34 protein-coding genes (1 of these 34 only partly in view) are annotated in these 41409 nt (G+C 48.1%); 16 read left to right on the top strand and 18 right to left on the bottom strand.

What is annotated here, in order from left to right:
* Positions 1-155: 155 nt before the first annotated feature.
* From B0I18_RS20875 to B0I18_RS20855, 5 genes are all read right to left on the bottom strand, one after another.
* Positions 156-1148 carry a DUF4365 domain-containing protein gene (locus tag B0I18_RS20875; protein ID WP_106524692.1) on the bottom strand — a complete coding sequence of 331 codons (993 nt, stop codon included), beginning with the start codon at positions 1146-1148 and terminating at the stop codon, positions 156-158.
* Positions 1149-1197: 49 nt separating this feature from the next.
* A complete protein-coding gene (locus B0I18_RS20870; RefSeq protein ID WP_146146825.1) occupies positions 1198-1743 on the bottom strand; it encodes a hypothetical protein in 546 nt (181 codons plus the stop codon).
* Positions 1744-1974: 231 nt separating this feature from the next.
* Complete coding sequence (locus B0I18_RS20865) at positions 1975-2961, bottom strand: hypothetical protein (RefSeq protein ID WP_106524690.1); 987 nt, start codon at positions 2959-2961, stop codon at positions 1975-1977.
* A 3-nt stretch (positions 2962-2964) separates the two neighbouring features.
* Complete coding sequence (locus B0I18_RS20860; protein WP_106524689.1) at positions 2965-5802, bottom strand: AAA family ATPase; 2838 nt, start codon at positions 5800-5802, stop codon at positions 2965-2967.
* Positions 5803-5881: 79 nt separating this feature from the next.
* Entirely contained in the window at positions 5882-6304 is a 423-nt protein-coding gene (locus B0I18_RS20855) for a helix-turn-helix domain-containing protein (RefSeq protein WP_106524688.1), read from the bottom strand.
* 142 nt (positions 6305-6446) lie between these two features.
* Between B0I18_RS20855 and B0I18_RS20850 the strand changes: the two genes are divergently transcribed.
* On the top strand, positions 6447-6707 hold the full coding sequence (locus B0I18_RS20850; protein WP_106524687.1) for a SymE family type I addiction module toxin: 261 nt from the start codon (positions 6447-6449) through the stop codon (positions 6705-6707).
* A 208-nt stretch (positions 6708-6915) separates the two neighbouring features.
* Positions 6916-7140, top strand: a complete 225-nt coding sequence (locus tag B0I18_RS20845) for a SymE family type I addiction module toxin (RefSeq protein ID WP_181358566.1) — start codon at positions 6916-6918, stop codon at positions 7138-7140.
* A 192-nt stretch (positions 7141-7332) separates the two neighbouring features.
* On the opposite strand, the gene B0I18_RS25170 is transcribed toward B0I18_RS20845, so the two are convergent.
* Positions 7333-7503: a hypothetical protein gene (locus B0I18_RS25170; protein ID WP_181358565.1), complete on the bottom strand. Its 171-nt coding sequence runs from the start codon at positions 7501-7503 to the stop codon at positions 7333-7335.
* Between the two features lie 747 nt (positions 7504-8250).
* Between B0I18_RS25170 and B0I18_RS20840 the strand changes: the two genes are divergently transcribed.
* Complete coding sequence (locus tag B0I18_RS20840; RefSeq protein ID WP_106524685.1) at positions 8251-8754, top strand: hypothetical protein; 504 nt, start codon at positions 8251-8253, stop codon at positions 8752-8754.
* A gap of 502 nt (positions 8755-9256) precedes the next feature.
* Here B0I18_RS20840 and B0I18_RS20835 read toward each other — a convergent pair.
* The 4 genes from B0I18_RS20835 to B0I18_RS20820 form a co-directional block, all read right to left on the bottom strand.
* Positions 9257-10999: a T9SS type A sorting domain-containing protein gene (locus tag B0I18_RS20835; RefSeq protein ID WP_181358564.1), complete on the bottom strand. Its 1743-nt coding sequence runs from the start codon at positions 10997-10999 to the stop codon at positions 9257-9259.
* Between the two features lie 302 nt (positions 11000-11301).
* Entirely contained in the window at positions 11302-11760 is a 459-nt protein-coding gene (locus B0I18_RS20830) for a GNAT family N-acetyltransferase (protein ID WP_106524683.1), read from the bottom strand.
* Positions 11761-11868: 108 nt separating this feature from the next.
* Positions 11869-12075, bottom strand: a complete 207-nt coding sequence (locus tag B0I18_RS20825) for a class I lanthipeptide (RefSeq protein ID WP_106524682.1) — start codon at positions 12073-12075, stop codon at positions 11869-11871.
* Positions 12076-12134: 59 nt separating this feature from the next.
* On the bottom strand, positions 12135-13829 hold the full coding sequence (locus B0I18_RS20820) for a S41 family peptidase (protein ID WP_181358563.1): 1695 nt from the start codon (positions 13827-13829) through the stop codon (positions 12135-12137).
* A gap of 907 nt (positions 13830-14736) precedes the next feature.
* Here B0I18_RS20820 and B0I18_RS20815 point away from each other — a divergent pair.
* The 5 genes from B0I18_RS20815 to B0I18_RS20785 all read left to right on the top strand — a co-directional run bounded on the left by B0I18_RS20815 (position 14737) and on the right by B0I18_RS20785 (position 24007).
* Complete coding sequence (locus B0I18_RS20815; protein WP_181358562.1) at positions 14737-16965, top strand: T9SS type A sorting domain-containing protein; 2229 nt, start codon at positions 14737-14739, stop codon at positions 16963-16965.
* 159 nt (positions 16966-17124) lie between these two features.
* Complete coding sequence (gene rimO / locus B0I18_RS20810; protein WP_106524679.1) at positions 17125-18432, top strand: 30S ribosomal protein S12 methylthiotransferase RimO; 1308 nt, start codon at positions 17125-17127, stop codon at positions 18430-18432.
* A 461-nt stretch (positions 18433-18893) separates the two neighbouring features.
* Entirely contained in the window at positions 18894-19982 is a 1089-nt protein-coding gene (locus tag B0I18_RS20795; RefSeq protein WP_106524676.1) for an anhydro-N-acetylmuramic acid kinase, read from the top strand.
* Between the two features lie 57 nt (positions 19983-20039).
* Positions 20040-22838, top strand: a complete 2799-nt coding sequence (gene leuS, locus B0I18_RS20790; protein WP_106524675.1) for a leucine--tRNA ligase — start codon at positions 20040-20042, stop codon at positions 22836-22838.
* 545 nt (positions 22839-23383) lie between these two features.
* Positions 23384-24007: a hypothetical protein gene (locus tag B0I18_RS20785; protein WP_106524674.1), complete on the top strand. Its 624-nt coding sequence runs from the start codon at positions 23384-23386 to the stop codon at positions 24005-24007.
* Positions 24008-24275: 268 nt separating this feature from the next.
* Here the strand turns inward: B0I18_RS20785 and B0I18_RS20780 are convergent, their stop codons facing one another.
* Positions 24276-25199, bottom strand: coding sequence for an NADPH-dependent FMN reductase family protein (locus B0I18_RS20780; RefSeq protein ID WP_106524673.1), 924 nt, complete (start codon positions 25197-25199; stop codon positions 24276-24278).
* Positions 25200-25374: 175 nt separating this feature from the next.
* Between B0I18_RS20780 and B0I18_RS20775 the strand changes: the two genes are divergently transcribed.
* The 3 genes from B0I18_RS20775 (at position 25375) to B0I18_RS20765 (ending at position 27606) form a co-directional block, all read left to right on the top strand.
* Entirely contained in the window at positions 25375-26256 is an 882-nt protein-coding gene (locus B0I18_RS20775; protein WP_106524672.1) for an AraC family transcriptional regulator, read from the top strand.
* A 69-nt stretch (positions 26257-26325) separates the two neighbouring features.
* Positions 26326-27177: a choice-of-anchor V domain-containing protein gene (locus tag B0I18_RS20770; RefSeq protein WP_106524671.1), complete on the top strand. Its 852-nt coding sequence runs from the start codon at positions 26326-26328 to the stop codon at positions 27175-27177.
* Positions 27178-27288: 111 nt separating this feature from the next.
* Complete coding sequence (locus tag B0I18_RS20765) at positions 27289-27606, top strand: hypothetical protein (RefSeq protein WP_146146824.1); 318 nt, start codon at positions 27289-27291, stop codon at positions 27604-27606.
* Positions 27607-27612: 6 nt separating this feature from the next.
* On the opposite strand, the gene B0I18_RS20760 is transcribed toward B0I18_RS20765, so the two are convergent.
* The 4 genes from B0I18_RS20760 to B0I18_RS20745 are packed head-to-tail and all read right to left on the bottom strand — an operon-like array spanning position 27613 to position 30976.
* Positions 27613-28842, bottom strand: a complete 1230-nt coding sequence (locus tag B0I18_RS20760) for an S-adenosylmethionine:tRNA ribosyltransferase-isomerase (protein ID WP_106524669.1) — start codon at positions 28840-28842, stop codon at positions 27613-27615.
* 34 nt (positions 28843-28876) lie between these two features.
* Positions 28877-29539, bottom strand: coding sequence for a LutC/YkgG family protein (locus tag B0I18_RS20755; RefSeq protein WP_106524668.1), 663 nt, complete (start codon positions 29537-29539; stop codon positions 28877-28879).
* A 49-nt stretch (positions 29540-29588) separates the two neighbouring features.
* Entirely contained in the window at positions 29589-30494 is a 906-nt protein-coding gene (gene xerD / locus B0I18_RS20750; RefSeq protein WP_245882129.1) for a site-specific tyrosine recombinase XerD, read from the bottom strand.
* A 20-nt stretch (positions 30495-30514) separates the two neighbouring features.
* Positions 30515-30976 (bottom strand): MarR family winged helix-turn-helix transcriptional regulator, encoded by a 462-nt coding sequence (locus B0I18_RS20745; protein WP_106524666.1) that lies wholly within the window; start codon positions 30974-30976, stop codon positions 30515-30517.
* Positions 30977-31113: 137 nt separating this feature from the next.
* Here B0I18_RS20745 and B0I18_RS20740 point away from each other — a divergent pair, with 137 nt between their 5' ends.
* Together B0I18_RS20740 and B0I18_RS20735 are read left to right on the top strand one after the other, a co-directional pair.
* Positions 31114-32046 (top strand): YihY/virulence factor BrkB family protein, encoded by a 933-nt coding sequence (locus B0I18_RS20740; protein ID WP_106524665.1) that lies wholly within the window; start codon positions 31114-31116, stop codon positions 32044-32046.
* 61 nt (positions 32047-32107) lie between these two features.
* Positions 32108-32623: an ExbD/TolR family protein gene (locus tag B0I18_RS20735; protein ID WP_106524664.1), complete on the top strand. Its 516-nt coding sequence runs from the start codon at positions 32108-32110 to the stop codon at positions 32621-32623.
* A gap of 5 nt (positions 32624-32628) precedes the next feature.
* Here the strand turns inward: B0I18_RS20735 and B0I18_RS20730 are convergent, their stop codons facing one another.
* From B0I18_RS20730 to B0I18_RS20720, 3 genes are all read right to left on the bottom strand, one after another.
* On the bottom strand, positions 32629-33900 hold the full coding sequence (locus tag B0I18_RS20730; protein ID WP_181358561.1) for an ABC transporter permease: 1272 nt from the start codon (positions 33898-33900) through the stop codon (positions 32629-32631).
* Positions 33901-34004: 104 nt separating this feature from the next.
* On the bottom strand, positions 34005-36080 hold the full coding sequence (locus tag B0I18_RS20725; RefSeq protein WP_106524662.1) for an insulinase family protein: 2076 nt from the start codon (positions 36078-36080) through the stop codon (positions 34005-34007).
* 68 nt (positions 36081-36148) lie between these two features.
* A complete protein-coding gene (locus B0I18_RS20720) occupies positions 36149-37471 on the bottom strand; it encodes a M16 family metallopeptidase (protein ID WP_106524661.1) in 1323 nt (440 codons plus the stop codon).
* 495 nt (positions 37472-37966) lie between these two features.
* On the opposite strand from B0I18_RS20720, the gene B0I18_RS20715 reads away from it, so the two are divergent.
* The 3 genes from B0I18_RS20715 to B0I18_RS20705 form a co-directional block, all read left to right on the top strand.
* Positions 37967-39304 (top strand): UDP-N-acetylmuramate--L-alanine ligase, encoded by a 1338-nt coding sequence (locus tag B0I18_RS20715; protein WP_106524660.1) that lies wholly within the window; start codon positions 37967-37969, stop codon positions 39302-39304.
* A gap of 84 nt (positions 39305-39388) precedes the next feature.
* Positions 39389-40879, top strand: a complete 1491-nt coding sequence (accC, locus tag B0I18_RS20710; RefSeq protein ID WP_106524659.1) for an acetyl-CoA carboxylase biotin carboxylase subunit — start codon at positions 39389-39391, stop codon at positions 40877-40879.
* A gap of 180 nt (positions 40880-41059) precedes the next feature.
* Positions 41060-41409 carry the beginning of a hypothetical protein gene (locus B0I18_RS20705; RefSeq protein ID WP_106524658.1) on the top strand. The gene runs 529 nt beyond the window's last position, so the window shows 350 of its 879 coding nt (coding positions 1-350); it begins with the start codon at positions 41060-41062; its stop codon lies off the right edge, out of view.

Genomic DNA, 41409 nt, shown 5'->3' with positions numbered 1-41409 from the left:
TTCTTTTCCCTGGCTCCAGGGTTTATAGGGCAAAACTGAATGATCTCTAACAAAAAACTCTACTTTTAAGCGGTAGTATTCAAGGTGAGCTTACAAGTGGGGTGGTGGGTGGGCCTGGGGTGAGGTGGCGAAGCCGTGAGGTATAGTATAGTAAACTAAAGAAAAACTCTTTGCTTAACAATAGGCTCTTTGCTTAAAAAATTATTTATCACTAGAAAAGCTTTGGCAAGCTCATTTGCTTTTATATCCAATCTGAAAGTAAAAGAACCGGTCAAATAACATGCAAGTTTTAAGAAAGAGTTTTCCCTTATTAAATCTTCCACATCATTCTGAAAATCTTCATTTCCTATTCCCAAGATTATATTCGCTAAGTATTCCGTTAGCACTTCATCAGTAAATGCCACTCCGTCCAAAAATATATCTGCCCACGGAAGAAAATCAGCTATTGCAGCTTTAAGGCTTTTTTCATTAGAGATTAGGAAATGATAACTATAAGTATTAGGCGTGTCTGGGCTGTTGTATATCAACTCCGCATAGTTTCGGTTTTCTTCATCCGTAAGCACCAATGATATGTAATAGTCGTCAGAATTGGGAATGCCATCGATTTCGACATAAGCAAATAGTTTTACCCTCATCGCTGATTCTATGGCTTCTGCTGAGACTTGCAGCAACCAAAGCTTATATTGATACTTATCTTTAAAAACTGCTATACCATTTAGAGCCTCTCTACTAGTATGTTCCAATAAGTTCTTTTTGGGAATTTTAATCTTAAAAGATTTATTGGTTAAACTGACGGTCGATTCATTGACGTTCTCCCAATACGCATAATTAGTTTCTTTGTCGTACAGCACTATAATAACAGGGATAGAATGATTGAGCCAATAACTCAGGTGCTTTTTTTTTCCGCGAAAAATAAAGTGATCGTCATTATTCTCTTTGAAAAAACTCTTGCCCGATTTTATTTGAACACCTATTAACCGTCCTGTTGGGATCTTATTCTTTAAATCGAGGCTTATCGTTGTTACTTCAACAAATCCATCTATACCAAAATCACTAACAGGCTGTTCACGAAATATCCATCCTAAATTTTCAGTGAAAATTTTAGCTACCGAATAAACACCAATTCTATCCTCGGTATTGTAAATCATTTGTTCTTATATTTCTTAAAAACAACAAGGGTACGGGCTAGATAGAGCCTTAGCGATCGTATTTCTCTCTCAATTCCAGTTTCTTTATTCTCGATTCTATGGCCCCTTCATTTCTCGCAAAAATGTTCATCAATTCCCGCACCGATTTTCCTTCGCAAAAAAGCAGCTCCAGCCGTTCATCATCCTCCTCCGTCCAACGCTCATAAGCATTTTTATGCGCCTGTTGTTTGCCCGCTTTGGTATAGCTTTTTGTAGCAGTCTTTATCCGTTCCAAAATCCTTTCCTCCAATTCCTTCCTTCCCAAATCTACCAACAGGTACGATAGCTTTAAATGTTTGGCAACAACCTCCTGCAACAGCATGCCCATATCATCAGCAGCACTTTTGCTGCTTACCAACTTTATCATGAGCGCATTCAAACTCTTCGTTTCTCCCACATGTACAATTACGCCATCTTCTCTAAAAATATACACCGCAGCCTCATTAGCAAATTGATTAACCCATGAAGCATTTACCCCAATAGTTATTTGCTCCGCTTCGTTTATAAGCCGGTGTTCCAGCTCGTCCAAATATTTATTGATGGCTTCCTTTGTCATGGCTTGCATATTTTTTATTAGGGCGTGTCCCCGGTAAGGGGCGCCACAATATCCCTACTCAAATATACAATCAAATGCGCTATACAATTTACCCCAAAAAACAAAGGCGCCCATACCGGGGCCGGGCTATCCGCTGTATCTTTTGCGGGCCTGGCCTGCGCGCTTTATTCCCTGATGGGCCCGCAAAACGATGCCGCTACTATCCCTCACTCGAAAGAACAGCGGCTAGCGTCACTTTATTTTTAAATTCAAAATATCCCGTTTCAATTTACTAAGAGGCCGATTACTAAAGTTTTCGTCTTCGTATTCTACGCCGAACAAGACACGGTAAACGTCTTTTTGAGTTAAACGCTTATCTAATAAGCTGCCTAAATCTGTTAGGTATTTTTTATTATACTTTCGTTTTAGCAAATCCAGGTCGGCCAACTCAGATTGATGATGTTCATAAATCTCTTTTATCTTCATCCTTTTTAGAGTAGACCTTACTTTCGAATTGTTACTATCAACTGTAATTTTAAAGGTGTTAAGCGTTTTATCAAAAGTCGAAACTAATTGATAGTCTTCTGTTATTTTTTGATCGATATAAGGATGAATAGTGTTTCTTAAATTGAAGTTCATTCGATGTTTGACTGAACTATTACAAGGGGAACAAGATGGGATCAAATTATAAAAGGAAAGCGCTAACAGCGGGTATGTCTCTTGCGAATACCAATGATCCAGCGTCGGGCGAATGATTCGTTCCTTACTTTTTTTATTAGTAATCACTGTAGTAGTGTATAGCCTGTTACAGTATATACACGTAGATATTTTTAGATTATTGCACAGATCATAAGCACTATATCGGCTTTTCGCGTTTTTGGGCTTTGAAGCCCAATCCGTGTAATCAATTATCTTGGCAAATAGCAGCTTTCTTGCTTGGGAAAGCTTGCTATATGTGGTTCCCACTTTGTTCCAGAATTGCTTGCTTAATGCTCCTAACTGTTTGGGAGGGCTTTCTACAATTTTATCAATCCCAATATCTTCAAATGCCTTTATCCAGATAGTAGGAACGCCTTTTATTTTGCCAATGCGGGAAGTACATATTGAACAAGTTACATCCGAACATCTGCTGGACTTTGTATTCCCATATAGCTTTCTTTTGATATAACAAGTAATATGCTTTACATGTATTTGATGTGCCAAGGCAATATGGGGCAAACTATCATTTATATATAACATGATCTAGAAATCTTCTGGCTTTAAATTGTGTTCTGTCATTATTCGTAAAATATCCTCTTTTGCCTTGTTACGGTTAGCAGTTATATCATTGGGAAATGCGGCCCGGTACATGGCATAGAGCTTTTCCTTTATTACAGGTTCTCCTATTATTTCTATCAGTTGATGGATATTAGCCTTTTCCTGCTCGATATCCCATCCTTCAGGTTTACCATCCCAATACCTGTAATTCTCTAGATTTTTTCGGTATGTATCCATTTCTTGTTTTATCCCCTTTCGCTTAGCTCTTAAATAATTAAGAACATTAATTGCGACCTCAATTTTTTCCTTTGCAAACGCTCCTATGTAACCTTCACTTAAAAAGAACTCATCTGCTAAGAGATCATGTATATTCGCGGCAAAACTATTATAGCCGTTCTCAAAAAAAACGACCGTACCTTTTTTTAGTTTAAGAATTTTTTGCTGTTGCAGATCAGAAAGTATAAAAGGCGAATGTGTTGCCAGTAGAATGTGTATCCCATATAGTTGATTGTCTAATTTCGACAAGACATCTAACAACTTTTTAATGAATAAACGCTGCATATTCGGGTGAAAATATAACTCAATCTCGTCCAGCAGCACTGTTACATAGTTGTATTTACTTTCCTCTTCTTGAATCGAATCAATATTCCTTATATGATATAGAATACTGCTTAATACACTAACAATTTGGTATTCGCCTGAACTTGCTTTGTCGAAACTACTTTTATCCTTATCGTTTAAGTGAAAATCTAGTTTAAAAATGGGTGGTGGCAGCAGTTCGGCCAACGACTGAATTTCATCAGTTGCTATATTGAATATATCGGTTATTATTTTATTATAATCATCTAGCGGTATGGGAACACTTCTATTGCTTAGCGACTCAATTAACATAGATCCCAATTTCGGATACTTTAAATAAAAAACAGTTTGTTTGAGTTTTAAAGTAATATGGCTTCTATCGTTTTTAATATCTTGAAGAAGAGTTTCTATTGTGCTATGAACAATCTCGTTTGTAGGTCTCTCTTTACCATCTAGTACGGCATTTAGACCATATAAAGAATTGAAAAAATCGAGATACTTTTGCGTGTAACGGCTATACCTATCAACAATAGTCAAAACTTTATAGGCAATATAATGTTCGCATTCTTCCCTGTAGCGATTGTTGTGTGTTAAATTCTCATCTAACTCAAAAGTTTTTCTTGCTGTTTTTATAATTATTTGAAGAATATTGTTGTTGCTAAATGTCTTCTCTTTAAGTGCCTTTTTAACAGAATTAATCTTGTCCTTATTCAGGGTTAGAGAAAAGTAATCAATGCGCTTGCCGTCATCTAAAACCCGGAAACTTTGTTCTGGAATGTTTGGGTCGTGCAATTCCAGCAAGTTCAGCAGAAGCCGCATATTCAGTAATGCCTTTTCTGTATTTATATTGATGTTTCCACGAGTTCTTTGAGGGTTAATGACCAATGGTGTAAGATATCCATCATTTTTATGAGATAGGGGTGTAATCCAATCTGTTGCATAATCAGTGCTATTTAGTGCATAGTGCGAAAAATTGATCAGTATAGTATAAAAAAAGCTACTCTCAATGCCCTCAAGAGGTACCGGCTTATTATCTAATTTATAGATTATACGTTCATCTTGTTCAGAAGTTTGCTGGTTAAAGCGATATATGGCTATATCATCTTCAAAGACCATCTTGTACAATGTATCGGCAAGCCAATACATTTCAAAGTTTAAATGCTTTAATGGCTTATTTTCCGACGTGTCAATATATTCTTGCTGAAGTGAAAAATTGTAAATACCCATTAGTACCAAATCAAGCAAGCTACTTTTACCAGACCCGTTTTTGCCAACTATAGCACTAATATTCACCCATAGATTTTCCATTCTATAAAGTGCCTCAGCTTCGGTTGGCTCCTGAACAAATTCCTGAATGCTGGACGAAGTAGATGTAGTTAGGTCTTTGGGCTTTACCGTGTGATCTATTGGGTAATACTGATAAGATGAAAGTATTTTGTGGATATTTTTACTTTTACTTAAAGTACGTATACCTACAAGCCTGAACCTGGCATTGCGTTTGATTTCTTTGGCATAGAAAGAGGAATGTTCATTAAGTTTTGATGGATATTGATCGGGAAAATTAACGAAATAGTATGCTTCAGTTGAAAGAAGAGTATAACTTTTAATTTCCTTATTATTGAGCAGGAATTGATAGTTGTTAAAAGATAAATTGCCTCTTGTCGGCATTAATTCCCGGTATATTAAATATTGCCGGGTATTATTGTCTAGAGGTAAAAATTCGGAACTTTTGATCCAAAACAAAAAAATAGTAAATGAAGGTATTTCAATTCCACGCCATTTCTTTATCCTATCCCAGACTTCCTGACTCAAGGCTTCTTTCCCCTTTATCATTACGTCGTTAAATACGTCCCATATGTCAACTTGTATTGATTCTGGTCGCACATACTGTAGTTTAATAGCCATAGGAGCCGGACATCCTTCAAAATTGATGTCTTTCCATTCGGGTTCCTTTTGAGGCTTTAGAAATCTCCAAATTGTATTGATAATTTTTAGACGAGCTTCGTCCTTTTGTTTACTTCGGCTAAAGCTTACAAATAATTGGATCGGATCAAGCGATGGGGTGTTGATCCGGGACACATTCGACAACCATTCGTTATTGTTCCTATAAGTTCTTGACTCAGATAGTAGCTTGAATAATTCTTGTCCTGATAGCTCTTTATGCTTTTTATAAAAACGATGTAGTTCAATAGCTATCTTATTATACACTTCATACCAGGGAGTAGTTTGGTTGTTTGATTTCATTTGGTGTGATGGGTGTGAAAAGGTTTTTGATTTTGAACATTAGAAAAAGCTGCCAATTAGCAGCTTCAATAATTATCATTTACTTCCCCTCAATCAACCGTTCCAGCTTCTCAATCATCTCCTTTTGCTGTTGCAACATACGCTCGTATAGCTCTACCATTTTATCAACCGGGTTAAAAGAAGGCTGATAATTAAATATGGCCGGATTTGTCATCGTGGCACTATCATTATTGTTGATTGTATTCGAGATCACACTGATTGCTTGTTCACCATCAAAATTCTGAATGGCTTCTACAGGCACTTTTAATATATCGGCTATTTGTTGGAGTAGGGGAGCGTCAATAGTTTCTCTTTGCTCTATCAGCGATACGGCCTGCTGGCTCATGTCGAGGTTAACGGCCAGGTAGTCTTGTTTTATACCAAGCATTTCTCTAAAACGTTTTACATTGCGGCCCTCGTGTACTTTATTGTTGGTAGGCATAGCGTTAAGTGTTGTAGTCATAGGGCAAATTTAAATTATTAGTAGCAATTGTATGTACCTAAAGGTAGGTAAATTACAATCAGTTTTTGTGTAAAGTACAAGCAACCTTGGTAGGTTACGCCTATGCGGTGGTGTTGCTTTGTAGTAACAAAAAACAATACCTATGGCAACCCAACAAAAACACCAACCTGTTACAAGGCGCATTGGTATATGCAGCCCGTCTTACATTCCATTTAAATCGCGCCGGGTGCCGCATCCCGTTATACGGCTGGCCGGCCAATGGCTGCAAGAGAGCGGCTTTTGCATAGGCCATGTAATAGAAGTTGCCTGCGAGCAGGGCCGGCTTACCATTACCCTGGCCCCGGTACAAAAGTATGCCGAAGTGCAGGCACATCTACAGCAACAAAACATCGAGATTGTATAAAGCAGCAATATTATTATGTTAAATAGCTACCTATGAAGGCTACCTGTGAAAAACACCGGGCTTTATAGTACAACCCACCGCTGGCCGGTGGGTTTGTTGTACAATGCAGTGTGGGTGCGGGTTTGGCCGCATTAGTAAAGTACAAGGGGCTGTAGTAGGTTACACGCTTGCACTGGCGTTGCTTTGTACCAACAAAAATTTAATGCTTATGAAAACTGCTAAACAACCCGCCGCCCCAATAAGAAAACTAATGGTATGCTGTAAAGACAGCCGTAAACGAACCGATGGCTGGGAGCCTCTATGCTCCATAGGGCTAAAGGGCTACTGGCTTACCCGCCTGGGCTTTTACCCCGGCGACATGGTAGATATATTGTGCGAAACAGGAAAGCTAACCATATCTATCAACAACGAGCAGCAAGATGAAAATGAATAAACGGTTGGCGGCCTTTATTCGAAAATGTTGATTTTTTTAGGTGCTGTATGCTGCTACGAAGCCGTAAACGGCCTTGAAAAAATGGCGTGAATAAAATTACGCAGGAGGCCGTTAAGAAGCCGCCGTTGTTTGAGCCAGCATGAGCGTTGTTGTTATAACTCAATCCTGCGGCGAGTTTCGGCGGCTTTAGGCTTACCAGTAATTTTTAGCCAAATTTTTCACAGCCTTGATTTTTTGGTTCTTTTGCATCAAGGCAAAAGAACATAAAGAAAAATTCCGCGCAGCGCCAGCCTGGAAAAATGCAAACAAATGCAGAGCGCAGCGGCGCACATTGCATTTTTTACAGGCCAGCGTAGCGACCATGTTTTAAAAGAAGCGTGGGCAAAAAAAGGCAAAATTTTAAAGACATAAACACGATGTAGCGAAGTTGGCGCCCGTAAAATTTGCTGCGTAAGTTTTCATTTCAACGCAGCAAAATTTTACCAGCCAACGCAGCTACACCAAGGGCTATTTAGGCTTTAGCCCGGAGCGCAGCGGAGACATAATGTCAAATTATAGGACAAACACGGAAGCCAATTTTTAGAACAACGTTGCCGCGTATTAGTCTTAGCCAAACCCTTGTAGCTGGCCTATATATTTACCCGCTAGGGCAAGCGCCGCCGCAAGGCGTTTTATCAACCTAAAGTTTATTGCACGCGTACAAGCGGCTTACCATCCGTAAGGCTTATAATGGCGGCGTGCAGACATAATATAAATTATAGCTGACAAACGGGTTCGTGCAGTTGCTTAATAATCAATAAATTAATTCCCGTTTTGTCCTATAATTTATATTATGTTAAGTAGATAATTTGAAGATACCCTATCACCAGCCTTTGCAACACGCAACATAAGAAACTTGCGGCCACACACTCTAAGCTTATTGCTCTCCGTACCTCAGCTTTGGTTTATACTTTGCTGCTGTTCGATCTGCCAAAGCTTGCAAGGCTTCGATCGCTTCATGATCGTTCTTTACGTCGCGATAGTAACCAGCCGTATTAACTCACAATAATTTAAATTGATTTAAATTGATTTACAGTTTGCTTTTATATCTTCATTGTAAAAAATAACTCAATGAAGCACCTATCTCTCTTCGTCTGCGTAGCGCTATTGAGTTTGGGCTTTACGCGTTGTTCTGACAAATCAGCACAACCCACACCTGTACCAAACCCTTTAGATAAACTCTTGGGGAAATATAAGTGCAATGATTCGTTTTATATCGAAGAAGTTATTACCTCTTCGATAGACGGATCTGACAGATCCCGGACTTCTTCAGGTTCAACTACTACAGATATTGAAATCGCTAAAGTAAGTGAAACCAAATTCGTGTTAATCCTGGGTAATCCCCCGGGTTCAAAAGACACGATTACTTACAAAGGCGAATTTTATACTTTCTATTGGTCATCACCCCACATCTCTAATTTGGTGAAAACACGGGAAATTCAATTTTTCGCCGATCAGGATAGCATTTATATGAAAGACGATTCGCGAGATCAATATTATGAAAGCCTCAAACCGGAAGACAACGATATTGTACGTGTCCATAGGTTACGTTTGCTATCTGGTAAAAAGATGTAATATCTAGTAATCCCATCTCCGCAAATAGCAACCTGCAAACAACTCTAACCCTTTGATAAACAATTTACGGGCTTTGATAAAAACCCGCTGTCCGGATCAAAAAAATGATGCACCTTAGAAGCGTCTTTCCGGGGAAACGGATCCTCCCTCGTCTGCTACCCGGATGGATATCCTAATTATTTTTTGCAGGCCCGCCTGGTGGCCCTATACCGGGATTTTTATTTGATGAAGAAAACGGGCTGTCTTTTCCCTGAGACAGCCCGTTTATTTACAATCCACTAAACACATCGCGCTCATCACGGCCTCTTCCTAACGTTATATTTGAGTAATCGAGCAATCTTGCAGAACACCTGCTCAACATCGTGCTCAACCCTTAAATATAACGCTTGATCATGAACGCGCTCGCGCGCCAATCAACATGTACAACCAGCGAATAGGCCGACGTCCACTATCTATCACAACTAACAACAGGCAGGGCAAACGATCTTACTCCCCTGTCTCCCTACTGTTTAACAAAGCCGGTACTCAGCCCCTCGCCATTGCTCAATACCACGCGTATAAAGTAAAGCCCGCGGGTAAAGCCCGCCACATCTACGGTATGTGCCGCAGTGCTATTGCTCCACAGCTGGTCGTAAACGAGTCTGCCGTCTGCAGTATATACGGAAACCCGTTGCATGTGCTCCTGTTGGATGTGCAGCTTATCTGATGCGGGGTTGGGATAAACAGACCCGGTGAATGCGGTATGTAATCCGGGGATACCGGTAGTGGTTTTCTTCTGAAGTTTAAGTTTCAGGATAAAAGCATCTTCAAAGGAACTCTGTGGCGTGGTCTGCAATGGCGGAAACGTTGCCTGGCCGCTAAACCGGCCACCAGCATAGACTTCGTTGTCTGGTCCCAGGGCCAGTACGGTAGGATGCTCGTCGCCGGTACCGGATGAAATAAAACAGGTATCGAGCTGCAGGTCTTTGTTGAAGCGGATGATGCCGGCTTTATAATGTGTATTGCCGGTACTGTTGCGGAATATTTTCTGTTCGATACGGAAACTGTCTTTTACGGAAGCGCCCAGGATTACATTGCCTGCATTGTCGGTATAAAGATTATTATAACTGAACAACCGCGGCCCCAGCATACCGCTGGCGGTATCACCATAACGCACAGAACTGAAATGCCCGATGGTAAGAGTGGTATCGGTTTCGGCTACGAGGATATTGGAAGAGTATGCGGCAGTTCCCTTATGAACCGGAGTGCCGTTGACGACCAGTTGGCCGGACCAATCGTTGGCGAAGTACAGGTGCTGGTTGCTGCGGTTATAGGTCAACGCCAGGGCGCCCGAATTAAGCGTTGCTGAGGTAAATATTTTTTTTGCCAGGGGTATACTGCCATCTGCACGCAACCTTGCCATAAAGGTTGTGGTGGAATCGCCGGCCGCTTTAGACAGGTTAAAACTGCCGATACGGATAGGACTACGCAGGTTGCCCAGGAGGAAGATATCGCCGTTGCTGCCATAAGCCAGGCCGGTTACATAACTGCGCTCACCAACATCGAAGGGTTGATTGAACATGAAAAACTGTTGTGGCGTACCGGTTAAATTCCACTCGAAAACGCCGACATAAGCAGAGTCGCTGCGTAACAGCCGGCTGCCGCTGCCAAATACAAAGGTAGCGGTGTCGGCGTCGAGGTCGCCGTACACTGGCATACAAAGCGCTACCCTATTGCGGGGCAGGTCCATGTCCCAGAAGGCAACGCCAGCCCGGGGACGGCGGCAGGGAAAGGAAAACCATTGCGTACCCTGCAATACTCCGCCCCGGTTAAACCGCAATACACCGGCATAAAAACAATCGGGATCGGCAAGCCCGGGCGGAATAATCGTGTGCGGACCGACAACAGCAAAAGATGCATGTTCGGAAAAATTGAACAATACCAGGACTTCATCATGCCCCGCATCATAAACAATCTTATTGATCTCGATACCATCCGCCTGGTGATCGAATACGGTACTGCCGTCTGTAGCTTTATAAGCGGTAAAGTGCCATTCGGTCGCAACGGTGCCTCCCGGTCCCGAATTCAGGTTGCCCTCTGCAAAGGTCCATACAGCAGGGCCTGCGCCGGCATTCGAAGGTATGTAGGCTATATTTTTTATGTCCTCTGCTCCCAGGAAGGAGGCTTGCTTAAGCCACTGGCCTGCAGGCTGCGCATACGTAAAAGTGGCCTGCACCAGGGCCGCGACCAGCATCATCTTTTTCATCATCTTTTGGTTTGAAAGGGTTATGGATTAATTGGATTAAATGGGATTACCACGCAAGGCGCTACAGGCTGTATATACCTGCAGATCTCGCTTCCGGCCTTTTGCAACTACAAAAACGCCCTTGTATAAGGACGGAAATCTAAAGGCAGATATTTGTGAAATTTTAAAAATGATAGAATACCGGTAGCAGCGAATACCGGTATTCCGGTAGTGGGCGGTGCAGTGCACAGGCATTCAGGGCCGGGCGAGGGCCGCCTGGCGTTACCGGGTATAAGCGGTATCGGGGCTGAGGGGAATAATCCTTACTGGCCGGAGCCGGTAAGATCGAGGCTTAACAGCAACATGTCTTTATGCTGCAGCCCCTCTTCCATAACGGGTTCGGGATAGTGTTCCAGGAAAAAGTCTTTCCTGATGGCGGTTACCCGGAAGCCCAGCTTCTGGTAAAACTTGAGCTGGTAACCAAAGGTACCTGTACCTACTTCCAGCAATTGAAAGCCCTGGTCTTTAAGGCGATTGATAAGCAGGGAGAGTATGCGGCTGCCATAACCCTTTTGTTGTAAACCGGGGTCAACGGCAATATTCATCAATTCGGCGGTGGTACCGGATAAGGAGTGCAGTACGGCAACGCCGGCCAGTACTTCCCCATCCCGGGCCACATAACAATCGCTGTTGCCGAGATACCGGGAGATGGCCGCCCTGTCGGGATCGGCAAGCAGTAAAAGGTTCCAGGGATAGTTATCGTGAATCAGTTCGAGTTTCATACAGCTGGCATGTTAACGGCGTCAAACTTAGTAAATCCCGTAACAAGATACAAACAGGGACAGCTATACCTGAGAACCGGCGAGCTGTCCCTGTTTAAAACGTTTTAGCTACAGGCAATCGGGCTGTAGTGTGGGGTATACGCAGGCCGGCCGCGAAGGACAATCATGCGATTCGATAATAACACAAAGGCTGAATCGCCCGCCCGTGCAGGTTTGGGGTTCGCCGCCTTTAACCTGTTCGGTGCCGGCATGGTTGAGCCGGGCCAGGATGTGCTTTTGCAATCCCAATTTGCTGTGCAGTTGCTTCTTTTTCATGAGGTGCTCTTTTTTAGGTCAGAAAATACATAAGTAACTGAGGTAATTGCAGCGCCGGTTTAATGTCCCTCCTGCATCAGGGATATTGCTTTGTCCAGCAATTCATCCTTGCCCTTGCGTACACCGGCAATTGTGGGCCGTACCGGGATGTCTATTTTGATGCCGGTACGCTGCGTTTCGCTGCCATCGGGGTAATATACGCCGAGGCCCGATATCATGGTCTGGATACCACCGGGTAATACAATGCGGGATACATTGCCATCAGCGCCGGCCGTAGTACTGCCCAGTACTTTAACGCGGTAGGCCGTGCTTAAGGCCATGGTACTGTACTCTGCCTGGCTTTGCGTGCGGGCGTTGACGATAATAATGACTTTACCCGGGTAATAGTCGGGATTGTGCATACCATTAAATACGGTATCGCTATACAGGATATTACCGGGCTGTTGCAGGTCTGGCTGGGTAAAATAAGCAAAAGCGCTGGTCCCGCCCTTGAGCCATTGCCCATAAGTAAAGGGCATAAAGGTAGCAGGGTAACAACGGAAATCGATAATGAGGCCACGGGTGTGGGCAAAGCTGTCGCGGATCTTTACGAAGTCACCTGCGGCCAGCGAGCCCGGGTAGATATACCCGATATTACCGGGCAGCATTTTGTAAGCCGCGCCCTGCTGTGTTTTATCCTTAAGCTGGTTGGCCTCCAGCAGGGAAATGCGTTGCAGCGATACTTCGGCTACACCTTTTTCGTTGCGGATGCGCAGCTCTGCCTCCCGCCTGGCCGCCCTGGGCAGGAACCCGTTCAGGCCGGCCATGTCGCGCAACCGGGTTTCGTAGTTAGACCCTGGTGTAAAGGGAAGATAACGGCGAATAAGGGTATCGACGGGTATGCCATCTATGGCTTCGATAATATCACCGGTCATTGCTACCGGTTTACTAACCGTATCCGGCAGGCCGTAATATCCTGTAATGACCAACTTGTCCTCGATCAGGGCTGTTTTATAAGGCAGGATCCAGTTGCCTTTCAGGCTGTCCAAAACACTGTTTTTGGCGATACCGGCATGACTGTCGTGTATCCGGCTGATCAGTTCGAGGCTGGTAAGGGTATAATCCTCTTTATTAGCAGCGTTGATGAACCGGGGTATAAACTCATCGAGCACCCTATCCCACTCTTTCCCGTTCAGGTAACGGTATGGGTAAAAGTACTGGATCATATTCCAGTAACGGTATAAGGCCAGTAACCGGAGGCCGGTGTTGGGATAAGGACTTTCGTCGTAGGCATTTTCATTAAAAACAGGATTGCCTACCTGCGGTGTATAAGCAATATACTTATGCTGCAACGCGGGCTTGTAGCTATCGCGGATACGGGTGAGCCGCGTTCTCAGGCTAAGCGGCAGGTTATCTTCATTAAATAAGGTGCTGAAATCGGCTTGCAGCTTCACCTTGCGGGAGATGGGAATGAGCGCTCCAGCGGCCGTTATGCCCGGCTCTATAGCCCCTACCCAGGTTTCGATCAGTTTGTACGCCGCCGGGTCGCTGTCCGCATTCCATATCCCGGGTAGCATATCGAGCATTTCCCGGTCCCAGTCGTATTGTCCGCCGGCTATAGCCGGGTGATAGTATTTAAGAAATCCCCATACCCTGCAGAAATTGGCCAGCCGGGCTACCTTATTTTCTTTACCCGTCATCCTGATATCCGGCTCCTCCGAACCTAAGGCGGTAGCATCGGCCGCCGAAAAGCATAGGAAGACCATTAAAAGCATAAAAAGCAACCTTTTATCGCGATAGTGGAAACAACAGGGCTTCATAGGTGGAGGCAATTTTTTTAACAGCGCCTAACGCTGCTGCAATTTTATTGAATTTGATGGTACAAACACCAGAAATCCGGATAAACCTTATTAATAAATCTTATGAATTATTTTTTTTAACAAAATGAAAGTATTTCGTTAGCATTTTCTTTTTCAGGATGCTAAAAGCTAATCAACCCGATCAGGATCAGATGGGTAAGACTATATGCTTAAATATGTAGATTGTTTTCTATTTTTTTATTGAATAACTTATTTATGTACCAATACGACGATATAGATACTCTTTATTGAAGCGTTAAAAAAAATAGAAAATTAATATCGATTTTAATTAAACAATTAGCGGCTTATGGTATTAATATCAGTGAATTAGTAAACCATACCATGCCAGAACCGCGCCCCGTCCGTTTGTTGACCAAAGAAACGACCTGCTACTCAAAGACTTAATCTGACCTCCTGTTTTACGACTCCTGTAATACCGGTTTTCTTCCGGTTGCCGGTGGCCTTTTGCTAACCCGATATTTGAGATAACATTGGCTATGAAGCAATTTAGGAATTAAGAAACCTGCGATATCTCTGTAATTATATATGTACATATTTGCTTGGGTGGGTAATAAAATATCGCTTAAAAAGAATATACTATTTATCGCATATGTGCTTATATCGTTTTTAAGTTTATATTTTTACCATAGTATAGATGTTCGGATCTGTTAGACCGGCATTGTTGGCCTGTTCCTGTGCTGATAACGGCAATTCTCCTTCGTTTCTTTGAAATTCATGCCCTTACATGTTTAATTATGCATTACAATATATTCATATTGTATATAAAATAGCTTTATTACTCACTCCTTTAAAACGTAGACAAATGAACACGATTACAAGAACGCTTAAATCGATGATGACTTATGGCCTGCTGTCGGGTACGGTCTTGCTTGGCGCGCAGCCGGCAATGGCTCAACCTAAAGTAAGGACCTATGCTAATTTCGAGGGCAGTCTCACTGCAGGTACAGCTATCACACCGCTTATCCATTTAGCAGGGGCTATTACCAATGCTCCGCTCGCCACCGACGGGCTGCCTAACACCGCATCTATATTAACGGTAGGTGTAGGCCTCGCAGGACTGGCTTCTGTTACCCAGTACCTGGAGTTTACTACTACAGGCGCCCATGCTACGGCGCGTACCATTGCCGCCAATACGCCGGTTACTTTTAAAATTACTATACCGGCAGCCCTGTTGAGCGTGGCCAGTGGCATCAGTGCCGGGTACTATACCGGTCTTAACACGGTTGGTGCAACCTGGCCTCCACTCGCCGGCGCAGGTCATGATGCCGGTTGGCAAGGCACCAGCGAAACGGTAGTATATTCCGGCGCTACCCTGCTTAATGTACTTAATGGCATGGGAGAAGTGGAATTGACCATTACCCCGCCTGCCACGTTTAACGGCGTATTCCTGCGTCTTTCGGGCAACGGACTTGCTTTAGGACTGAACAACAACCTGTTCCATGCTTATATCAGCGAGAATGCTCCTGCAAACATCGCTTTTGGACAACCTATCGACGTGCTCTCCGGTGTGCGTGCCGGTTCGGTAGTGGGCGGTATTGCCAATGCTACCGGTTCGGTAGTTAACCCCTGGAATGCGATAGATGCGGAAACAGCTCCGAATTACACCACTTTCGCCACCCTCAATACCGGTGCGCAATTGCTGAGTGAGGTGTTTCATACCACCATCTTCAATACTGCCTGCAAGGCCGGAGATTCTGTTGCCCTGGTACTCCAGGATCCGGGTGCCGGCCTGATCAGCATGGGGCTGCTTACCGGTTTTTCCGTTAACCTGTACAATGGAAATTCTACTACCCCTGTGCAGACGATCAGCAACAGTTCGCCGCTGCTCCAGTTGCGTTTACTATCCGGCGTAGGTAACATCTACACGCTGTCTGCGGCCTCAACTGCGGCCTTTGACCGTGTCGAAGTAAAACTTGGCGGTGTGGCTGCTGCATTAAGCTCTTTGCGCATTTATAATGTAGGCGCTAAAATGGCCAAACCTACCGTACCGCAAACCAATATTTACGCGTATGCAGGACAGAGCGCTGTTTTGAACGCTACGACTACTAACGGCGACCTGGTTGTTTATTATGATGCCGCTACCGGTGGTAATGCACTGCCCAGCGCTACCGTAGCGACCACTAGTGCCCAGGCCGGTACCATTCTCAACTATTTTGCAGGCGCTACCCGTACCGGCTTTACCGGTGGTTCAGAACGCGCACCGATCAATGTAAACGTGATCGGCTTTACCCCTCCTGGCCCTATTCCAACCGGTACCTTTAACGCTCCTTATTCCGGCAGCGTTGCTGCAGGCGTACCCAGCCCCGGTACCTTACCCAACGCACCAGTACTGAACTATGCCATTACTGCTGGCAACGTGTCCAACCTGAGCATCAGTTCGACTACCGGCGCTATTACCGGTACACCATCTACCGTAGGTACCTATAACTTTACGGTAACTGTAAGCGACGTTGCCAACTCGCTTACCCTGGGCAGCTTCCCTTATACGCTTACGGTACAGGCTCCGCTGCCGGTGCAGCTGGTCGGCTTTACCGCTAAGGCCAAAGGCAGCAGTGCCGTACTGAACTGGGAAATAGCCAACGAAACAGACCTGTCTCATTTTGTAGTAGAGCGCAGCGCCAACAGCCGTGACTTTGTTGCAGCAGGCAAAGTAGACCGCAAGGCCGGTGTCAGCAAATACGACTACACCGATGCTGCACCAGGTACCGCTATCGCTTACTATCGCCTTAAAATGACCGATAAAGATGGCAAAACCAACCTGTCTCCTACCCGCGCTGTGGTACTGTCCAGGACGGACAATCCATTCTTCGTACTGGCTCCGAACCCGAGCAAAGGCGAAGTGCGTATTGCGCTGAGCAATCCGCAGGATATCAGCAGCCTGACCATCGTAGATATATCCGGCAAAGTAATCCGTAGCCTGGATGTAAACAACGCCAACTATAACATACCGATGGCTGCAGGCATTTACTTTGTAAGGGCCGTAGGCAAAGATGATACCCAGGTACAGGTAGTACGTGCCGTGGTTCAATAAGAAACGTGGGTATACACAACCCTGAAATACCCTACCGGGGGCCCGTTGCGGCCCCCGGTTTTTTTATGTCTCAGGGCTGGGCCTGTAAGCTGCCGGGCGCCAACCCCATAGCGCATAATACCGGTAATTTGTGGTACCTTTGCCGACTTAACTGAAGGGATGAAAAGCAGAACATTAAAACAGAATAAGGTGAACATCATTACACTGGGATGTTCCAAAAACCTTGTAGACAGCGAAGTGCTGAGCGGGCAGCTGCGTGCCAATGAGATAGCGGTTACCCACGAGAACGAAAAATTCGATCATAATATCGTGGTGGTGAATACCTGCGGCTTTATCGATAAAGCCAAGGAAGAATCGATCAACACCATCCTGGAACAGGTGTCCTATAAGGAAGCCGGCCGCCTGGATAAGGTGTATGTAACCGGCTGCCTGAGCGAACGTTACCGTGGCGACCTGGCCAAGGAGATCCCGGAAGTGGATGCCTGGTTCGGTACCCTGGAACTGCCTTTTATCCTGAAAGAGCTGAATGCCGATTTCAAAAAGGAATTGCTGGGCGAACGCATGCTGAGCACACCCAAGCACTATGCTTATCTCAAAATATCCGAAGGTTGTAACCGTACCTGCTCTTTCTGCGCCATCCCGCTGATGCGTGGCGGTCACGTGTCCAAAACCATCGAAGAGATTGTAACCGAGGCCAAACACCTGGTGAAGAACGGGGTTAAAGAGGTGATGCTCATTGCCCAGGAACTGACCTATTATGGTCTCGATATCTATAAAAAAAGAATGCTGCCCGACCTTATGCGTCACCTTTCCGACGTGCCCGGCCTGGAGTGGATACGCCTGCATTATGCTTACCCTTCCAAATTCCCGATGGAGATACTGGATGTAATGAAGGAAAGGGACAATATCTGCAACTACCTCGATATGCCGTTGCAGCACTGCAGCGACCCCATGCTGAAGGCCATGAAACGCCAGATTACCAAAGCGGAAATGTACGACCTGATCTCGGCTATACGCGACAAAGTGCCCAATATGGCCCTGCGTACAACCATGATTACAGGGTTCCCCGGCGAGACAAGGGATGATGTGGAAGAACTGAAATCCTTCCTCGAAGAGATCCGCTTTGAAAGGGTCGGTATCTTTACCTATTCCCACGAGGAGAATACCAGCGCCCATGACCTGGAAGACACGCTTTCTTCCGAAGAGAAGGAAAGCCGCGCCCAGGAAATCATGGAAGTGCAGCAGGAAATTTCCTACGAAAAAAACCAGGAACTGATCGGCCGCGAATTCAAAGTGCTGGTCGATAAAATAGAAGCGGGCCGTTATATTGCCCGTACCGAATACGATAGCGTGGAAGTCGACAACGAGGTGATCATCCATACCGACGAAGACCTGCCTGTAGGCGACTTCGTGCAAGTAAAGATCACCAAGGCTTTTGATTACGATCTGGAAGCGGAACTTGCCTGATGAAGAGTTATAAGGTTGTCATGAGCCTGTGTCTGCTTTTCCTGCTGGGAACGGGTATTTACTTCCTCGCAACCCAGGGATCTACGGAAGCCAATTTCGAAACCGCTCGGGGACCAGACAAAGGAGATCGGATTAACGGTTTAGGGATCCTTTTCCTGTTTGTTGCTGTAGCCGTGCTTTTCGGGGGAATGTTGTTAGACAAACGCAACAGCCGTAAGACCCGTTACAGGAAATAAGCAGCCGGTATCCACTTATAAATAACTGTAAAGATGAGGGAGCCCCGTGCTTCCTCTTTTTATGCTGGGCCGGCCGTGCTTTCGGGTCCGGATGCAAGATCCGGCGCCAAAAGTGGCAAAAAGACGACAAATGCTAAAAAACTATGCCCGTATAGGCCCCGGGGTTCCGATAACAGGATTTCTTTCTTTAATTTGCAGTTTCTTTTCAATATTATCTGATTTAAGATGGTTTACAGTGTAATAGGATTGATGTCTGGCAGTTCGCTGGACGGTTTGGATATCGCTTATGTCCGGCTTACGGAGATTAGCGGTAAGTGGAGTTACGAGTTGCTCGAGGCAGAGTGCGTGCCCTACCCCGGTGCCCTGGCCGATGAGCTGAAGCAGGCGCATAGCCTTAACGTACCGGCTTTCCTAAGGCTGCATACCAGTTACGGGCATTACCTGGGCGAGCAGGTCAATCATTTTATCAAGAAGTACAACCTGCAGCATAAAGTCCACTTTATCGCTTCGCACGGCCATACCGTATGGCATGAGCCGGCTGCGCGTACCACGGCGCAGATAGGTGACGGCGCTGCAATTGCCGCCTGGACCATGCTGCCCGTTATCAGCGACCTGCGCAATATGGACGTGGCGCTTGGCGGACAAGGCGCACCTATCGTACCGGTAGCCGATCGCCTGTTGCTTTCCGAATATGATTTTTGTCTCAATATAGGCGGCATCGCCAATGTAACGGTTAACCGCGAGGAACCCGTTGCCTTCGACATCTGCCCGGCTAACCAGTTGCTGAATCATTTTGCGCTGCGCTCCGACAAGGCCTACGACGACCGGGGCGAAATGGCGCGTACCGGCAGCAGCAGTACAGCAGTATTGGGTAAGATCAACGAGGTGGCCTTCTATAACCTTTCCTCTCCCAAATCCCTGCATAACGGTTTTGTAACGGAAGAGGTATTGCCCCATTTCGAAACCCTGGAAAGCAGTCATGATGCCCTGCATACGGCTACCCGGCATATTGCCGTACAGATAGCCCGGGCATTGGCCCCCTACCGCGATACCACTGTATTACAGCGGATGGTCGTAACCGGTGGCGGCGCCTTTAACGATTTCCTGGTCGAAACCCTGCAGGAAGAGCTGCTGAAAGACGGCCCGATAGAGCTGGTGGTGCCCGACGAACAGACGGTAAAATTCAAAGAGGCCATAGCCATGGCTTTGATGGGTACATTACGCTGGCGCGAAGAGAACAATGTGTTTCATTCTGTTACCGGTGCCACGCTGAGCAGCGTTGGCGGCGCTATGTGGCTGCCCCCGGTTAACTGATAACCCGCTCCCCGATTACGAACAACCTTATTCACGTTATACAATTACAAAACGCAAGTGGAATATAATTTTCAGCAGATAGAACAGGACAGTAAAAAACGCTGGGAAGCGCAGCAGGTCTATAAAGTAAACAACACCTCCTCGCGTCCCAAGTATTATGTATTGGATATGTTTCCCTACCCCAGCGGCGCAGGCCTGCACGTGGGGCATCCCCTGGGTTATATCGCTTCCGATATCTTTGCCCGTTATAAAGTAATGAAAGGCTTTAGTGTATTGCATCCTATGGGATTCGACGCCTTTGGCCTGCCTGCCGAACAATATGCCCTGGAAACCGGGCAGCATCCGGCAGTTACCACAGAAAAAAATATAACCCGTTATAAAGAACAGCTCGACAACATCGGCTTTAACTACGACTGGAGCCGCGAGGTCAATACCAGCGATCCGCAGTACTACAAATGGACGCAATGGATCTTCCTGCAGCTGTTCAAAAGCTGGTTTAACCGCGATACGCAAAAAGCAGAATCACTCGATACCCTGATCGCCATCTTCGAAAAAGAAGGTAATGCAGGGCATGCCGCGCCAGGTAACGATACCGGCACTTTTACCGCCGAAGCCTGGCAAGCCATGGGCGAGTCGGACCGCAGGCATATCCTGATGCAATACCGCCTGGCTTACCTCGACCATGCCGTGGTATGGTGGTGCGAGGCCCTGGGCACCGTACTGGCCAACGATGAAGTGGTAAATGGGGTAAGCGAACGCGGCGGCCACCCCGTAGAACGTAAAAAAATGCGGCAATGGTTCCTGCGTATTACCGAGTATGCCGACCGCCTGATCGACAGCCTGGATAAGCTGGAATGGAGCGAGGCGATGAAAGAGATGCAGCGCAACTGGATAGGTCGCAGCGAAGGCGCTGAGCTAAGCTTTACGACCACCGGCGGGCAAAAGATCGCCGTCTTTACTACCCGTCCTGATACGATATTCGGCGTAGACTTCCTGGTACTGGCGCCGGAACATGAACTGGTAAGCGCCATCACTACCCCGGAGCATCAGGCCGAAGTAACGCAATATGTAACTTATGTAAAAAGCCGCAGCGAACGCGAACGCATGGCGGAGAAAAAGATCAGCGGTTGCTTTACCGGCGCTTATTGCCTGCATCCGCTGAGTGGCCGCAAGATCCCGGTATGGATATCGGAATATGTGCTGGCCGGTTATGGCACCGGCGCTATTATGGCGGTACCTGCAGGCGACGATCGCGATCATGCCTTTGCCCGTCATTTCGATATACCGGTTACCAATATATTCGGCGACCTGTATACCGGCGAAGCCGCGGTATCCGATAAAAATGTAACGATCACCGACAGCGATTTTATAAGTGGCTTAAGCGTTAAAGATGCTGCCGCGAAAGTACTGGAAACACTGGAGGCCAAAAGCCTGGGTACACGCAGGATCAACTATCGCCTGCGGGATGCCGGCTTTAGCCGTCAGCGCTACTGGGGCGAGCCCTTCCCTATTGCCTATAAGGACAATGTGCCTTATGCGATCGACGAGGAGGCCCTGAACCTGCCGGAACCTATGCGCCGGTTGCCCCTGGAATTACCACACGTAGAACATTACAAACCCGGTCCGGAAGGCGAAGGTCCGCTGGCCAATGTTACCGACTGGGTACTGGTTACCAATAACGATGGCGAGATCGTAAAAAGAGAGACCAATACCATGCCCGGTTATGCCGGCAGCAGCTGGTACTTCCTGCGTTATATGGACCCGGGCAACCAGCAGGAGTTTGCCTCGAAAGACAGCACCGACTACTGGAACCAGGTAGACCTTTATATTGGTGGTACCGAGCATGCCGTAGGCCACCTGCTGTATAGCCGTATGTGGACCAAAGTACTGTACGACCTGGGCCACCTCAGCTTCGACGAGCCTTTTAAACGCCTGGTTAACCAGGGTATGATCCAGGGCAGCACCCGTTATGTATACCGGATCAACGGTACCCATACTTTTGTTTCGCAGGGCCTGAAAGACCAGCACCTGGTCGACCAGATCCGAGTAGATGTAAGCATGGTAGATGGCGTGGAGCTGGACACCGAAGCCTTTAAGGGTTGGCGTCCCGAGTATGCCAATGCCGAGTTTATACTCGAAAACGGTAAATATATCTGTGGTTCGGAGACCGAAAAAATGTCGAAATCGAAATACAATGTGGTCAATCCCGACGATATTGTAGCCCAGTATGGCGCCGATACCTTCCGTATGTACGAGATGTTCCTGGGACCGATCGAAATGAGCAAACCCTGGGATACCAAAGGCATCGAAGGCGTACACCGTTTCCTGAAAAAATTCTGGCGCCTGTTCTATGATGAGCAGAAAGGCTGGATCGTAACCGAAGAAGCTGCTTCTGAAGCCGAATTGAAGGTATTGCATAAAACCATTAAGAAGATCGAAAGCGATACCGAACGTTTCTCTTTCAATACCGTGGTATCGCAGTTTATGATCTGTGTAAACGAACTTACCGATCTGAATTGTCATAAACGCGGTATCCTCGATGCCCTGGTAAGATTGATTACGCCTTATGCGCCGCATATGGCCGAAGCGCTGTGGCAGCAGTTGGGTAACGAAGGTTCGGTGATCCATGCCTTGTTCCCCGAATGGGAGGAAAAGTATGTAACCGAAAACAGCAAGGTATACCCTATCGCTATCAACGGTAAACCCCGTACCGAGCTGGAATTCGCCCTGGATGCGGAAGAAGCCTTTATCCGTGCCGAAGTGCTGGCCAACGAGGCCGTACAGAAATGGCTGGAAGGCAAAGAGCCCAAGAAGTTTATCTATGTGAAAGGCAGGATGATCAACGTGGTGGTGTAGTTGGTAGTAATTGGATGTTAGATTTTAGTATTGAGATGTTAGTATTGAGATATTAGATGTCATCCTGAGCGCAGCGAAGGATCTCATCAGTTAGCTGGCTTTAATGGAGTGTAAAGCATCAAGCACCAAGAGGATGGTTGTCATCCTGAGCGTAGCGAAGGATCTCATCGGCTAGCTGGCTTTAATAGAGTGTAAAGCATCAAGCACCAAGAGGACGACTGTCATCCTGAGCGCAGCGAAGGATCTCACCGGATTCGCTGGCTTTAATGGAGTGCAAAGCATGAAGTACCAAGAGGACGATTGTCATCCTGAGCATCGCGAAGAATCTCACCGATTAGCTGGCTTTAATGGAGTGGGAAAGCTATAAATAGTGCAAATGCCACGTTGTATAACACAGCGTGGCATTTGCTTTTGCTCCTGTTCGTAGCGTCTCGCTACGAACAGGAGCCGGTGACAGGTCCGGGTGTTGTTTCTGATTAAATACTCTTTTGCATTAAATTGGAATAAGTGATTATATTTATTGCTAATCATCCCAAAACAGACTCATGAAAAAAAAGCTCATTACCCTGGCAGCATTATTTGCTGTCTCCTCTTCCGCCCTCTTCGCGCAAAGCGGAAAAGTGATCAAAGACCTGACCACCGGTGTTGTTGATGGTACGACGACTCCTATCGCCTACGGTTCAAATGATGATACCTGGCGCGTAATATGGCCTGCAGGTTCGGGCGGTGGAATAGGTTACAAACCCGCTAAAGTATGCACCGACCTGGGCGGTGTATGGGCTGCGGCCGATTGTGGCCGGTGGATCACCCACCTGCTGGAGTCTGGTACCAATAACCCTTCGATAGCCGGTGTAACCGGTGTTTACGGTTACCAGGCCCATTTCAATATCAATTTTTCCTGCCTGTCCTGGGTTAAGGTAAACTTTACCAAACTGGGCGCAGATAACCGGGCCCGTAACTTCAGGATCAATGGTCACGCGTATACGATAGGGCCGTTGTCCTGGGTTACGGGCAACTGGTTTAATCCCCTGAAAGAAAACATCTCCATCAATATCGACCTGGCGCACCTTGTTGCAGGCGACAATGTGATCGATATCGATGTGAACAATGACGATGCCTATGAGGGCCTGTTTATATGCGGTAATATCACGCAGAACTATTGTCCTTAGGTTATCTTAACCCATAATGCAACATGCCACGCGGTATAGCGTGGCATGTTTTAATTTTAAATTTTAAATTTTGAATGTTGAGTTTATTTATTACTTTATTAAAGCCGGCTAACCGGTGAGATCCTTCGCTGTGCTCCCGATGACAGCATTCCTTCGATACGTGATGCTTTACACGCTGGTAAAGCTAGCTAGCCGATGAGATCCTTCGCGATGCTCAGGATGACATCTAATATCTAACATCTCAATACCAATATCTCAATACTAGCATCTACTTGCCCAGTTTCCCGGCCTCGTACAGTACGCCTTTAAAATACTCTACCTCTTTCAGCAATTGCTTTTTATTGAGGGCGGTCTGTATCTTAGCGATGAGCGAAGTGATGGGCGACAGCACGAAAATGGCTACCATCAGGATGCGTTGGAAGGTTTTGATCACGCCCCTGCGCTCGGGACTGCCCGGACCACCTTTGGCCCTGGCCTTACGCGCCCATTTCGGGAACTGGCTTACACCGCGCTTTTCCAGTACGATCAGGTTGGGACGCAGGTGGATAGCGCCCAGTTGCAGCAGGTCTTTTTGTAAATGATCGATCTTGCCCTGTTTCAGATGCTGCAATACCGGCATGCCATATTTCTGCGCACCGGTGATATCGCTATCCGCTACGCCCGCTGCCGGTAAACGGCCGGAGGCTGCTTTTTGTCCTTTAAACATCCAGCGGATAATGGTAAGCAGCGATACCAGGTTGCCATGTTTATCTTCCAGCACAATATTGCCTACGTGGTTGGCGCCCAACTGCGCCAGTTCGCCTTTTACCTTTTCCTGTGCATTGAGCCACATATTGCGGCAACCTACCACGGTCAGTACCGGTTTGCCTTTCAGCACGCGGGCCCACTCGCTTTTCAGGAAGCTATTAGCCGGGTTGGAAGGCGACAGGAACCAGGGCTGGTAACCGAAAATCACCAGGTCATAATCCTTGGCCGCGAGTTGCGGCATCGGCTGTATATCCGATGGGATCTGCAACACACACTCGGGCATGGCATCGAAAAAGGTAGCTGCACTCCAGGGAAAGGGGAAGGGTTGAACAAGTTTGATCTCGGCAAAGTCTATTTCGGCTTCGCCCTGGATATCTTTTACGAGGTTATTTAAAATATCGCGTAACTGGCCGCTCTGGCTGGCATAAATGGCGAGGATCTTCATGGCTCAAAGATAACTTTATTGGCATCATATCTCCTGTAAATTTCCGGATAAAAATTTCATAGCGACATTACAATATTTTAACTTGCCGGCAGGAAAATACCGCCCAACGTTTTGCCCCAACCCGGTCGTCTTGCATAGCAAGATATGAGCACGAGACCGGAAACCAGCGCAGTATATGAAGCAGAGCACCAGGAGTAACCCGTTTATGAAAGGGCATCCCTTACCCCGGGATTTTAACGAAGCCCTTAAATTTAAAGTATACGACCTTACCGATCAGACCATTTACGGATCGGTACCCACCACCCCACACAAGCACCAGTATTACGAAATCTTCCTGATCGAACAGGGCTCAGGTTCGCACCTGATCGATAATGTGGCCTACAGCTTCGAAGGCCGCAGCGTACACATCGTACAGCCCGGTATGGTGCACCTGCTTACCCGCAGCGCCGATGCGCGGGGTAAACTGGTAATGTTCGGCACGGATATCCTGACCATCGACCACAATAATGTAAGCCATAGCCTGCGCCGCTTCTACGACAACTACCTGGTAGAACCGATCATCAGCCCGGAACCCGATGTATTCGATGAACTACTGGGTATTATACGGCTTATCGAAAGCAGCCGTAATCATTTCGAACAGGTAAAGGATCATAATACCTACCTGCAATCGTTGTTTATCGCGTTCCTGTTGTCGCTTAAACCCTGCCTGGCCAATGGTACGCCCGTACTGATCGGCGATACCGATAATATCTATAATGCCTTCAGCCTGCTGGTCGAAGATTATTATGATAAAGGTATAAGCCTGAAAACCTACGCCGACCGCCTTAATATAACCGAGAAGACGCTGAACCGCATTGTAAAGCGGCATACCGACCGTACGCCGGCGCAGCTGATCAAGGAGCGCATCCTGCTCGAAGCCTGCAGGCTCCTGCATATCTCCGACCTGTCGGTCAAAGAGATCGCGTACCACCTGCAATTCAGCGATTCGGCACACTTTATCCGGGTGTTCCGCCAGAAGTTTAACTGTACGCCACTGGAATACCGCAAGACTGCATAATGTGCAATCAATTGTCCGTTTTATTATAGCAGTACCGGGCCGATCCTGCTATTTTTGGAAAAAAATATTATGAAACGGTCTTTTATTCTTTTCCCGGTAATACTTGCAGGACTTTATCTTTCGCTGAGCAGTAACAGCTCGGGACCAGCATCGGCGGGCAACGGCATCCGCAACGGCGGGCCGGGCTCTAACGGTACCTGTGCGTCCTGCCACGGCGGCGGCGCGGGCACCACTACGATGACTATTGCCCTGAAAGAAAAGGCGAACGGCACCGCTGCAAATGGCAAGTATAAGCCCGGCACGGTATACACCGTTACCATCAGCGGCAACAATACGAACCTCGCCTTTTTTGGATTCCAGCTGACTGCCGCAACTGCCGGCAGCCAACAGGCCGGCACCTTCGGCAACCTGGGATCAGATAAACATGCCGTAACGATAGGCGGATTGCAGGTTGTAGAGCATGGTCATAACCTTTCCAAAACCAATGGCGCTTACCTGGCCGAGTTCGATTGGACCGCACCGGCGGCAGGTACCGGCAATGTTACCTTATACGGTATTATCAATGGTGTGAACGACGATAACGGTATCACCGGCGACAAGGCCAGCGCCCCCGTTACCCTGCCACTTACCGAAGCCACCAATCCTACAAGTGTACAGGATCTTGCTGCAATCAGCGATCTGCGCGTATATCCTAACCCCGCTACGGATCAATTGCACCTGGGCAGCGACCAGGTAACACCGGGTAACTACCAGGTAACCATTTACGATATGACAGGACGGGAAGTATTGCGCCAGGCACAGCAGGCAGGCGCCGGTAAATTGCAGGTGAACCTTGCTATCGGTCATTTACCCGCCGGATCTTATATACTGCATCTCAACGGCAAACAACAAGCCGCTGTGCACACCTTCGTTAAACAATAACCAGTAGCGGACAGAACCAAAACCCGGGGGGCGATCTGTTACAGGTCGCTCCCTTCTTTTTTAGCTTCTTTTTGGGTTTAAAAACCAATAAATTAGCGACCTTTGCCGATTATGCGCTTTCTACTGCCGACTGCAATAGTCGTTCTTTTTATGGCCTCCTGCACGGCTACTACCGAAACCTCGTATAGCGACGTGCAGGTCGATTCTATTGCCAAAGCAAAACTCGATTCCATTAACCTGATGCTGAAGCGCCGTAACGATTCGCTGATCAATGCGGCCGCCATACAGGAAGCCCGCCGCCTCGACTCGCTCGACAAGGGCAAGGCCGTACCGGTAAAGATCGTACCGGTGATCCCGGATAAGCTGCCCAGGCGGGAATATGAAAATATGCCGTCCTTGCCGCCCGCCAGGAAGGACACGGGCCGTTAAAACAGCTTATTTTTTCCAGAGCAGGCAGCCGTCGCCATAACTCAGGAACCGGAAGCCGTGTTCCAGGGCATAGGTGTAGATGTCGCGCCAGGACGGGCCTACCAGTGCAGCAACCAATAACAGTAAGGTGGATTGGGGTTGATGAAAATTAGTGACCATACCGGCTATAACCCGGAAGCTGTAACCCGGTGCAATAATGATCTGCGTACGGGTTACCAGTTTGGATAGCGGTGTGGACTGCAGGTAGTCCAGCAGGGCGCGGAATGCAGTCGTAGCCGGTATGTCCGAAGGATTTTCGTACGGATACCACTGCGGCATCGCAATACCGGCGAAGTCGATGTTTTCTTTACGGATCAGTCTTACGCCAATCCAGTAAAGGCTTTCCAGCGTACGGCAGGAGGTGGTGCCCACAGCTACTACGGGCTTATCCAGGGCAAGGCGGTTCATTACTGTTTCCAGCAAAGGTGCGGTTACTTCGATCCATTCGGCATGCATATCATGTCCTTCCATCGTTTCGCTTTTTACCGGCTTAAAAGTACCGGCGCCTACATGCAGGGTCACGAAAGCCGCGTCTATGGCCTTTTCTGCGAGCGATTGCATTACTTCATCCGTAAAATGCAGGGCTGCCGTCGGTGCGGCCACACTCCCCTCTTCCCGGGCAAATATAGTCTGGTAGCGGTGTTCGTCGGCTTGTTCCGCATCACGGTTCAGGTAAGGGGGCAAGGGCACCTTGCCGGCCTGGTGTAATACTTCTGCAAAGGTGGTATCGCTTGCCGGCCAGTAAAGGTGCAGGATATATACACCTTCGGCCCGTTCATGCAGGGCTGCAAACACTTTGGGAGCATCTGCATGCTCCTGCTCGAGTTCCAGTACCTGTCCTTCTTTCCATTTGGCAGCGCCGCCCACCATGCATTTCCAGTATACTTCACCCTGTTGCAGCATAGCCGTCTGTACGTCGGGGTAACGGTTATCGGGCTCCAGGCAAAATACTTCGATACGGCCGCCAGTAGGTTTGCGGAACAACAGGCGGGCATGGATAACCCGGGTCTGGTTAAAAACCATGAGGGCGCCTTCCGGCAGGAAGCGGTCTATATTGCGGTAAGTATCTTCGGTAAAAGCCTGGTTGCGGTACAGGAGCAAGCGGGACTGGTCGCGCTGTTCGAGCGGGTAACGGGCAATTTTTTCTTCGGGCAGGTCGTATGTAAAATCCCTGATCTGCAGGGCGGAAGGATGCATTATCGGTATGGTATTTTTAAAAAGGCAAATAACGTTATTGGTTCAGGAAAAAGCAGAAGATCTCCTTAGGGCCATGTACACCGGTTACCAGTGTTTTTTCTATATCGGCGGTACGGCTCGGCCCCGTATTGAGGTTGAGCATCGAAGGCAGGTTATCATTGTACTTCTGCTTCATCAGTTTTAAGGCATCGCCGATATCGGGCACTACCTGGTGCGGCTGCAATACCACGATATGTACCGGGAAGTATACGGGCGCCACACGGCCATGGTTCTGTTTGCTGCTGAACAGTAAGCTGCCGGTACGGGCTATAGCGGCCTCGCAGTCGGTAATACAGGCCTCGGCCCGTTCGTGGGCCGGGTTAAATTCTCTTACAAAGGAAAGTTTGTTGTTGACCAGGAAGGAGAACAGCGATTTATGCGCACAAAGCACTTCGGTCCAGTTGCGGCTCTCGGCCAGCAGTTGCAGGTTTTGCAGCAGGTCTTCCTGGCTATTGCAAAACACGAAGTGACCGCCGGAACGGGTAAAGCCCGCAGCAAAAGCCTCTTCGGGCGTTGCTTCTTCAGGCGGCCGGAAAAAGGAGGCGGCCGGTTGCTTATCAACCTCCGGGAATGGCATCGGCACGGCATCTTCCTGTAACGCGGTGCGTACTTTCCGCAATATATTTTCCCGGGCTTTGGAGGTTTTAAAGGTCTGCATATCCTGCTGCTTTTTTTAAAGGGCGATAAGGACCAAAGGTACTATTTTATTATTTCCGGAAACGCGGGTGATGCGTAACCAGCGTCTGGCGCAGGAATGCGCGGTCCATATGGGTATAGATCTCGGTGGTGGTAATACTTTCGTGTCCCAGCATTTCCTGGATCGCGCGCAGGTCGGCGCCACCTTCGATCAGGTGGGTGGCAAAGCTGTGCCGCAGGGTATGCGGGTGTATGTTCTTGCGGATACCGGCCTGCAGCGCGGCTTCTTTAATCATATAAAAAACCATTACCCGCGACAGGCCGCTACCCCGGCGGTTCAGGAACAGGATATCGTCCTGCCCTTTGGCGGGTGTCATTTTATTGCGGACATGTTCGCGGTATAACCGGATATGCCGGGCCGCTTCGTCGCCAATAGGCACCAGCCGTTCTTTATTGCCTTTACCGATCACGCGGATAAAACCTACATCGAGGTAGAGATTGCTAATGGCCAGCGCGATCACCTCGCTTACCCGCAAGCCGGAGCTGTACATGGTTTCCAGTATGGCCCTGTTGCGCTGGCCTTCCGGTTTGCTATGGTCGATGCCGGTAAACAGTTGCTCGACTTCTTCAACACTCAGCACATCCGGTAGCTTACGTTGCAGCTTAGGCGCTTCCAGCAGTTCGGTAGGATCGGCAGTGATGGCTTCCTCCAGCATCAGGTACCGGAAAAAGGCTTTGATGCCGGATAGGATCCTGGCCTGCGATGCCGCTGCCAGGTCTTTTTCATGGATAGAAGCCAGGAACTCCTGCAGCTGCGGCAGGGTCATATCGGGGAATGACAAGGTTGGATAAGTCTTTTCGTAAAACTCCTGCAGCATCGCCACATCCCGGAGGTAAGCGGCAATAGAATTGCGGGAGAGCGACTTTTCCAGTTGCAGGAAGGCCTTGAAACCTTTGATATACGGTGTCCACATCATGATCAGGTACGGTAAGCGGCTTAAAGGTGTTCGTTGCGGATCGTATCGAGCCAGTCGCTCATCTGTAAAGCCTCGGCCTCGCTGATGGTGCGGGCAAACTGCAGGTGGCTTTCGTTGGCCATTTCGTCGCTGGCTTTCAGCAGCTCGGCGCCTTTGGCAGTAAGCATCACGTCGATCATACGGCGGTTCGACGATTTGCTCTCGCGGGTAACGAGGCCTTTCTCGACCAGCTTTTCGAGGATACGCGTAACATTGGAAGTGCGGTGCAGCATGCGTTCCTGGATAGCAAATGCGCTCATAGGCTGTCCCTTCTGCCCGCGGAGAATACGCAATACATTATACTGTGATGTGGTGATGTTGAATACTTTGAGGCTTTTCTGCATCCTGGCCTCGAGCCAGTTACCGGTAAACAAAATATTAAGATAGGCCTTTTGGAAATTATCGGTAAATTGTTGCATCTTTAGTTCATCTTCCAGTTTCATGTCGGTCCGTTATATATGTTTTGAATCAATCGCACTGGGATTGATTTAATAAAAAATAAGAAGCATTACCTGTTGATTAGCGCGGATGGAAACAGGAGAGCCGGTGCTGTTACGGCCCGCCATTTCACTTATAACACATGACGAAAGTAAAACAAATATTCAAAAAATATTGGGAAATCTTAATGGATGCGGGCAACAGCTTCATTAATGACAAAGGGATGAAACTGAGCGGTTCGCTGGCCTACAGCACTATTTTTTCGCTGCCCCCCATGCTATTGCTCATCATTATTTTCGGAGGTACGTTCTATGGCCAGGATGCCCTGCAGGGGCGCATCTTTACCGAGTTAAAAGATATTGTAGGCTCCAATACCGCCCTGCAGATCCAGGACATTATCAAAGGGCTCCAGTTCCAGAAGAACAGTACCATTGCCACGGTAATCGGTACTATAGCCCTGGTGATCGGCGCCACGGGTATCTTCGTGGAGATCCAGGACTCCCTGAATATGATCTGGGGCGTACGGCCCAAGGCCAAAAAAGGTTTTATCAAATTAGTGCTTAACCGGGTCATCTCCTTTTCGATGATCATCGGGCTGGGCTTCCTGCTGATCGTTTCGCTGGTGGTCAATACCCTGCTGCTGGCACTAAGCCGCTGGATACTGGGCAAGTTTCCCGAGCTGCCCTTTAATGCCCTTAACCTGATCAATACCGCCATCATCTTCTTCGTGATCAGCTTCCTGTTTACGGTTATCTTTAAAATGCTGCCGGATGTACGCATCCGCTGGAAACAGGTATGGCCGGGCGCTTTCGTCACCGCAGCCCTCTTCCTGGTGGGCAAGTTCCTGATCGGTGTTTATATCAGCAATACCAATACCGTGAGCCTGTATGGCGCGGCCAGTTCTATTATCGTATTGTTGTTGTGGATCTATTTTTCGGCAGCCATCCTTTATTTCGGCGCGCAGTTTACCCGGGCCTATATCGAGTATCACGGCCGTAAGATAGAGCCCAACAGTTATGCCGAATACAGCGAAAAACGCCTGCTACAGCAATTAAAAGAACAGCATAACCTGTAATACTCCCCGTTTTATTTATGGAATAAAAACAGCCCCACGTCTTGTAACAAAACACAGGATCATGGCTGAATTACAGGTATCCCGTAAAGGAGGCAAAGCGCGTGCCACGCCCCGTATCGATCTTACGCCCATGGTAGACCTGGGTTTCCTGCTCATCACTTTTTTTATGATGACCACCCGGATGAGCGAGCCCAAGGCGCTCGACATCAGTATGCCCTACAAACCGGCTAACGAACACGAGGTAACGGCCTTTTATGCATCTTCGGCTATTACACTGATTCCGGCAGGCGACCACAAAGTTTATTATTACGAAGGATTGCTGGACCCGGCCCTGCCTATGCAAAGCCTGCAAAGTACCGACGAGCCCGCCTTGCGGCGTATATTGCAAAGCAAGCAACAACAGATCGCCAACAGGGCTAATGTAAAGGAACGGCAACTGCAGGTACTGATCAAACCTACGGAAGACGCTACCCTGAACGATATCGTAAGCCTGCTGGACGAAATGCAGTTATTACGCGTAACCTATTATGCCATTACCGATATCACTACCGAAGAGCGCAGGCTGGCAAGCCGGTAAATCCATTATTTTTTGGCCCAGAATACAGGCAGGATGCTCAGCGCGGCGCCGATAATGATCAGGATGCTAAAAGGCAGCAGGATGCCTTCCATACCCTTGCCCCGGAGCAGGACTTCGTTAACCCCTTCGAGACTCCAGTAGAGCGGCGACGCCAGGGCCACCTTACGCATCAGCGCAGGCAGGATCTCTACCGGCACCCATACCCCGCCTATAGCGGAGAATAGTACCACCGAGATCGCGCCGCAGGGCATAGCCTGGTTGGCCGTTTTAAAAACACTGCCGATAAAGTAGCCGAACCCCACCGCAGCAAAGGCGATGGCAAAGGCCATGGGGATGAGGGTAAGCGGGTACGGGCCCAGGTGCAAGGGCGCCAAACCGAACAAGGGCAACAGGTAGATGCCGACCAGGAGCATGACAAAAAACTGCAGCATGCAGACCATAATGTAGAACACGATCTTGCCGAGCCCCACCCTCTTGGTCGCCATGGGGATGAGCTGTATCCGTACGGCGCTGCCTTCGTCGCGCTCCCGGATCATATTGCCCGACAGGGGCACCACGATCAGGAACATGCCGAATATAGCCCATGCGGGTACATTGTGTTGCACCGAATTCGTCAGTACGGGATTCTTCTGGTTGCGGTCGCCCAGGCGCTCTTCCTGTACGGATAATACATTGAGCGAAGCCACGGGCAGGTGTTTGCCGGCCGACACGGTATCGCCGTTCATACGGCTCATACGTTCGAGCAGGATCTCGATCTTGACCTGGGTAAGGTATTGGTTAAGGGCATAGTTGAGCGAACTGCGGAAGGCGGGTTTTACTACCGGATCAAACAGGAGTTGTACCGAGGCGCTGTCTGTAGTGCCGCTTACGGGCAGGGCCGTGCTTAAACCGGCGGAGCCGGCAATCTCGTTGGCCAGCAGGTTCGACACATTTACCAGCGAACGTGTGGCGTTCTCCGGTATTACAATGCCCATCTGGTATTTGCCATCATGCAATTGCTGCTTCAGCAGGGCTTCATCAAGCGGTTTGCCGGCAGCCTCGCGAATCACGACAAAGCTTTTATTCTGCCGCAGTCCTTCGATGATCTTATCGCCTACGGAGCCTTTATCTTTATTGACCACCAGGATCTCAAACTTTACTTCCTGGTATTCTTTATACGGCGCATCCTGTACAATGGCCATCACGATAATGAGGGCGGCAGGCATAATCAGCAGCAACAGCAATCCGGCAGGATCGCGGAGTAAGAGTAATAATTCCTTTCTTAGGGTCGCAAACAAGGTAAAAATGTATTAAATAGCTACGTTCCGGCCAGCCGGCAACGCAAAAAAAGAGTGGTAGCAAAGATACTACCACTCTATCTAAAAAATTATAAACGTTTCATTTATTTGAAGTCGGCATCAGATACCGTTACGTTCGCTTCGGCAGACTGTACGCTCAGCTTCATACCCGGAGGTGTTTGTTCGATGGCGAAAGGAATTTTATAACCTTTACCGTTTTTCACCTCTTTGTAATCGGAGAACAAGGTGGTTTGCGACATTTTCTGGCCACCCATGTCTGATTCGGCAATAGACTTCACGAGTAAGCCGCTGGCTACATCGTAGTATTTGGTGCTCGCCTTGCCTGCTTTCGATTTTTCTTCGATCACGTAAGCGTCTTTGCCATCCACCTGCTCAATACCTTTCAGGTTGTAGGTGGTGCCGAATTTCTCGGGGTGCAGGTCGGCCTGGAGGTCAGCCTGCTGTCCGAATTCTGCAATTTCATCAGCGCCAAGGTCGGCTTTCTGGCCACCGGCTTCCTGGTAACCTTTTGTGCCGTTCATAACTACTTTTTGTACCACCATGCCCATGGCTTCCACGGTCATTTTAAACTTGTCGGGCGAACCTACGGTTTGGGTGATCTTGATTGGTGTGCCCTGCATCTCGGTGCTCATAGCCACTTTCAGCGATTTTACACCTTCTACGGCAGCTTTACCGCCTATGGCGTCTACGTATTTTTTTACGATGCTTTCGGCAGTTACACCGGCAGCTACGGCTTTGGTTTCGGCGGGTTTGATCGGGTTACCATAGTTATCGAAGTAGTTGATCTTGCCATCGGGGCTAAAGCGTTTCAGCTTATCTACTTCTGATTTGTTACCTACCACAACGATATATGCCTTGGAGGGATCGATGTATTTCTGGGCAGTAGCCTTAACATCGGCAGCATTTACGGCGCTCAGGTTTTTCAGGTAGTTTTTGTAATAGTCTTTCGGCATTTTGTAGCGGTCGATATTGATCGCGTACTGTGCAATGGTAGCCGGGTTTTCCAGGCCTATTGCAAAAGTACCTGCCATATAGTTCAGGGTGTTCTGCAGCACTTCGGCGCTTACCGGTGTATTGCGGATATCGTTCATTTCCTTCACCATCTCGTTGATGGAGCTGTCGGTAACTTCGTTACGGCATTTGGCATATACCTGTACATTACCCATTACGTCGTCTACGTCGATAGAGGAGTAAGAGCCATAGGTCCAGGCATGCTTTTCGCGCAGGTTGAGGAACAGGCGGCCTTGTGAGCTACCACCCAGGATCTCGTTTACTACCCTTGTCTTGATCACATCGGGAGTGCCGGGATACAGGGAAACGGGGTAAGTAATACCGATCACGCTTTGTACGGCGCCATCGCGGGGTACGAAATCCACTTCGGTAGCAGCCGGTGCTTTTACCGCAGGATAATTAGCGCGGGCAACATCTCCTTTTTCCCATTTTGCAAAATACTTATTGGCCAGCTCTTTTGCCTGGGCCAGGTTGATATCGCCTACGATGGCCATATAGGCTACATTCGGGCGGAAGTATTTTTTGTAGTAAGCGTTACAATCAGCCAGGGTAATGTTGTTGACCGTTTCGGTACGCACAACTTCGCCATAAGGGTGATTGCTGCCGAAGTTTCTTACCGCAGAAACATTTTTCAGCATTTCGTCGGGTTCGTTTTTGCTGGTTTCCAGGCCGGAGAGTGTTTGCTTTTTCAGCTTGTCGAGTTCGGTCTGCTGGAAGTTGGCATTAACCAGGGCGTCGCTCATCAGGTCGAGCAGTTTATCCTGGTGTTTGGTCAGGGTCTTACCGGTAATGCTCTGGCTGGTCGCGTTGAGGCTGGCGCCGATAGCATCCACCTCTTCGTCGAACTTGTCTTTGCTGCGGGTTTTGGTACCGCTGGTAATCAGTTCGCCTACCAGGGAGTTGGTACCGCTTTTATTGCCTTCCGCTTCGGGATGTATGTCGAGCTGTACGGAATAGGTTACTACCGGCATTTTGTGGTTTTCCACCACGAATACTTTCAGGCCGTTAGGTAAGGTAAAAGACTCTGCATCGCCCAGTTTGATTTCGGGCGCCGGACCGGCTTTCGGACGGATGCTCCTGTCCAGCTTCTGCGCATGCGCTGCTGTAAAAAGCGATAAGGCAACTATGGAAAAGATTATTTTTTTCATTTTGGAATGATAATTTTTGGATGGAAATATTGGGTATAAGCAGTGTGCCTGCCACGATATCCTCTGGCTTATTTGCCTTCTTTAGGTAAATAATGTACCACTAAACAATTCTGATCGCTAAGGTATTTGTCAGCCACACGTTTCAGGTCTTCGCGGGTTATCTTCTGGTAAGTAGCCAGCTCGGTATTGATACGGCCCGTGTTTTTGTAATACGTATAGTTGGTGGCCAGGTTCTCTGCTACACCCAGGATACGTCCGTTTTCAGAAGCGAAATCGTTTTCGGCCTGGTTCTGCAGTTTTTTGAATTCTGCTTCGGAGATCAGTTCGGTCCTTACTTTGGCCACTTCGGCTTTCATGGCTTTTTCCAGTGCATCGGGGGCCACGCCCATATTAGCGATACCAAACATCATAACGATACCCGGATCTTCCAGTGGCAGGGCAAAGGCGCCTACAGCCAGCGCTTTCTGGTCTTTATCCACGATCTGCTTCTGCAGGCGGGAGCTGGCGCCTTGCGACAGCAGCTGGTTGAGCAGTTGCAGGGCATAGAAATCGTCGCTGCCTATTTTAGGCGCGTGGTAAGCCAGGATAACGGCAGGCAGCTGCACGTTGTCGTGGAAGGTTACCCTTTTTTCCTGGGTCTGCTGCGGTTCTACGGCAGTAGGACGCGGAATCGCTTTGGTACCTTTAGGGATAGAAGCGAAATATTTGTTGATCCACTCTTTGGCCTGCTCGGGTTTGATATCGCCCGCAACTACCAGTACCGCGTTATTAGGTACGTAGAATGTTTTGTAGAAGTCCATGAACTCGCTGCTCTTGGCCTGGTCGATGTATTGCTCTTTACCGATCGGCATCCAGTGGTAAGGGTGCACGGTAAAGGCATTTTCGAACACGACGTTCATCAGCTGACCGTAAGGACGGTTATCATAGCTTTGTTTCTTTTCTTCTTTTACAACTTTACGTTGTGTTTCGATACCTACGCTGTCGATCTTGGCGTGCAGCATACGCTCGGCTTCCATCCACAGGCCCAGCTCCAGCTGGTTGGAAGGCAGCTCTTCGAAATAATAGGTACGGTCATGCGAGGTATTGGCATTCAATACACCGCCGTTGGCCTGAACCAGTTTCATGAACTCTCCGCGTTTGATATTTTCGGAACCTTCGAATAACAGGTGCTCGAAAAAGTGTGCGAAGCCGGTACGCTGCGGGTCTTCATTTTTAGATCCAACATGGTACATTACCGATACTGCTACGATCGGGGTCGTATGATCTTCATGCAATACCACGTGCAGACCGTTGGGCAGATCATACTCGGTAAATTTAATACGCCCTTCCTGGGCAGTGGCGGACAAGGCGCCCATAGCCAGCAGAACAGAGCTCAAAATAAAACGTTTCATGAAATTTGATTTTTTATAATTGGCGCAAAGATAAAAGATAAAGGAAATAAGCCGCTCACACCTTAGGGGGGATAAAAAGTTTTTTCGTACTAATTAACCAAACGATTGCCAACAGCGGCTTACAGCGGCAAAACAATACCACAAATAAAAAGGCACTGTACTCCGCAACCAGAGAACAGCGCCTTAAAATACCTGCATACCGTGTCGTAAATTATTTCTGAGTAAGTACATGCACCAGGGCTTGTATACGCTCAGGGCATCCGTATTTATTTCTTGAGGAAGCACAGGACTGCATAGTCAGACAGAACATCGCCCCTACAATAGCAACAGCCCAGATTTTGTGGATTTTTTTCATTTTTTAATACAATTTTAAAAATAAAATATACAAGCTAACTGAGCATTAAAGCCCATCTTTATCTGCCTGCAATAATAAATAAAAATAACGTTTAAAAAAACGTCCGTTATTTTTGCATCAAAATTAATAAAAAAAATATAATGCGCCTACACTTTATTGCGATCGGCGGAGCCATTATGCACCAGCTGGCTATTGCGCTACATAAAAAAGGGTATACGATTACAGGAAGCGACGATGAAATCAACGATCCGGCCCGGACAAACCTCGAACAGCAGGGCTTATTGCCCGCCGCCATGGGCTGGTTTCCCGATAAAATAACCACCGGCCTCGATGGCGTGATCCTGGGTATGCATGCCAAAGGAGATAACCCCGAATTAATACGCGCGCAGGAACTCGGCCTTAAAGTCTACTCCTTCCCCGAATATATTTACGAAGCCGCCAAGGACAAGAAAAGGGTCGTTATTGCCGGCAGTCATGGCAAAACCACCACCACATCGATGATCATGCATGTGCTTAGGGAACATGGCAAGGATTTCGATTACCTGGTAGGCGCAAAGGTGGAGGGTTTCGACCTGTCGGTACGCATCTCCGACGCGCCGGTCATCATTCTCGAAGGCGATGAATACCCCGCCTCCGTGATCGAAAAAAGACCGAAGATCCACTTTTACCATCCCCATATCTCCGTATTGACCGGTATTGCCTGGGATCATGTAAATGTGTTCCCGACCTTTGAAAATTACAAAGAGCAGTTTGCTATTTACCTCCGCGATATGGAACCCGGCAGCGCCCTGGTATACAATGCCGAGGACCGCGACGTGGTGGCCCTGGTGGAGCAGGAAGGCAAAAACCTGCAGCATATTCCCTATGTGACGCCTAATTTTAAGGTCCAGAACGATGCCGTGGTACTGGCTACCGACTCCGGTAACGTAGCGCTGCAGATCTTTGGCGGGCATAACCTGCAGAATATGGAAGCAGCCCGCAAGGTCTGCAACAAGCTGGGCATCGAGGATGCGGACTTCTACCGTTCCATTACCGGTTTTACCGGGGCGGCCCGCCGGCTCGAAAAGATTAAGGAAGCAGAAGGCCTGATCGCTTACCGCGACTTTGCCCATGCCCCTTCCAAACTGAGCGCCACGCTGAGGGCGGTGCGCGAACGTTACCCCGAGCATAAGCTGGTAGCCTGTTTCGAGCTGCATACCTTCAGCAGTCTTAACGAAAGCTTCCTGGGCGAGTATGCGCACAGTATGGACGCCTGCGATGCCGGCGCCGTATTCTTCAGTGCCCATGCCCTGGCGCTTAAAGGCATGCCGCCGCTCGACCCGGAACAGGTAAAACAGCATTTTGCCAACGAAAGCCTGCAGGTATTCCAGGACAAGGACAGCCTGAAACGGTGGATCGATGAAAATACCGATAATGCCGATAAACCTGTATGTTTGCTGCTGATGAGCTCGGGTACCTTCGAGGGCATGACGCTTTAAAAACAAGTTTAAACTGTATAACAATCCTGATTCATAATCATTCTTTAACCTGCTCCCGCAACCTGTGCCGGGATCTATACGAACATGAATAAAATAAGTAAAATACTAGTTGCCAACCGGGGCGAGATCGCCTTACGGGTAATGCGCTCTGCCCGCGAAATGGGCATCCGGACCCTTGCCGTATTTTCGGAAGCCGACCGCGATATGCCCTTTGTACGGTATGCCGACGAAGCGGTATGCATCGGGCCTGCCCCATCGGCGCAGTCTTACCTGCGTGCCGACAAGATTATCGAAGTAGCGAAGCAGTTCGGCGCGGATGCTATCCACCCGGGTTATGGCTTCCTGAGCGAAAATGCATCGTTCTCCAAAGCCGTTACCGATGCCGGCCTGATCTTTATAGGCCCATCGGCCTACTCCATCGAAATTATGGGTAGCAAGATCGGCGCAAAGCAGGCTGCGCTTAAGTTTAATGTACCTATGGTGCCCGGTACCGATACCCCTCTGCAGAGTTATGAAGAAGCCAAAACCGTAGCGGAGAAAGTGGGTTACCCGATCCTGATCAAGGCCTCGGCCGGCGGTGGTGGTAAGGGGATGCGCGTGGTTAATGGTACCGACGAGCTGGAAGAGCAGATGCGGTTGGCCAAAAGCGAAGCCCTGAGCGCCTTTAGCAACGACGATGTATTTATCGAAAAATATGTAGCCTCCCCCAAACATATCGAGATCCAGCTGATGGGCGACCAGCACGGCAATTATGTATACCTGTTCGAACGGGAATGTTCGATACAGCGCCGGCACCAGAAGCTGATCGAAGAGGCGCCCTCCTCCTGCCTTACCAAAGATGTGCGTAAAGCTATGGGCGAATGTGCGGTGGATGTGGCCAGGGCCTGTAAATACTATGGTGCAGGCACGGTAGAGTTCCTGGTAGACGATGACCTGAACTTCTATTTCCTCGAAATGAACACCCGCCTGCAGGTAGAGCATTGCGTTACCGAAATGATCAGCGGCATCGACCTGGTAAAAGAGCAGATCCGTGTAGCCCGCGGCGAAAAACTGTCTTTCAGCCAGGATGACCTGCAGATCCATGGCCACGCCATCGAGTTGCGGGTGTGTGCAGAAGACCCGATGGATAACTTCCTGCCCGATACCGGTACGCTGAACCTGTATGTGCGTCCGCAGGGCGCCGGTGTACGCGTGGATGATGGTTACGAGCAGGGCATGGCGATCCCCATCTTTTACGACCCGATGATCGCCAAACTGGTAGTTTGGGGCCGGGACCGCAACGAAGCCATCGACCGTATGTGCCGCGCCGTGGATGAATATAAGATCCAGGGTATACAAACTACCCTCGCCTTCGGCAAATGGGCCGTACGCCAGCCTGCTTTCGTAGAAGGCAAGTTCGATACAGGTTTTATCGGTAAATATTTCAAACCCGAATACCTGGTACAGGAAACCGAAGCTGAACAGGAAGTAGCCGCCGCACTGGGCAGCGTACTCTGGGATGAAGGCAAAAAAGATATGCAACAGGCCGCGGGCCAGGATGGCAAGGTCTCCAAATGGAAACTGCAAAGAAATTAAAAGCTTTCGACCAGCCGAAACGCAAGCTACCGGGACCTGTTGCCCGGTAGCTTGTTTTTTAGGGGTATACCCCTTTAAAAAATAACAGGAAATAATATGTTTTTGCGATGACAAAATAGCGTATTTTTAATTTACGGTAATGCCCTTACCGGATCTGAAACACACAAACCAGATTTGTATATGAAACGGAATGATGACCTCCCCGACAACAATCCGGAAGATGATGACGAACCCCTCAGCGATGACCCGGATGAGCAGCTGCGCCTCGAAAACGAGTTGCTGAAACTCAAGCTCCAGGCCGAAACCGGCGCCGACCTGTACGAGTTGTCCGAAATGCCGCCCGAAGTTGAAAATGCCTTTCTGAATAATATCCTGGCCTTCGAACGCCAGCTCGACAGTATGGCCGAGGTGCCGATATTCGACATCCTGGGCAAACCCGACGATTTCCCGAACGAGCAGGAACTGAGCGATGCCGACATCGACCGCGAACTGGAACGGCTTAACGACCTGATGCGCGATAAAGGCCTGGA

It is taken from the genome of Taibaiella chishuiensis (genome assembly GCF_003014535.1).
In the GTDB taxonomy this organism is placed as follows: Bacteria; Bacteroidota; Bacteroidia; order Chitinophagales; family Chitinophagaceae; genus Taibaiella; species Taibaiella chishuiensis.
The sequence above is the reverse complement of the archived record's forward strand: the minus strand, read 5'-3'. Positions and strand labels throughout refer to the sequence as shown.

Bases quoted from the DNA above. Each gene is read 5' to 3' on its own strand.
- B0I18_RS20780 (WP_106524673.1), bottom strand. From the start codon at position 25,199: ATGAAGATCCTCGCCATTTATGCCAGCCAGAGCGGCCAGTTACGCGAT.
- B0I18_RS20845 (WP_181358566.1), top strand. From the start codon at position 6,916: ATGAAAACTGCTAAACAACCCGCCGCCCCAATAAGAAAACTAATGGTA.
- B0I18_RS25170 (WP_181358565.1), bottom strand. From the start codon at position 7,503: ATGGTCGCTACGCTGGCCTGTAAAAAATGCAATGTGCGCCGCTGCGCT.
- B0I18_RS20855 (WP_106524688.1), bottom strand. From the start codon at position 6,304: ATGACTACAACACTTAACGCTATGCCTACCAACAATAAAGTACACGAG.
- B0I18_RS20725 (WP_106524662.1), bottom strand. From the start codon at position 36,080: ATGAAAAAAATAATCTTTTCCATAGTTGCCTTATCGCTTTTTACAGCA.
- B0I18_RS20870 (WP_146146825.1), bottom strand. From the start codon at position 1,743: ATGACAAAGGAAGCCATCAATAAATATTTGGACGAGCTGGAACACCGG.
- B0I18_RS20745 (WP_106524666.1), bottom strand. From the start codon at position 30,976: ATGAAACTGGAAGATGAACTAAAGATGCAACAATTTACCGATAATTTC.
- B0I18_RS20760 (WP_106524669.1), bottom strand. From the start codon at position 28,842: ATGCATCCTTCCGCCCTGCAGATCAGGGATTTTACATACGACCTGCCC.
- B0I18_RS20740 (WP_106524665.1), top strand. From the start codon at position 31,114: ATGACGAAAGTAAAACAAATATTCAAAAAATATTGGGAAATCTTAATG.
- B0I18_RS20765 (WP_146146824.1), top strand. From the start codon at position 27,289: ATGCGCTTTCTACTGCCGACTGCAATAGTCGTTCTTTTTATGGCCTCC.
- B0I18_RS20785 (WP_106524674.1), top strand. From the start codon at position 23,384: ATGAAAAAAAAGCTCATTACCCTGGCAGCATTATTTGCTGTCTCCTCT.
- xerD (WP_245882129.1), bottom strand. From the start codon at position 30,494: ATGATGTGGACACCGTATATCAAAGGTTTCAAGGCCTTCCTGCAACTG.
- B0I18_RS20815 (WP_181358562.1), top strand. From the start codon at position 14,737: ATGAACACGATTACAAGAACGCTTAAATCGATGATGACTTATGGCCTG.
- B0I18_RS20825 (WP_106524682.1), bottom strand. From the start codon at position 12,075: ATGAAAAAGAAGCAACTGCACAGCAAATTGGGATTGCAAAAGCACATC.
- B0I18_RS20820 (WP_181358563.1), bottom strand. From the start codon at position 13,829: ATGCTTTTAATGGTCTTCCTATGCTTTTCGGCGGCCGATGCTACCGCC.
- B0I18_RS20835 (WP_181358564.1), bottom strand. From the start codon at position 10,999: ATGAAAAAGATGATGCTGGTCGCGGCCCTGGTGCAGGCCACTTTTACG.
- B0I18_RS20720 (WP_106524661.1), bottom strand. From the start codon at position 37,471: ATGAAACGTTTTATTTTGAGCTCTGTTCTGCTGGCTATGGGCGCCTTG.
- B0I18_RS20795 (WP_106524676.1), top strand. From the start codon at position 18,894: ATGGTTTACAGTGTAATAGGATTGATGTCTGGCAGTTCGCTGGACGGT.
- B0I18_RS20715 (WP_106524660.1), top strand. From the start codon at position 37,967: ATGCGCCTACACTTTATTGCGATCGGCGGAGCCATTATGCACCAGCTG.
- B0I18_RS20875 (WP_106524692.1), bottom strand. From the start codon at position 1,148: ATGATTTACAATACCGAGGATAGAATTGGTGTTTATTCGGTAGCTAAA.
- B0I18_RS20840 (WP_106524685.1), top strand. From the start codon at position 8,251: ATGAAGCACCTATCTCTCTTCGTCTGCGTAGCGCTATTGAGTTTGGGC.
- B0I18_RS20775 (WP_106524672.1), top strand. From the start codon at position 25,375: ATGAAGCAGAGCACCAGGAGTAACCCGTTTATGAAAGGGCATCCCTTA.
- rimO (WP_106524679.1), top strand. From the start codon at position 17,125: ATGAAAAGCAGAACATTAAAACAGAATAAGGTGAACATCATTACACTG.
- accC (WP_106524659.1), top strand. From the start codon at position 39,389: ATGAATAAAATAAGTAAAATACTAGTTGCCAACCGGGGCGAGATCGCC.
- B0I18_RS20860 (WP_106524689.1), bottom strand. From the start codon at position 5,802: ATGAAATCAAACAACCAAACTACTCCCTGGTATGAAGTGTATAATAAG.
- B0I18_RS20865 (WP_106524690.1), bottom strand. From the start codon at position 2,961: ATGTTATATATAAATGATAGTTTGCCCCATATTGCCTTGGCACATCAA.
- B0I18_RS20735 (WP_106524664.1), top strand. From the start codon at position 32,108: ATGGCTGAATTACAGGTATCCCGTAAAGGAGGCAAAGCGCGTGCCACG.
- B0I18_RS20850 (WP_106524687.1), top strand. From the start codon at position 6,447: ATGGCAACCCAACAAAAACACCAACCTGTTACAAGGCGCATTGGTATA.
- B0I18_RS20770 (WP_106524671.1), top strand. From the start codon at position 26,326: ATGAAACGGTCTTTTATTCTTTTCCCGGTAATACTTGCAGGACTTTAT.
- B0I18_RS20755 (WP_106524668.1), bottom strand. From the start codon at position 29,539: ATGCAGACCTTTAAAACCTCCAAAGCCCGGGAAAATATATTGCGGAAA.
- B0I18_RS20830 (WP_106524683.1), bottom strand. From the start codon at position 11,760: ATGAAACTCGAACTGATTCACGATAACTATCCCTGGAACCTTTTACTG.